The 43,598-nt window shown below is 33.6% G+C and carries 42 protein-coding genes and 2 tRNA genes; 20 read left to right on the plus strand and 24 right to left on the minus strand.

From position 1 onward, the window contains the following. Positions 1-248: 248 nt before the first annotated feature. The 4 genes from FNW38_RS11450 to FNW38_RS11465 form a co-directional block, all read right to left on the minus strand. Positions 249-1,145 (minus strand): Abi family protein, encoded by an 897-nt coding sequence (locus tag FNW38_RS11450; protein WP_144064857.1) that lies wholly within the window; start codon positions 1,143-1,145, stop codon positions 249-251. Between the two features lie 304 nt (positions 1,146-1,449). Further along, positions 1,450-3,612 carry a polyribonucleotide nucleotidyltransferase gene (locus tag FNW38_RS11455; RefSeq protein ID WP_144064858.1) on the minus strand — a complete coding sequence of 721 codons (2,163 nt, stop codon included), beginning with the start codon at positions 3,610-3,612 and terminating at the stop codon, positions 1,450-1,452. 153 nt (positions 3,613-3,765) lie between these two features. Next, positions 3,766-4,032: a 30S ribosomal protein S15 gene (rpsO, locus tag FNW38_RS11460; protein ID WP_035670202.1), complete on the minus strand. Its 267-nt coding sequence runs from the start codon at positions 4,030-4,032 to the stop codon at positions 3,766-3,768. Between the two features lie 128 nt (positions 4,033-4,160). Beyond that, positions 4,161-4,622, minus strand: a complete 462-nt coding sequence (locus FNW38_RS11465) for a GAF domain-containing protein (protein WP_143386095.1) — start codon at positions 4,620-4,622, stop codon at positions 4,161-4,163. Between the two features lie 75 nt (positions 4,623-4,697). Between FNW38_RS11465 and xrtF the strand changes: the two genes are divergently transcribed. The 8 genes from xrtF to FNW38_RS11505 all read left to right on the plus strand — a co-directional run bounded on the left by xrtF (position 4,698) and on the right by FNW38_RS11505 (position 11,830). Continuing rightward, entirely contained in the window at positions 4,698-5,246 is a 549-nt protein-coding gene (xrtF, locus tag FNW38_RS11470; RefSeq protein ID WP_143386096.1) for an exosortase family protein XrtF, read from the plus strand. Further along, complete coding sequence (locus FNW38_RS11475; RefSeq protein ID WP_144064859.1) at positions 5,224-5,667, plus strand: exosortase F system-associated membrane protein; 444 nt, start codon at positions 5,224-5,226, stop codon at positions 5,665-5,667. The genes xrtF and FNW38_RS11475 overlap by 23 nt, the downstream gene beginning before the upstream one ends. Before the next feature lie 58 nt (positions 5,668-5,725). Beyond that, on the plus strand, positions 5,726-6,556 hold the full coding sequence (locus FNW38_RS11480; protein ID WP_144064860.1) for a restriction endonuclease: 831 nt from the start codon (positions 5,726-5,728) through the stop codon (positions 6,554-6,556). A 43-nt stretch (positions 6,557-6,599) separates the two neighbouring features. Continuing rightward, positions 6,600-7,955 (plus strand): MBL fold metallo-hydrolase RNA specificity domain-containing protein, encoded by a 1,356-nt coding sequence (locus tag FNW38_RS11485; RefSeq protein WP_144064861.1) that lies wholly within the window; start codon positions 6,600-6,602, stop codon positions 7,953-7,955. A gap of 52 nt (positions 7,956-8,007) precedes the next feature. Continuing rightward, complete coding sequence (locus tag FNW38_RS11490; RefSeq protein ID WP_143386100.1) at positions 8,008-8,421, plus strand: HYC_CC_PP family protein; 414 nt, start codon at positions 8,008-8,010, stop codon at positions 8,419-8,421. 74 nt (positions 8,422-8,495) lie between these two features. Next, entirely contained in the window at positions 8,496-10,505 is a 2,010-nt protein-coding gene (locus FNW38_RS11495) for a TonB-dependent receptor plug domain-containing protein (protein WP_144064862.1), read from the plus strand. Positions 10,506-10,547: 42 nt separating this feature from the next. Beyond that, positions 10,548-10,889, plus strand: a complete 342-nt coding sequence (locus FNW38_RS11500; protein ID WP_143386102.1) for a heavy-metal-associated domain-containing protein — start codon at positions 10,548-10,550, stop codon at positions 10,887-10,889. A gap of 260 nt (positions 10,890-11,149) precedes the next feature. Continuing rightward, positions 11,150-11,830: a DedA family protein gene (locus tag FNW38_RS11505; RefSeq protein WP_143386103.1), complete on the plus strand. Its 681-nt coding sequence runs from the start codon at positions 11,150-11,152 to the stop codon at positions 11,828-11,830. Between the two features lie 107 nt (positions 11,831-11,937). Here FNW38_RS11505 and groL read toward each other — a convergent pair whose 3' ends face one another. From groL to FNW38_RS11560, 12 genes are all read right to left on the minus strand, one after another. After that, positions 11,938-13,566 carry a chaperonin GroEL gene (gene groL, locus FNW38_RS11510; RefSeq protein WP_143386104.1) on the minus strand — a complete coding sequence of 543 codons (1,629 nt, stop codon included), beginning with the start codon at positions 13,564-13,566 and terminating at the stop codon, positions 11,938-11,940. Positions 13,567-13,684: 118 nt separating this feature from the next. Beyond that, a complete protein-coding gene (locus FNW38_RS11515; protein WP_035670228.1) occupies positions 13,685-13,960 on the minus strand; it encodes a co-chaperone GroES in 276 nt (91 codons plus the stop codon). 136 nt (positions 13,961-14,096) lie between these two features. Next, on the minus strand, positions 14,097-14,441 hold the full coding sequence (gene secG / locus FNW38_RS11520) for a preprotein translocase subunit SecG (protein WP_143386105.1): 345 nt from the start codon (positions 14,439-14,441) through the stop codon (positions 14,097-14,099). 3 nt (positions 14,442-14,444) lie between these two features. Further along, a complete protein-coding gene (locus tag FNW38_RS11525; RefSeq protein ID WP_144064863.1) occupies positions 14,445-15,299 on the minus strand; it encodes a tetratricopeptide repeat protein in 855 nt (284 codons plus the stop codon). Positions 15,300-15,402: 103 nt separating this feature from the next. Beyond that, positions 15,403-15,906: an LptE family protein gene (locus tag FNW38_RS11530; protein ID WP_143386107.1), complete on the minus strand. Its 504-nt coding sequence runs from the start codon at positions 15,904-15,906 to the stop codon at positions 15,403-15,405. Positions 15,907-16,006: 100 nt separating this feature from the next. Then, positions 16,007-17,266 carry a sigma-54 interaction domain-containing protein gene (locus FNW38_RS11535; protein WP_143386108.1) on the minus strand — a complete coding sequence of 420 codons (1,260 nt, stop codon included), beginning with the start codon at positions 17,264-17,266 and terminating at the stop codon, positions 16,007-16,009. Positions 17,267-17,373: 107 nt separating this feature from the next. Beyond that, complete coding sequence (locus FNW38_RS17500; RefSeq protein ID WP_185963133.1) at positions 17,374-17,517, minus strand: hypothetical protein; 144 nt, start codon at positions 17,515-17,517, stop codon at positions 17,374-17,376. 27 nt (positions 17,518-17,544) lie between these two features. After that, on the minus strand, positions 17,545-17,829 hold the full coding sequence (locus FNW38_RS17770; RefSeq protein ID WP_317129726.1) for a GxxExxY protein: 285 nt from the start codon (positions 17,827-17,829) through the stop codon (positions 17,545-17,547). Between the two features lie 207 nt (positions 17,830-18,036). Continuing rightward, the gene (gene miaB, locus FNW38_RS11545; protein ID WP_144064864.1) at positions 18,037-19,482 is read right to left on the minus strand and encodes a tRNA (N6-isopentenyl adenosine(37)-C2)-methylthiotransferase MiaB; all 1,446 of its coding nucleotides are present in this window, start codon (positions 19,480-19,482) and stop codon (positions 18,037-18,039) included. A gap of 325 nt (positions 19,483-19,807) precedes the next feature. Continuing rightward, positions 19,808-20,539: an MIP/aquaporin family protein gene (locus FNW38_RS11550; RefSeq protein WP_144064865.1), complete on the minus strand. Its 732-nt coding sequence runs from the start codon at positions 20,537-20,539 to the stop codon at positions 19,808-19,810. Between the two features lie 18 nt (positions 20,540-20,557). Then, complete coding sequence (gene glpK, locus FNW38_RS11555) at positions 20,558-22,054, minus strand: glycerol kinase GlpK (RefSeq protein WP_144064866.1); 1,497 nt, start codon at positions 22,052-22,054, stop codon at positions 20,558-20,560. Between the two features lie 29 nt (positions 22,055-22,083). Continuing rightward, complete coding sequence (locus FNW38_RS11560; RefSeq protein WP_143386112.1) at positions 22,084-23,658, minus strand: glycerol-3-phosphate dehydrogenase/oxidase; 1,575 nt, start codon at positions 23,656-23,658, stop codon at positions 22,084-22,086. Between the two features lie 154 nt (positions 23,659-23,812). Here FNW38_RS11560 and FNW38_RS11565 point away from each other — a divergent pair, with 154 nt between their 5' ends. The 8 genes from FNW38_RS11565 (at position 23,813) to FNW38_RS11600 (ending at position 34,595) form a co-directional block, all read left to right on the plus strand. Beyond that, a complete protein-coding gene (locus FNW38_RS11565) occupies positions 23,813-24,586 on the plus strand; it encodes a DeoR/GlpR family DNA-binding transcription regulator (RefSeq protein ID WP_144064867.1) in 774 nt (257 codons plus the stop codon). A gap of 165 nt (positions 24,587-24,751) precedes the next feature. Next, positions 24,752-27,268 (plus strand): type I DNA topoisomerase, encoded by a 2,517-nt coding sequence (gene topA, locus FNW38_RS11570; RefSeq protein WP_144064868.1) that lies wholly within the window; start codon positions 24,752-24,754, stop codon positions 27,266-27,268. Positions 27,269-27,366: 98 nt separating this feature from the next. Further along, entirely contained in the window at positions 27,367-28,524 is a 1,158-nt protein-coding gene (locus FNW38_RS11575) for a formimidoylglutamase (RefSeq protein WP_144064869.1), read from the plus strand. A gap of 271 nt (positions 28,525-28,795) precedes the next feature. Next, the gene (porK, locus tag FNW38_RS11580) at positions 28,796-30,202 is read left to right on the plus strand and encodes a T9SS ring complex lipoprotein PorK/GldK (protein WP_144064870.1); all 1,407 of its coding nucleotides are present in this window, start codon (positions 28,796-28,798) and stop codon (positions 30,200-30,202) included. A 54-nt stretch (positions 30,203-30,256) separates the two neighbouring features. Further along, entirely contained in the window at positions 30,257-30,907 is a 651-nt protein-coding gene (porL, locus tag FNW38_RS11585) for a type IX secretion system motor protein PorL/GldL (RefSeq protein WP_143386117.1), read from the plus strand. A 45-nt stretch (positions 30,908-30,952) separates the two neighbouring features. Beyond that, entirely contained in the window at positions 30,953-32,503 is a 1,551-nt protein-coding gene (gene porM, locus FNW38_RS11590) for a type IX secretion system motor protein PorM/GldM (RefSeq protein WP_143386118.1), read from the plus strand. Positions 32,504-32,550: 47 nt separating this feature from the next. After that, on the plus strand, positions 32,551-33,441 hold the full coding sequence (gene porN / locus FNW38_RS11595) for a type IX secretion system ring subunit PorN/GldN (RefSeq protein ID WP_143386210.1): 891 nt from the start codon (positions 32,551-32,553) through the stop codon (positions 33,439-33,441). A 101-nt stretch (positions 33,442-33,542) separates the two neighbouring features. Then, positions 33,543-34,595: an NAD(P)/FAD-dependent oxidoreductase gene (locus FNW38_RS11600; protein WP_144064872.1), complete on the plus strand. Its 1,053-nt coding sequence runs from the start codon at positions 33,543-33,545 to the stop codon at positions 34,593-34,595. Positions 34,596-34,597: 2 nt separating this feature from the next. Here FNW38_RS11600 and FNW38_RS11605 read toward each other — a convergent pair whose 3' ends face one another. Then, a complete protein-coding gene (locus tag FNW38_RS11605; RefSeq protein ID WP_143386120.1) occupies positions 34,598-34,981 on the minus strand; it encodes a DUF983 domain-containing protein in 384 nt (127 codons plus the stop codon). Between the two features lie 73 nt (positions 34,982-35,054). Here FNW38_RS11605 and FNW38_RS11610 point away from each other — a divergent pair, with 73 nt between their 5' ends. Next, positions 35,055-36,962 carry an ABC transporter ATP-binding protein gene (locus tag FNW38_RS11610; protein ID WP_143386121.1) on the plus strand — a complete coding sequence of 636 codons (1,908 nt, stop codon included), beginning with the start codon at positions 35,055-35,057 and terminating at the stop codon, positions 36,960-36,962. Between the two features lie 31 nt (positions 36,963-36,993). Here the strand turns inward: FNW38_RS11610 and FNW38_RS11615 are convergent, their stop codons facing one another. Continuing rightward, positions 36,994-37,962: an App1 family protein gene (locus FNW38_RS11615; protein ID WP_143386122.1), complete on the minus strand. Its 969-nt coding sequence runs from the start codon at positions 37,960-37,962 to the stop codon at positions 36,994-36,996. 82 nt (positions 37,963-38,044) lie between these two features. Here FNW38_RS11615 and FNW38_RS11620 point away from each other — a divergent pair, with 82 nt between their 5' ends. After that, complete coding sequence (locus FNW38_RS11620; protein ID WP_235891109.1) at positions 38,045-38,917, plus strand: diacylglycerol/lipid kinase family protein; 873 nt, start codon at positions 38,045-38,047, stop codon at positions 38,915-38,917. On the opposite strand, the gene FNW38_RS11625 is transcribed toward FNW38_RS11620, so the two are convergent. Then, positions 38,910-40,058 (minus strand): peptidogalycan biosysnthesis protein, encoded by a 1,149-nt coding sequence (locus tag FNW38_RS11625; protein WP_144064873.1) that lies wholly within the window; start codon positions 40,056-40,058, stop codon positions 38,910-38,912. The two genes, FNW38_RS11620 and FNW38_RS11625, sit on opposite strands and share 8 nt — an antisense overlap. A gap of 97 nt (positions 40,059-40,155) precedes the next feature. Between FNW38_RS11625 and FNW38_RS11630 the strand changes: the two genes are divergently transcribed. Then, a complete protein-coding gene (locus tag FNW38_RS11630; protein ID WP_143386125.1) occupies positions 40,156-40,434 on the plus strand; it encodes a 4a-hydroxytetrahydrobiopterin dehydratase in 279 nt (92 codons plus the stop codon). Positions 40,435-40,493: 59 nt separating this feature from the next. Here the strand turns inward: FNW38_RS11630 and FNW38_RS11635 are convergent, their stop codons facing one another. Beyond that, positions 40,494-40,976: a DUF1761 domain-containing protein gene (locus FNW38_RS11635; protein WP_143386126.1), complete on the minus strand. Its 483-nt coding sequence runs from the start codon at positions 40,974-40,976 to the stop codon at positions 40,494-40,496. Positions 40,977-41,157: 181 nt separating this feature from the next. Here FNW38_RS11635 and FNW38_RS11640 point away from each other — a divergent pair, with 181 nt between their 5' ends. Then, positions 41,158-42,012, plus strand: a complete 855-nt coding sequence (locus FNW38_RS11640; protein WP_143386127.1) for a leucine-rich repeat domain-containing protein — start codon at positions 41,158-41,160, stop codon at positions 42,010-42,012. 322 nt (positions 42,013-42,334) lie between these two features. Here the strand turns inward: FNW38_RS11640 and FNW38_RS11645 are convergent, their stop codons facing one another. The 4 genes from FNW38_RS11645 to FNW38_RS11655 form a co-directional block, all read right to left on the minus strand. After that, positions 42,335-42,751: a ribosomal maturation YjgA family protein gene (locus FNW38_RS11645; protein ID WP_143386128.1), complete on the minus strand. Its 417-nt coding sequence runs from the start codon at positions 42,749-42,751 to the stop codon at positions 42,335-42,337. Positions 42,752-42,871: 120 nt separating this feature from the next. Then, the gene (locus FNW38_RS17505) at positions 42,872-43,015 is read right to left on the minus strand and encodes a hypothetical protein (protein WP_185963134.1); all 144 of its coding nucleotides are present in this window, start codon (positions 43,013-43,015) and stop codon (positions 42,872-42,874) included. A 398-nt stretch (positions 43,016-43,413) separates the two neighbouring features. Beyond that, a tRNA-Met gene (locus FNW38_RS11650) sits at positions 43,414-43,486 on the minus strand. Between the two features lie 32 nt (positions 43,487-43,518). Next, a tRNA-Met gene (locus tag FNW38_RS11655) sits at positions 43,519-43,591 on the minus strand. Between the last annotated feature and the right edge of the window lie 7 nt (positions 43,592-43,598).

Raw genomic sequence — 43,598 nt, forward strand, 5'->3', positions numbered from 1 at the left:
CTGTGCAAAATCCGTTCAATCCGTGTTATCTGTGTGCCATATTTTATCCTTTGGAACATATTGCGGACTGTCATATTTTATTATAATTCTGAACGAAGTCTAATTTGGGCATTTCCCTTTGGGTCGGGCTATCCGCACTCGCTTTTTTGTTTCATTGCATTTGCTTCGCCAGTTCGCGTTGCTCGTGTCACAAAAAGAGCTCAAACAATTGCTTTTATCCCTAATGCAAAAAACACCAGACAAATAGTCTATTTCCAAAGATTTTCTTTCTCCCAATCTTTCGGAAAGCCCATAGCGAAAACATCAACATTAGGGTATTTTTTAAGCAACGCTGCAAATCGAAAAGCAATTGTATTTTTTGGATTGATGGTTTGCATCAAATATAAAATCATTGATAAAATAAAATAGGATTTGTTGTTGGGAACGGCAGTGTTATTTAGCCAAGTTTTTTTTGGACTTTGTGGTATGTTTGGTTGAATGCTCATAACTCTATTCCATAATCTTGAATGATGTGCACAAACGTTTCTAAGATAAACAATACTATGCATCCATGAACCAAAAATAGTATCACTTAAACCAAAATAATTAGCAATATCTCTCTTGGTTCTGTTCGATTGTAAATTGCTAAAAAGAAAAGAAAGCGTGCCAAAAGAAGTTAATTCCAAAAGCATCCAACTAGGCGGTAAGTCATCAGAATATTTCTTTTTAAATGCTTTTATAAATTCTTCATCACTTCTGTTGTATTCTTCTTCTAAACTTCCAAGACTTTTACTGTGGCTAATATGATTTTTGAACAGCGTTGGGTTTTGATACCAAAAGGCTCCATATTGATGCGATAAAACATAAATCATCTTCGCTCTTATAGAAACTTCTATTTTTTCAAGTTCTCGTATAACCAAAACCCGTAGCTCTCTATCAAAACAATATAGATTAAAAGCAGTATCGAAATTAGAGTTTTCTTTGAAAAGATGGTTCGTTTTATCTGCCAATAAGGGAAACCAATATCCGCTCAAACGATAATAACTGATGCTTTCCAATAAATGATTGGCTCTGGCGCTATTATTTATTGTTAGTCCTCGTTCTTGTAATTGTTGGATTTGTTGAGCGTAAGTAAGTGCAGGTTTGTTATAAGGAAGTAGTGGCATCTTATAAAAATAAAAAGCTTACCCTGAGCGCGCTGGTCTAACGGGAAGCGGGGTAAGCATGTTGCTGCAAATATAGGTAATGTTTCTGTGAAATTACGCTAGTGATTAAATATTTAATATTTTTAGTATTTTGTAATTTTTTTTTGCGATCATATTCAACTCTACAATTAAGATTGTTGAAAATTAATTGATTCTTAAGCGTATAAATTGTTTTGAAAATAAATTTAAATAAAAATAAAAATCCCGTTTCAAATACATGAAACGGGATTTTCTATAAATAAACCTTTAGTAAACTAAGATCTGATTACTCTTTTCTTTCCTCACGTAGAGGTCTTGCTTCCTCACGTGCAGGTCTTGGTAAAAGTGCTTTTCTTGACACTTTTTCTTTTCTTGTTTTTGGATCCATACCTAAGTATTTCACTTGAAAAACATCACCCATTTTCACAACGTCAGAAACGTTTTCAGTACGTTCCCAAGCTAACTCAGATACGTGAAGCAATACTTCATTTCCTGGTGCAGCAAGGTATTCAACCACCGCTCCAAAATCAAGCATTTTGATTACTTTCACTTCATAAGCATCACCAACAACCGGTTTGAAAGTCAATGAGTCAATTTTACGTAAAACTGCTTCGATTCCGTCAGGATCAGTTCCAAGAATTTCAACTTCACCTTGTTCGTTCACTTCGTTGATAACGATAGTTGTTCCTGTAGCTTTTTGTAATTCTTGAATTACTTTTCCACCAGGTCCAATTAACGCACCAATAAAGTTACCAGGAATAGTTACTTTGATAATTTTCGGAGCATATTTCTTAACAGTTGGTCTTGGCGTAGCCAAAGTTTCTGTTATTTTTCCAAGGATATGCAAACGACCATCACGAGCTTGAGCTAATGCTTCTTCCATGATGTTATAAGCCAATCCTTCGATTTTGATGTCCATTTGACAAGCAGTAATTCCATCAGCAGTTCCGGTTACTTTAAAGTCCATGTCTCCTAAATGATCTTCATCACCTAAAATATCAGACAATACAGCAAAACGACCTGTTTTTTCGTCAGAAATTAATCCCATTGCAATACCGGAAACTGGTTTGATCATTTGAATACCGGCATCCATTAATGATAATGTTCCAGCACAAACTGTTGCCATAGAAGAAGAACCGTTAGATTCCAAAACTTCTGAAACGATACGAATGGTGTAAGGACAATCAGCAGGAATCATGTTTTTCAAAGCACGTTGTGCTAAGTTTCCGTGACCTACTTCTCTTCTTGAAGTTCCTCTTAAAGGTTTTGCTTCACCTGTAGAAAAAGGAGGGAAGTTATAATGTAAGTAGAATTTCTCTTCACCTTGTTGAGATGGAGAGTCAATTTGGTTCGCTTCTCTAGAAGTTCCTAAAGTGGTTGTAGCCAATGCTTGAGTTTCTCCTCTTGTGAAAATTGCAGAACCGTGAACTGATGGTAAATAATCTACTTCAGCCCAGATTGGTCTGATTTCGGTAGTTTTTCTTCCGTCCAAACGAGAACCTAAATCCAGGATTACATTACGAACCGCTTCTTTTTGTGCTTTAGAAAAATATTTGCTTACTAAATCACCGTGTTCAGTCAATTCTTCATCTGTAAATAAAGTTTTCACTACTTCTTTTACTTCAGCAAATTGGGCTGTTCTTTCGTGTTTGGCTGTTCCTTCTTTTGCAATAGCATAACATAAATCGTAAGATGCCGCTTTCACTTTATCGTAAATAGCAGTATCTTCTTTTTCTTGCTCGTATGTTCTTACTTCTTTTTTACCAAAAGCAGCAACTAATCTTTCTTGAGCTTCGATTTGAATTTTGATTGCTTCGTGAGCAAATTTAATGGCTTCCACCATTTCGTGTTCTGAAATTTCTTTCATCTCACCTTCTACCATTGCGATAGAATCTTTAGAAGCACCAATCATCATGTCAATATCAGACAATTCTAATTGTGTACGACTTGGATTGATGATAAATTTACCGTCAACTCTAGCTACACGAACTTCAGAAATTAATGTTGAAAATGGAATATCAGATAAAGATAAAGCTGCCGAAGCGGCTAAACCTGCTAATGCATCCGGCATAACATTTTCGTCATGAGACATCAATTGGATCATCACTTGCGTTTCAGCGTGATAATCATTTGGAAAAAGTGGACGCAATACACGGTCAACTAATCTCATGGTTAAAATTTCACTATCACTTGGTCTTGCTTCTCTTTTGAAGAAACCACCTGGAAAACGTCCGGCGGCAGCAAATTTTTCGCGATAATCTAATGTTAAAGGCAAGAAATCAATTCCTGGACTTGCTTTTCTGGCAGATACAACTGTTGCAAGCAACATGGCATCTCCCATTTGTACTACTACAGAACCATCGGCTTGTTTAGCCAATTTACCTGTCTCGATTGAGATGCTTCTGCCATCTCCTAAATCGATAATTTCTCTTGAAACTTTTGGAATCATAATTTTAATTCTCTTAGATTAAACAATGGGTTCTAGTTGTGTTGTAGTTGTTGTTTTGCGTAGTTAATGCCTAAAACCCAATGAAAAACAAACTTTTTTATTGTTGTATATAAAAACAAAAAGAGGCACTTTCGCACCTCTTTAGTATATTGATTATTTTCTGATATTCAATACTTTGATAATCTCACGATATCTGTTGATTTCTGTTTTCTTCAAGTAATCTAACAAAGCTCTTCTTTTACCTACTAGTAATACTAATGAACGCTCTGTGTTATAATCATGACGATTTTTTTTCAAGTGCTCCGTTAAGTGGCTAATTCTGAAAGTGAATAAAGCGATTTGTGCTTCTGATTTTCCAGTGTTTGTTTTTTCTCCGTGTTTAGCGAAGATTTCTTCTTTAATCTCTTTAGTTAAATACATTCCAATATTTGTTTAATGATTTTTATGTATGTCGTACATCCATTGTAAGACGGGTGCAAAGATAATCTTTATTTTTGAATCGGCAAGGTAAATTTTGTTTAACCTTTAAGAATTTAATATTCAGTATATTAAACAGTATATAATTTTGCCACTTTCTCATTTACAAACTCCAAAAAACGTTCGTCATCTTGGGTGAATGGATCGATAGCATGACTGTCAATATCAATTTGCCCTATGTTTTCTCCGTTTACAAAAAGAGGAACAACAATTTCTGATTTTACTGTAAAACTGCAGGCAATATAATTGTCTTGTGCGGCCACATCTGGAACTACAAAATTAGTATTAGACACAGCTACTTGTCCGCAAATACCCTTTCCAAAAGGAATCACGGTATGATCTGTTGCTGCTCCTGCATAAGGGCCTAAATGCAGGGTTTTGGTTTCCTGATTTGCAAAATAAAATCCTACCCAATTGTAATAGTCAATTGAATCACTTAGAAGCTGGCAAATAGACAAAAGTTTTTCGTCTCTGGAAAGCGCTGTGTTTAGTGTGATTTCGGTTACTTTTGGTTGTAATTCTTGAAATGTCATGGTTTTTATTTATATTTATGCAAAAGTATTTAAAGCAGTTTTTAAAAATTATATAAATTTGTTAAAAAATAGATTTTGAAAAAATATTTTATTCTCTACAAACCTTTTTTGTTTTTTCTGGCTACCTTTTTTTTGACCTATATCGTTCTTACTGTTTTGTATCAGGCATATCTTAATAGTTTTGGAGAAAACAAGTTGGACACTATAACTAGAATGGTTGTAGAAAATACAGATCAATTGTTTCAATTATTTGGTGCTAATTTTAGAATTGAAGAAAATGAATCACAGTCTTTTATAAAGTTGATTTATAATCAAAAATATGTAGCAAGAATTATTGAGGGATGTAATGCCATTAGTGTAATTATCTTGTTCATATCTTTTATAGTTGCTTTTTCAGGAAAGTTAAAACCGACTCTGCTTTTTATTTTTGGCGGAAGCCTGCTTATTTATCTGTTAAACGTATTAAGGATAGCAATTTTAAGTGTGCTGATGTTTCATTTTCCAAAACAGGAGTCATTTTTACACAGCGTGCTTTTTCCTTTGTATATTTATGGTGTGGTTTTCATTTTGTGGTTAATTTGGGTACGTAATTTTTCAAGATATGCTTCAAAAGATATTAAATAATAAAGTTAGATTAATGCAATTTGTTTTTTTTGTTGCATTGTTAGTGCTTGTTCGTGCATTTGAAAACCAATTGTTTTATGACCCTTTTTTGGATTACTTTAAAAACGATTTTAATAATTTACCGTTGCCTAATTTCAATTCATTTCAATTGTCTTTAGGATTGCTGTTTCGTTATACATTAAATACGGTTATATCATTGGGCATCATTTATGTCTTTTTCAAAGATATAGTGATGGTGAAATTTGCATTTGTTCTGTATTGTTTTTTCTTTATGATTTTAATTGTTGTTTTTTTCTATATAATTTACTTCACTAGGGGACATCATAATTTATTTCTTTTTTATATTCGTCGGTTTTTGATTCAACCCATTTTCGTTCTGTTATTTGTTCCGGCATTTTACTATCAAAAACAAAATAAGTAATCTTTTTTTTATATCTTTAATGGTGGATTTAATTTGTTAATTGTCAACATACTAAGGGATGAAAATAATAAAACATTCAGGAGATATTGTAGAATTTAGTGCTGATAAGCTGAAGAGTTCGCTTTTAAAATCGGGAGCAAGTGCTGTTGTTGTAGAAAATATTCTGCAAACAATTAAAAAACAAATGTACGAGGGGATTTCTACGAAGCATATCTATAAAATGGCTTTTGGTTTATTGAAAAAAACGGCTAATTCTCATGCAGCACGTTATAACTTAAGAGAAGCAATACGATTGTTAGGTCCGGCAGGTTTTTTTTTCGAAAAATATATTGGGCGGCTTTTTGCTTCGGAGCATTATGAAACTAAAACAAACATAACATTGCAAGGTAAATGTGTATTACATGAAATTGATGTTTTGGTAAAGAAGAATGAACATGTTTCGATGATTGAATGCAAGTATCATGCGGGCAGGGATGCTGCTTCTGACGTAAAAGTGCCAATGTATATTTTGTCTCGTTTCAATGATTTGAAGGAAAGACAGCATGCCATTTTTGAAAAAAAAGATTCCATTTCAAAGTGTTGGATTGTCACCAATAATAGATTTACAACCGATGCTGTCGATTTTGCTAAATGTTCAGGATTGAATTTATTAAGTTGGAATTACCCTGAGGACAATAATTTAAAAACGAAAAATGATACACATTATCTTTATCCTGTAACTTGTTTAACTACTTTGTCCATTGCCGAAAAAGATAAGTTGTTGATATTGGATGTGATTTTGGTAAAAGAAATAATAAACCATTCCGATTGTTTAGAGAAAATTGGATTGAGTTCAAATCGGATAAAAAATGTGTTGAAAGAAGCATCTGAACTGTGTGGGTTTATTTAAAAATAATGGATTCTGGATTGTTTAATTTTTAAATTCAAATCAAATGAAAGTTAAATTTATTGGCGGAGCAGGCACTGTAACCGGTTCTAAAACATTAATTGAAAGCAATGGTATTCGGATTTTGATAGATTGTGGTCAATTTCAAGGGATTAAACCGCTGCGGGAACTTAATTGGGAACCATTGCCCATTTTACCTTCAACGATAGATTTTGTTTTGTTGACTCATGGACATTTAGATCACTGTGGTTGGTTGCCCAGACTGGTCAATCAAGGTTTTAAAGGCAAAATTTATTGTACCAGTCCCACTGCCGCTGTTGCCAAGTTGATTCTTCTGGATAGCGCTAAAATTCAGGAAGAAGAGGCTAGAATTGCTAATGAGGGTAAATTTTCCAAACACGAAGTTGCTGAACCACTTTATACAGTGGAACAGGCCCAAAAAGTTTTTCCTTATTTTAGGGTTATTAAAACCAATGAATCCATTCCTTTAGATGCGGAAATTGCTGCGGTTTATACTAATGCAGGACATATCATTGGAGCTTGTACAATTGAATTGCAACTCGAAAATAAGACTTTGGTTTTTTCAGGAGATATTGGGCGTGATAATGATGTATTAATGTATCCGCCAACTAAACCTAAAAAAGGCGATTATATATTTCTTGAAAGTACGTACGGTGATCGTCTTCATCCCGATATGGATGCCAAATTAGAACTGGAAATGTATATCAACAATACAGTTGAAAAAGGTGGAACCATCATTATTCCCAGTTTTGCTGTAGAGCGCGCCCAAACGATTATGTATTTGCTATGGCGACTTAAAGAAGAAGATAGAATTCCCAATATTCCCTATATAATTGATACACCTATGGGGATTAATGCTTTGGAAATTTTTATCAATAATAAAAAATGGCATAAATTATCATTGAAAGACTGTGCCGAAATGAGTAAAATGTTCATGCTGGTTTCTGATTATCAGGAAACAATTGAACATATTTTTGATAAACAACCCAAAGTGGTAATTGCTGCCAGCGGAATGGTTACTGGCGGAAGAGTTTTGACTTATCTCGAGCATTATATTGGTTTACCCGAAACGACAGTTATCATTGTTGGTTATCAGGCCGAAGGAACGCGTGGAAGGAAATTGTTAGAAGGTGCAGATGAAATTAAAATTCATGGTAAATATTATGATGTAAAAGCAAATATTCTTGAAATAGAAGGCTTGTCGGCTCACGGGGATCAAAAGGATTTACTCAATTGGCTATCTGAATTGGAAAATAAACCAACAAAAGTATTTTTGGTTCATGGTGAAAATCAGCCGCTAGATGTACTTCGGATAAAAATTCAGGAGAAATATGGTTTTGATTGTAAAGTTCCTTTGATGGGGCAAGAATTTGAGCTCTAATTTTTAACAGAAATTTGATTTTACGGGTTGATTAAATCACTAATTTTGCAAAATGAAATTCAAAAAGCACATCAGTTTTTTTCTCGCATTTTTCCTGTTGGTTTCCAATGTGGGATTCGCATTTGATGTGCATTATTGTGGAGACAAAGTAGCCTCCATCCAACCATCTTATTGGAAATCTGGAGAAGCTCCTAATTCAGTTGAAAAAGGGTGTTGCGAAAAAAAATTTGCAAAAAAAGACAGTTGTTGCAAGAATAAAGTAGTTCATTTTCAAAAAAAATCAGATAATTTAATTACAAAAGCATTTTCTTTAAATGCGGATTTTACTTTTTTAATCGAAGAATGGAACCCAATTGTGTTTTGTCCAAGACCAAATTTCAAAAGTTTTGAAAACACCTCTTTTTATTGCGATGTTCATGCGCCACCACTTTTTAAACTGTACAACCAATACATTTTCTACGCCTGATTTTTAATGTTTTTTAAAAGTCAAACCTCTTTTTGTGGTTTGAAATAAATTTTATAAACATTAAAATCCTTGCTATGCAAAAAATAATAACGCTTATTGTTATGATTTTGCTTTCGATTCCCGTTTTTTCTCAAGAAAAACTGGAAGAGGTCAAAATTGTCAAAAAGCAAAAAGGAATTCAAAAATCATTTACGGTAACCGGTAATACGACACTCATAACGAGTAAAGAATTACTTAAAGCCGCGTGTTGTAATTTGGCCGAAAGTTTTGAAACGAATCCATCGATTGATGTGAGTTTTTCAGATGCTTTGACAGGAACAAAACAAATCAAAATGCTGGGATTGACAAGCCCGTACTTGATGATTACCGAAGAAAATATTCCATCAGTCCGTGGTGCTTCTCAAGCTTACGGATTGTCATTTACACCTGGAACCTGGGTCGAAAGCATCCAAATCACTAAAGGAGCAGGAAGCGTGGTGAATGGTTACGAAAGTATTTCAGGACAAATCAATACTGAATTATTGAAACCCATCAATGACATTCCGTTTTTCCTAAATGTGTATGGTTCGACAGATTCTCGTTTTGAATTGAATACGCATTTTAATAAAAAAATATCCGATAAATGGAGCAGTAGTCTGTTTCTTCATGGTAATACAAGAGTTGCTAAGAACGATATGAATAACGATGGCTTTTTGGATAATCCATTGGCAAAACAAATTAATATTCTCAATAGATACCAATATTACGACGCCGAAAAAGGTTGGGTGAGTTTTATCAATTTCAGATATATGAATGATAAAAAACAGACTGGAGAATTGGACTTTGATCCGGACAAAGATAGAGGAACTACAAATTATTGGGGTTCTGAAATCAATACAGAACGATTGGACGTCTCTACAAAAGTCGGCTACGTTTTTCCGGAAATGCCGTATCAAAGTATTGGATTTCAAAATGCTTTTAACAGTCACAATCAACATTCGTATTTCGGTTTAAACCAATACAATATCAAACAAAGCAGTTATTATTCGAACTTGATTTTTAATTCGATTATTAACAACACGATGAATAAATTTGCTGCGGGTTTGAATTTCACATACGATAAATACCAAGAATTTGTCAATGTAAATGATTACGGTAGAACTGATAATTCTGTAGGTGCTTTTTTCGAATATACTTACGATAATGAGGATGATTTTAGTATTATTTTGGGAGGAAGGATTGATAATCACAACCGATTAGGGACATTCATTACGCCACGATTACATCTGCGATACAATCCTTGGGAAAAAGGTGTTCTGCGATTTTCAGCAGGAAGAGGAAAGCGAAGTGCGAATATTTTTGCCGAGAACCAACAGCTTTTTGCGAGTTCCAGAACATTTGATGTTTTGGATAATGATGGAAAAATTTATGGATTGAATCCAGAAATTGCATGGAATTATGGTTTAAGCTTTGCGCAAAAGTTTTTGCTCTTTGGCAAAAATGCCGATATTGGGTTTGATCTTTACAGAACTGATTTTCAAAATCAGGTTATTGTCGATGTATTGCAAAGTCCCCAACAAGTTTTGTTTTATAATTTGAACGGAAAGTCAGTTGCCAATAGCGGGCAATTAGAGTTTAATTATGAAATTTTAAACCATTTTAATTTGCGCTCAGCGTATAAATTCTATGATGTAAGAACCGATTATATTTCGGGGAATTACCAAAAGCCATTACAGGCTAAACATCGATTTTTTGGAAATTTAGAATATGAAACCCACATAGGGGAGAAAGGAAAGCAATGGAAATTTGATTATACTTTCAATTGGATTGGTAAGCAACAATTGCCCAATACAGCAAGCAATCCAATAAAGGATAGACTACCGGAATTTTCACCATCGTATTCTTTGATGAATGCACAAATTACAAGAACTTTTTCTTCTATTTTTGAAATGTATGTAGGTGGTGAGAACATTGGAAATTATACTCAGGAAAAAGCTATTCTTGGTTCTGATAATCCTTTTGGCTCCACTTTTGATACTTCAATTGCATATGCACCGGTTTTTGGGCAAATGTATTATGCGGGGTTTCGATTCAAAATAAAATAAGCTCAGCATGAAAAATTAATAATCACAATAAAAAAAGTAAAAATGAAAAATATTATTTTAATAGTAATGGTAAGTTTTCTGGGATTTGCTGTTAAGTCTCAAGAGAAAAAGAATAAAAATGCACGTTATACGACTGAAGTAAATGGCAATTGTGAACAATGTCAGAAACGAATTCAAAAAGCGGCATTTTCAGTTTCCGGAGTTAAATCAGCAAATTGGAGTATTGAGACACATCAATTGAGTTTGATTTTAAATGAAGAAAAAGGCACTCTGCCAGATGTGAAAAAAGCCATTGCAAAAATAGGGCATGACACAGATGGGATCAAAGCGACAAAAGAGGATTATGACAACCTCCATAGTTGTTGTAAATATGAACGACTGTAATTTAAAAAGCCCAAAGTGAAAATTTTGGGCTTTTTAAATAGATTGGGTTTAATTTTTTCTTTCGCTAAAGAAAAATCTTCATTTATGCCAAATAAAAACACACTTTTATTGAAAAAAAACAGTGCTGCATGAAAGCATTTCCAATCGAGATTATTATATTTTTAAAGAGTTAATTAAACTTTAAAATACCGCAATAAATTGTGGTTAAGGTAATTTATTCTTACTTTCACGCACGAATATATTAAATTACAAATTGATTTATGAATAATTTCGAATGGACACAATTACTCGATCCAGAGTTTTATATTACCTTAAAAATAGCAGGAGTTCAGATAGGTTTATACATAGTTTTATTTATTATTTTTGCTGAAACTGGGCTTTTTGCAGGTTTTTTCCTTCCAGGTGACAGTTTGCTTTTCCTTGCAGGAATTTACAGTAAAGATTTGGTTCAAAATATGGTGTCTATAGAAAGTGAATTTATAAATGTTACTTTATTGTCACTAATGGTTGCTATTGCAGGAATTTTTGGGAACATGGTAGGGTATTGGTTTGGAGCAAAAAGCGGGTATTATTTATTTAAAAAAGAAGATACTTTTTGGTTCAAGAAAAAATACCTGTTGCAGTCAAAAGATTTCTTTGAAAAGTATGGTGGGAAAGCCATAATATTTGCTCGTTTTTTACCAATTTTCAGAACTTTTGCGCCAATTGTGGCTGGAATAGTATCTATGGATAAAAGCAAATTTATGTTCTTCAATATTTTAAGTTCTTTTTTATGGGCTTTTATTTTAATTTTTTCCGGTCATTATTTGTATGGTGTCTTTTTGGAAAATTTTGGAATTGATTTGAAAGAGCATATCGAATATATTATAGTAATAATTGTTCTTATTACCACGGTTCCCGTTTTATTCAAGCTTTTGAAAAAAAGGGTGCATATAAAATAAAAATTAATTTTAGTTGCCCTGTCCTGAAAAAGTTGACAAGACAAGTAAATAAAAAACTCCGTTTCGATTTAACGAAACGGAGTTTTTTATTTTAAAAAGAGAATGAATTACATCATTCCTGGCATACCACCACCCATTGGGTTTCCACCTGCATGATCTTCTTTAATATCAATCAAAGCACATTCGGTAGTCAATATCATTCCAGCAACCGAAGCAGCATTCTCTAATGCTACACGCGTTACTTTTTTAGGATCGATAATACCTGCTTTAAGCATATCAACATATTCGTCAGTTTTTGCATTGTAACCAAAATCACCCGAACCTTCGGCTACTTTTGCAACAACAACTGAACCTTCAAGTCCTGCATTTTCAACAATAGTTCTCAAAGGAGACTCCACGGCACGAGATACAATTTGAATTCCTGTTGCTTCATCAGCATTGTCCGCTTTAATAGTGCTTAAAACATTTTTAGCTCTTAATAAGGCAACACCACCACCGGCAACAATTCCTTCTTCAACAGCAGCACGAGTTGCGTGAAGCGCATCATCAACTCTGTCTTTTTTCTCTTTCATTTCTACTTCAGAAGCAGCACCAACATAAAGTACAGCAACTCCACCAGCTAATTTAGCCAAACGTTCTTGTAGTTTTTCTTTGTCATAATCAGAAGTTGTAGCTTCCATTTGACCTTTTATTTGGTTTACGCGATTTTTGATCATGTCAGCTTCGCCAGCACCACTTACAATTGTAGTATTGTCTTTATCGATAGTCACTTTTTTAGCAGTTCCTAACATTTCGATAGTTGTGTTTTCTAAAGTGTATCCTCTTTCCTCTGAAATTACTGTTCCTCCAGTTAAGATAGCAATATCTTCAAGCATTGCTTTTCTTCTGTCACCAAAACCAGGTGCTTTTACAGCAGCAATTTTCAAAGCTCCACGCAATTTATTTACAACCAATGTAGATAATGCTTCACCATCAACATCTTCCGCAATAATCAATAATGGTTTTCCAGATTGAGCAACTGGCTCAAGAACTGGTAATAATTCTTTTAATGAAGAAACTTTTTTGTCATATAAAAGGATGTAAGGATTCTCCAATTCTACTTCCATTTTTTCTGAATTGGTAACAAAATAAGGAGAAAGATATCCTCTGTCAAATTGCATACCTTCAACAACATCAACGTAAGTATCTGTTCCTTTAGCCTCTTCAACAGTGATAACACCTTCTTTTCCTACTTTTGCGAAAGCAGTAGCGATTAACTCACCAATTACTTCGTCATTATTAGCAGAAATTGAAGCAATTTGTTTTATTTTTTCAGAATCACTTCCTACTACTTTTGCTTGTTTAGCCAAGTCAGCTACAATAGCTTCAACTGCTTTGTCAATACCACGTTTCAAATCCATAGGATTCGCTCCTGCAGCAACGTTTTTCAAACCTTCTTTTACGATAGCTTGTGCCAAAACTGTAGCAGTTGTAGTTCCGTCTCCAGCTAAATCATTAGTTTTAGACGCCACTTCTTTAACCATCTGAGCGCCCATATTTTCTAATGGATCTTTCAATTCAATTTCTTTTGCAACGGTAACACCATCTTTTGTAACATTTGGTCCACCAAAAGCTTTTCCAATAATTACATTACGACCTTTTGGTCCAAGAGTTACTTTTACTGCATTTGCCAATGCATCTACACCACGTTTTAATCCGTCACGTGCTTCAATATCAAATTTTATATCTTTTGCCATTTTTTTTTATTTTCCTCACCCCAGCCCTCTCCAAAGGAGAGGGAGCCAAGATGAAATATTATTAAATATTTTATTAGTTTATTTCGTCTCCTCCCCTTCGGGGAGGTCGGGGGGGATTTTAGATAATTGCTAAAATATCGTCTTCACGCATGATCAAATAATCTTTTCCTTCCAGTTTCAATTCAGTTCCGGCATATTTTCCGTAAAGAACAGAATCACCAATTTTTACAGTCATTGTGTGGTCTTTTGTTCCGTTTCCAACAGCAACTACAGTTCCTTTTTGTGGTTTTTCTTTAGCTGTATCTGGAATAAAAATCCCTGACGCAGTTTTAGTTTCAGCTGCTACTGGTTCGATAAGAACTCTGTCTGAAAGTGGTTTAATGTTTAAAGCCATGATTTTATATTTTTTTTATTATTTTTATGATTGCATTTAGGATTTCAGAAATTGTGCCATCCTATTATAACTGACATATTTTCTTATAAAAAATGCCAGCTTTGACAGGCTGGCATTTAGAAAAAAAAGTGTTGTTTTATTTTGCTGGATTTGTTGCAGCAGGTGTATTTTGAACTGGAGATGCTGGAGCAGCAGTTGCCGGTGCAGCAGTCCCTGTTTGTTCAATAATTTTAGAATCATTATCACTTAATGCTCCTGTAAAGCTTAAACTTGAAAGTAATATAAGTGCAATTAAAATAGTAGCAAGTGTCCAAGTGCTTTTGTCTAAAAAATCTGTTGTTTTTTGTACACCACCTAGCATTTGAGAACCACCTATAGTTGAAGATAATCCACCGCCTTTAGGGTTTTGAACCATTATTACTACGATTAATAGGAAACAAACTATTGTTATTAAAACTAAAAAAATTGAAAATGTGCTCATTGTTTAATTATTGTTTTGTTGTAAAATCTTAATATCCGCTATGCGGTCTGCAAAGAAACTACTTTTTTCTGGATATTTCAAAATTAATATTTCATAAGCTTGAATCGCTTTTTGATATTTTTTTTGTTCCAAATAAACTCTTGCTAATGTCTCCGTCATCAAATAGGAATTATCATCTTTATTAAGGTCAAAAGTAACTGTTGATGCAACACCATGTTTTACAGATGAAATTTTCGGACTGGTTTCTATAAATTTATCGATTAACGCTGCTTTTTTCTTTTTGTCTTCATCTTCTATTGGTAGGGTTTTAGAAGGATTTACACTTTCCGTTTCTCTGACAATAGGCTGCGTTCGGGATAATTGAAGCCATTCTTGGAAGGAATGCTTTTCACTAATGGAAAAATCCAATGGAGTTCCAATAGCTAATTTCTCTTCTGTAGTTTTTAAATTTTCATTAGATTCTGAAGGTAAAGCTTCCTTTATAGAAGTAAGAATCGATTGTTCCAGGGCATCTATCTTGTGTTCCAGTTTTTCTTCCTGGATAATTATTTCGCTATCAATTACAGTAATGTCAAGTAGCTCTACTATTTTTTTATCGTATAAATCTTTTTGAATTGCAGTAAAAGTATCCGAAGTAATAAAGTCAAACAATACCGTTCTGTCGGTTGTATGTGCGGCAGTGACTTTTAAAGCAAAATTATACTTAAAACTATTTTGATTATAAAGACCTTTTAAGCGTAAAGCTCTGGCGCTTTGAAAATATGGAAATTCATCCAACACATTTCCCAATGCTTCGGTTTGCTTCTCATTGATAGCATCTGGTCTGTTTATTAAATAAGTATAATCGGTTACGTTCATTTTTTGAGTGTTCAATGTTCAGTAATCAGTGTTCAGTAATCAGTGTTCAATTTTTAGTGCAGCTAACTGAATACTAAAAACTGCCAACTGAATACTCCTTCATTTACCATTTAGCAAGAGATTCATTAAAGATATCTTGGGTTATTCTTTCGAAGATTTCTTTCAATGCGCTATTCAAAGTAGAACCTACAAGTTGTTGCTCAGCCGGATAATCATAATAAAACTCGAATTGTTTTTCAAAATCATCTGTTTCTTTATTTTTATTGGTAAACCGAACATTTACTCTTATTTTCAGTCTGTTTTGAGAAGCTTGCTGATCGGCGGTTGCGGTCATAGGGCTTATTCTGTAATCTACAATCTCTCCTTCGTAAGTTAAATCAGCACCGCTTTTTACTAAATTTAAATTGGTTTGATTCTGAATAATGTCTTGTAGTGCCAGCGTAAAAGTCCTGTCAATTCCAGGTTCAATCAATTCTGCATTATTTTGAAAAAAATTCACCTGAAAGGTTTTTGCATCAATTTTCCCTGTTCCTGTAAAGTTGTAAACCGAGCAACTATTAATACTCAATATAATTATTGAAAGAAGAATAAGTTTAATGTGTTTCATTTTCTATTTTAAAAATTGCTTCGCCAGTTTGCTAACGCTCGGGTCAAAGATATTCATTTTCAATCAAACCATTTGCGTCTTTGCGTCTTTGTGGCAAAAACTACAAATCAAATTGTTTAATTTTTCGATATAAAGTTCTTTCGGAAATCCCTAATTCATCTGCAGCTGCTTTTCGTTTTCCTTTATTTTTTTCCAATGATTTTTTAATCATTTCAATTTCTTTTTGTTCTAATCTCAAAATTTCCTCTTCCTCTTCGATTGTTTCTGCAAATAGGTAGCTATCGTCATTCTCCTGATAACGCTCTTCTTTATTTTGAGTTGTAATCAAAGCTGTTCTTGGTTCTTCTTCAAAATCTATTTCACTGTCATTTTCTTGGGAACCATATATTTTTTTGATCAAATTTTGATTTGTTTCTTGCACTTTAGAACTACCACTTTGCATTAATTCTAAAGTAAGTTTCTTCAAGTCATGCAAATCACTTTTCATATCAAAGAGCACTTTGTACAAAATTTCTCTTTCGGTATTAAAATCACCTTCGCCTTTCTTGTCTTTAATCACCGATGGTAAATTGGTACCTTCAGCAGGTAAATAGGATTGTAAAGTCGCTGCCGAAATTTCACGGTTCGTTTCCAAAACCGAAATTTGTTCTGCTACGTTCCTCAATTGACGGATATTACCGCTCCAACGAAATTTTTGCAAAACAGCAACGGCACTTTCGTCTAATTTCAATGGGGGCATTTTATATTTATGCGCAAAATCAGAGGCGAATTTTCTGAATAACAAATGAATATCTTCTTTTCGTTCTCGCAATGGAGGTAAATTAATATCTACCGTACTCAAACGATAATATAAATCTTCTCGGAATTTTCCTTTTTCGATAGCATTAAACAAATTTACATTGGTAGCTGCAACGATACGAACATCGGTTTTTTGTACTTGTGAGGAACCAACTTTTATGAATTCGCCATTTTCTAAAACACGAAGCAATCGCACTTGAGTAGTCAAAGGCAATTCGCCAACTTCATCAAGGAAAATAGTTCCGCCATCAGCCACTTCAAAATATCCTTCACGTGTGTTTGTTGCACCCGTAAAAGCTCCTTTTTCATGTCCAAAAAGTTCACTGTCAATCGTTCCTTCAGGAATAGCACCACAGTTTACGGCAATGTATTTTCCGTGTTTTCTATGAGAAAGCGAATGAATGATTCTGGGGATATTCTCTTTTCCAACACCACTTTCACCAGCTACCAGTACCGAAATATCAGTAGGAGCAACTTGAATGGCTTTTTCGATGGCACGATTGAGCTTTGGGTCATTCCCAATAATCTCAAATCGCTGTTTTATAGCTTGAACTGTTTCCATATTTTTATGTTTAAAGTTTTCATTGTTTAAGGTTTAAAAGCTCTTTCGATAACTTTAAAATCTTAAACGTTGAACTTTTTTTATTTAAAATATTCTATTCGCAATAATTATTGTGGTTTTGTTAATGTGTCTTTTAAAGGGACTGTTTTTTCAACTTTATGTTTTGGGAAATAAGTTCTAATGGTGTAGAATGTAACACAAAATCCAATTATAAAAGTAACTAAACCAATTATTATATTTTTTCTTGACATTTTTCTAGTTTTAAATTTTCTTTAATTTCAAATAACAATTCTTTTATGCTGTAGCGTTTTAATATTAAAATTTGCAATTATTCCGACTTGGCTATCAGCTAATTTCATGTAATTCAAAGTTTGGGTAACGTTGTCGGTTATAATTTCTTTTATTGCCTTTACTTCAAAAATAATCTCATCATAAACAACGAAATCTGCGAAATATTTATGTGCTATATTATGTCCTTTATAGCTTATCGAATAAGGTTTTTCTCTTTCGTAAGGGATATTATTGTTCTTGAATTCTATTTCTAATGCATCTTTATATATAATTTCGGATAACCCTCATCCTAAAACGTTATATACTTCCATACACAATCCTACGATTTTATAGTATTCCTCTTTTTTATATAAATCCATATTTTTCAATTTTTTTAGCCACGAATTACACGAATTCCCACTAATTAAATTTTTAAAGAAATTCATTTTTAAAATTGAAGAAATTCGTGCCCAATTCGTGTAATTCGTGGCGAAACTTTTTTAATTCATCTCACTCAACCCAATCGCTTCCCCTTTCAGGGTTCCACTGGTACAACTCAAAATTCTCACATTCACAAAATCCCCAATTTTGTAATTCTCTTTCGGAAAAACCACAGTAATACTTTGTGAATTCCTTCCGGAAAATTCTTCGGTCGATTTTTTGGATACTTTCTCCACTAAAACTTCCACGGTTTGACCAATGAATTCTTCACTGCGCAACCAAGCGTGTTTTTGTTGTAAATCAACGATTTCCTGTAATCTTCTTGCTTTCGTTTCTTCCGTTACATCATCTTCCATTTTGCGTCCTGCCAAAGTTCCCGGACGTTCGGAATACGAATACATATAACCAAAATTATACTTCACATATTCCATCAAACTCAAGGTGTCTTGATGATCTTCTTCAGTTTCTGTTGGGAAACCAGCAATCATATCTTGCGAAATGGAGCCGTTCGGAATAATCGTTCTGATTTTATCAATCAAGGCCATATATTCTTCTCTCGTGTGCAAACGGTTCATTTCTTTTAGTATTCTATTGCTTCCAGATTGAACCGGTAAGTGAATGTGCTTACATATATTAGGATGTTTTGCAATCACATGCAAAATGCTCTCGTGCATGTCTTGTGGGTTTGATGTCGAAAATCGAATACGCATTTTAGGAAAACCAACCGCCACCATTTCTAGTAATTGGTCAAAATCTACAGCTGTTGCTTTTTGCATTTCGGTAGCGTTTTCGAAATCTTTTTTCAATCCGCCTCCGTACCATAAATAACTATCCACATTTTGACCTAAAAGCGTAATTTCCTTAAAGCCTTTGTCCCACAAATCCTGAATTTCTTTAATGATACTTTGTGGTTCGCGGCTGCGTTCACGTCCACGTGTAAAAGGAACCACGCAAAACGTACACATATTATCGCAACCACGGGTGATAGAAACCAAAGCAGTAATTCCGTTACTCATCAATCGCACCGGTGAAATATCGCCATAAGTCTCATCTTTCGACAAAATCACATTAATCGCATCACGACCTTCTTCAACTTCTTGTAAAAGATTTGGTAAATCCTTATAAGCATCAGGACCCACAACTAGGTCTACAATTTTTTCTTCTTCCAAAAACTGACTTTTCAAACGTTCGGCCATACAGCCCAAAACACCCACTTTCATTTTCGGATTGATGCGTTTCACGGCATTGTATTTCTCCAAACGCTTGCGAATAGTTTGTTCTGCTTTGTCCCGAATAGAACAGGTATTGACCAAAACTAAATCGGCTTCTTCCAGAATTTGTGTTGTATTGTATCCGTTTCCGGATAAAATAGAAGCCACGATTTCGCTGTCCGAAAAGTTCATTGCACAACCATAACTTTCTATAAAGAGTTTTTTAGTATTCTCAGGTTTATTTTCTAAAACAAGACTTTCGCCTTGTTTGCTTTCTTCAATAATCTTTTCCATCATGTAATTTCAAAGCACAAAGATAACGCAATTCAAATAAATATGACAAGATGTCAGACGAAGAATTAACAATGTTTTTGGATTTATAACCCTAAATAAAAAAAACTTTCTTTTATGACTAAAAGAAAGTTTTAAGTAAAAACAAACAAATTAAATTTTTTATAAAAGGAGATTTTAATAACATCTCCTTTAGTGGTCTTACTAATTGCAGTTTCTTTGATAAATGATTTGCTTTAATAAAATCAATAGTATTAATTTATCTGGATCCAGAAATACGGATTGAAACTGTTAAATATGATATATTTTGATGTTGTGTTTTATTATTTTAGAACAAAAGCATATATAAGGCCGCCGCTAAACTGGATCCTATTATAGGCCCTATAATTGGAATCCAAGCGTAACCCCAGTCACTATTTCCTTTAATGGGTAAGAGCGCATGCATAATTCTGGGGCCCAAATCTCTCGCAGGATTTATTGCGTAGCCAGTTGTACCGCCTAGAGAAAGACCAATTGCCCATACTAAAATGGCTACTGGTAAGGCGCCTACTGTGCCAAGACCAATTTTTGCGGTACTATCTGAATGTAGGATTATTTCGGGGCCTGAGATGTAGAAAATTACAAAAATCAAGACGAAAGTTGCAATAATTTCACTGATCAGATTTGAAAAAGTATTTCTAATAGCAGGTCCTGTAGAAAAACAAGCTAGTTTTTTACCTTTATCATCAGTTGCTGCAAAATGGTCTTTATGAGAAAGCCAAACGAAAAAAGCACCTAACATAGCGCCAATTATTTGCGCCATAATATAAATTGGAACTTGATTCCATCCGAACTTCCCGGTAAGAGCCAAGCCGAGTGTTACGATTGGGTTTAAATGGGCGCCACTTACTGGACCAGCAACAGTAACACCGACAAAAACTGCAAATGCCCAGCCAGCAGTAATTACGATCCATCCTGAATTGTTTCCTTTGGTTTCTTTGAGTACTACGTTAGCAACAACGCCGTTGCCTAATAAAATCATTAGCATGGTACCAATGATTTCTGCTATAAATGGAGTCATAATATATAGTTTTAGAGATTAATCTTCAATCCAGTTAACTGCTCGACCAACAGCTCTATCCCAGTTTTTTACTAATTTTTCTACTTCAGTTTTTGGCATTTCGGGTGAAAATATGCGATCTACAGACCATTGTTCCTGTAAATCATCTACACTTTTCCAATATCCTATAGCTAATCCGGCTAAGTATGCCGCTCCTAAAGCTGTTGTTTCTAATGTTTTTGGTCTGATTACTTTAAAGTCAAACAAGTCTGATTGAAATTGCATCAATAAATTATTTGCTACTGCACCGCCATCAACTCTTAATTCTTTTCCCTTTTTTCCAAAATCAGCTTCCATAGCTTTGACTAAATCATACACTTGATAGGCAATTCCTTCCAGAGTGGCACGAGCAATATGTGCATTTGTTGTTCCTCTGGTAATACCCACAATAGCACCTCTTGCGTATTGATCCCAATAAGGCGCTCCTAAACCTGTTAGCGCAGGGACAAAATAAATACCTCCATTGTCTGGTACGCTTGCCGCTAAAGTTTCTATTTCTTCGGCAGAATCTATCATTTTCGCACCGTCTCGAAGCCATTGTACTGCTGCACCACCTACGAAAACACTGCCTTCTAGAGCATAAGTTGTTTTTCCATTTATTTTCCAAGCAACCGTCGTTAATAAATTATGAGTAGAATAAACGGGTTTCTCTCCTGTATTCATCAACATAAAACAGCCGGTACCATAGGTGTTTTTTACCATTCCGGGTTCAGTGCATAGTTGTCCAAAAAGCGCTGCTTGTTGGTCTCCTGCGACACCTGAGATTGGGATTTTTGTAGCAAATAGTGTTGTGCAGGTTTCTCCGTATCTTTCACTGCTTTCTTTTACTTTAGGCAACATGGCTCTTGGGATATTAAACAATTCTAATAATTCATTATCCCATTCTAAAGTATGAATGTTTAGTAATAAAGTTCTACTAGCATTTGAAACATCTGTCATGAACATTGCCCCTCTTGTAAGTTTCCATATTAGCCAAGTATCTACGGTTCCAAAACACAGTTTTCCTTGTTCTGCTTTTTCACGGGCTCCTGCTACATTGTCTAAAATCCATTTTACTTTAGTTCCGGAAAAGTAAGCATCTAAAACCAGTCCTGTCTTTTTTTGGATCATTTCTGCATGACCTTGCGCTTTTAATTCATCACAATATTTTGCTGTTCTACGGTCTTGCCAAACAATTGCATTATAAATGGGTTCACTAGTTTCTCTGTCCCAGACTATTGTTGTTTCTCGTTGATTGGTGATGCCAATTGCTGCAATTTCTTTACCGGAGATTCCTGCTTTAGCAATTACTTCTGCGGCGACACTAATTTGCGAAGACCATATTTCATTTGGATCATGTTCTACCCATCCTGGTTTGGGAAATATTTGTTCGAATGGTTTTTGAGATATGTTAACGATTTCTCCGTCATGGTTAAAGACGATAGCTCTGGAAGAAGTTGTTCCTTGATCTAGCGCTAAAATTAATTTGTTTTGCATGGTTAATATTTATAGATTTTGATTGGTTTTTATAGCTCTTTCAAAAGAAATCCTTTGGCAATAGTTTTGAATTCTAATATCTGGTTTTGAATCCAAATCTCGTCATGATCTAGTTCTTTTGCTAATAATTGTGCTACTTTTTCGCATGAAGCAATAGCGGCGCGTGCATCTAAAAATAACAAACGTACTCTTCTGGCTAAAACATCGTCTACTGTTCGTGCCATTTCATGACGTATTGCCCATGCTACTTCTGCCATAGTGTAGTTGTAATTTGGATGCAATTTTTCGCTTAATTCAGGTTCTGTATTTTGTAATTCAATTATTTGAGGAATATCGGTTCCATATATGTATAAATGATTTTCTCGGTCTAAAGTATTTGTTTTTTTGTTTCCGTGAATTGCAATATGTTCAGTTTTACATTCTTTTTTTTCTAAATGGCGTACTGTAATTGCTTTGTCTATAATATCCTCGGCAATTTTTCTGTAAGTGGTCCATTTTCCTCCGGTTATTGTAATTAATCCAGTTTCAGAAACAATTATTTTATGACTTCTAGAAACCTCTTTAGTGCTTTTTCCTTCTTTTTCGGGGGCGGCCAATGGTCTTAATCCTGCAAAAACAGATAATACATCTGCCCGAGTTGGTTTTTTTGCTAAGAATCGTTGTGCAGTTTCTAAAACAAATTCTATTTCAGATTCTAATGCAATAGGTTCTAGACTGTGTTTTTTGATTAAAGTATCGGTCGTTCCTACTACTATTTTATCGTGCCAAGGGACTGCAAACAAAACCCTTCCATCGCTTGTCTTTGGAATCATCAAGGCGTGATCACTTGGCAAGAAGGATTTGTCAAATACAAGGTGAATTCCTTGGCTTGGAACTATGTATTTTTTATATACAGTATCGTTTAGTTTCATTATCGCATTAGTGAAAACTCCTGTTGCGTTAATTATAGCTTTTCCTTTTATTTCATATCGTTCTCCTGATTCTTGATCTTCTATCAGTACGCCAATAATTTGGTTTGTATCATTTTTTAATAGATTAATTACCTTGGAATAGTTCAATAAGCATGCATCATTTTCTACCGCTGTTTGAGCTATGTTTATGGCTAAACGGGAATCGTCAAATTGCCCGTCTTGATATATAACGCCACTTACGAGGTCTTTTGTTTCAACAGTAGGTAGTAATTCGATAGTTTTTTTCTTTGTAATATATTTTGATTTTCCTAAGCTTAGTTTTCCGGCTAGCAAGTCATATATCGTTAATCCTATAGTGTAGAAATAGCCTCCCCACCAATTGTAATTAGGAATAATAAAAGATTGGTTTTTTACTAAATGACCTGCGTTTTGAGCCATTAGTCCTCTCTCTTTTAAAGCTTCTCTTACTAAAGAAATATCACCTTGCTCTAAATAACGTACGCCTCCGTGAACTAATTTTGTGCTGCGACTAGAGGTTCCTTTTGCAAAATCGACAGATTCGAGCAGTATTGTTTTGTATCCTCTGCTGGCAGCATCCAGTGCTGTACCAAGTCCGCTAGCTCCTCCGCCAATCACAATTATATCCCATTCTTGTGTTTGTTTTAGTTTTGATAATTGTTCTATACGTTTCATTATGTTTCTAATATGTTGCTTTTTGTGTTTAAAAACTTTCGAAAAACAAACTTAGTGAAATCAAATGAAACTAAATAAAATAAAGTGAAATTTATTTCATTGTTGTATTTTTGTATATTTAAGAACTGAAAATCGAAACATATAAAGAGCTGTAATGACTATTATAAATAGAAGGCAAGAAGATATACTTAAAGAGTTAAATCAAAAAGGTTATGTAAATGTTGTTGATTTATGTGAAATACATAACGTTTCGACTGTAACCATTCGAAAGGATTTGAATTTTTTAGAAAATGAAAAGCTATTACATCGCACGCATGGTGGGGCCAGTAAGCAACCTATTTATGCATTTGAAAGAGATGTGAATGATAAAGAAGGGTTGCAGGTAGAACAAAAAAAACAGATTGCGAAAGAAGCTCTAAAATATATTGATAATAATGACTATGTAATTTTAGGCTCTGGTTCAAACATCCATTATTTATCTCGTATTATTACCGGATTTCCAAAGTTAACTGTACTTACTCCTTCGTTGAGGGTCTCATTGGAGCTTAGTAAAGAAACTAAAATAGATACGATACAACTAGGGGGCGATGTTCGAAACAGTTCAACTTCAGTTGTAGGTCCAATTGCAGAGGCTACTTTGAGTCAGTTTTCTTGTAATAAACTATTTCTGGGAGCAGATGGGATTCATTTGGATTTTGGTTTAAGTACATCAAATTCTTTAGAAGCGCATTTAAATCAAGCTATGATAGATGTTTCTGAGAAAATTATTGTTTTAGCAGATTCTACAAAAATGAATATTAAGGGATTTGGGAAAATCTGTAATTTAGATAAAATTGATGTTTTGATTACGGATAGCGGAATTGATCCCGAGACAAAAACTAAGCTTGAAGAAATAGGAATTTATGTTGTTGTGGCTGATAAAATGTGAATTTTTATTTTAGTTTGGGGCTTAAATAATTCAATTTTTTGGTTTTTAATATTTGATATTTAGATTGTTTTTTTGATACTGTTTAGTGATAAAAATTATTTTTAAAATTTCCAAAAGCTCAATATTTAAAAAAAACTTCTACTTTTGTCCCAGAAAAATAGAGCAATGGCAAAGAATTTAGTTATAGTTGAGTCCCCTGCAAAGGCAAAAACAATCGAGAAATTTCTAGGAAGTGATTTTCAAGTAGAGTCAAGTTATGGGCATATTGCCGACTTGCCTTCCAAAGAAATTGGTGTAGATGTAGAAAATGGTTTCAAACCCAAATATGAAGTTTCTGCCGATAAAAAAGCATTGGTAGGCAAATTAAAGACTTTAGCCAAAAATGCCGAAATGGTCTGGTTAGCAAGTGATGAGGATCGCGAGGGAGAAGCTATTTCTTGGCATTTAGCCGAAGAATTAAAATTAGACAAAAAGAAAACCAAGCGAATTGTTTTTCATGAAATCACGAAAACAGCAATTCTAAAAGCCATTGATAATCCACGTGAAATCGATTATAATTTAGTTAATGCACAACAAGCGCGTCGAGTATTAGATCGATTAGTTGGTTATGAATTGTCGCCTGTACTTTGGAGAAAAATAAAAGGAGGACTTTCTGCAGGTCGTGTTCAATCGGTTTCAGTTCGTCTGATTGTGGAACGGGAACGAGAAATTCAGAATTTTAAAGCAATTGCAACGTATTCTATTGTGGCAGAATTCACTAACGAAGCAGGAAAATCATTCAAAGCCAAACTGCCTAAAAATTTCAATACTAAAAAAGAAGCCGAAGATTTTTTAAATAAAAATATAGGTTCTACATATAAGGTAGCCGATTTAGAAACTAAACCTACCAAAAAATCACCAACCGGTCCATTTACGACTTCAACTTTACAACAAGAAGCGGCTCGTAAATTGTATTTGCCTGTTGGAATTACTATGCAATTGGCGCAACGCTTATACGAAGCCGGACTTATCACGTATATGAGAACGGATAGTGTGAACTTATCTAAAGATGCGATGGAAGCTGCCGAAGCTGAAATCATCAAGTCGTACGGTGCAGCGTTTTCTAAGCCTAGAACTTTTGTCAATAAAAGTAAAGGAGCACAGGAAGCGCACGAAGCAATTCGTCCTACGGATATGTCACGCCACACGGTAAATATAGATAGAGATCAAGCCCGTTTGTATGATTTAATTTGGAAAAGAACCTTGGCTTCGCAAATGAGTGATGCACAATTGGAGCGTACTAATGTGAAAATTGAAGCTAACAATCATGGCGAAATATTTACTGCTTCTGGAGAAGTTTTACTTTTTGAAGGTTTTCTTAAAGTATATCTCGAAGGTAATGATGAAGACGATGAAGAGCAAGAAGGTATGTTGCCAGCGATGAAAGTCAACGAAAAATTGCAAAACAATTACATTACAGCGACAGAAAGATATTCCCGTGCAGCTGCAAGATATACCGAAGCTTCTTTGGTAAAAAAATTAGAGGAATTAGGAATTGGTCGTCCTTCTACTTATGCGCCAACAATTTCTACTATTATCAATAGAAATTATGTCGAGAAAGGAAATCTAGACGGACAAGAAAGAAATTATACACAATTGACTTTACAATCTGGAAAAGTAGGGGAGAAGTTGCTGAAAGAAAATACAGGTTCTGATAAAGGAAAATTAGTTCCTACAGATATTGGAACTATTGTTACGGATTTCTTGGTTAAGAATTTCGGAAATATTCTCGATTATAATTTCACCGCAAAAGTGGAACAGGATTTTGATGAAATTGCAGAAGGAAATATTGTTTGGACAAAAATGATGCAAGAATTCTACGATAAATTTCATCCAACAGTAAAAGATGTTGAAGCCAATGCGGATAGAGAAAGTGGCGAAAGAATTTTAGGAACAGATCCAAAAACAGGTAAGCCAGTTTCGGTGCGTTTAGGGAAATTTGGACCAATGGCCCAAATTGGAGCTGCAGACGATGAAGAGAAAAAGTTCGCCAGTTTAATGGCAGACCAGAATATTGGAAACATTACTTTAGAGGAAACTTTAAATTTATTTTTGCTGCCAAAAAATCTTGGACAGTATAAAGGCGAGGAAGTTGAGGTGAGTAATGGCCGTTTTGGTCCTTATATTCGTCATGGTGCAGCTTTTGTTTCTTTGCCAAAAGGAGAAAACCCTCTAGATGTAGATTTTGAAAGAGCGAAAGAATTAATTGACGAAAAAGCAATAGCTGATGCGCCGATTGCAGTTTATAAAGGAGAAGGTGTTCAGAAAGGTGTTGGTCGTTTTGGTCCTTTCATCAAATGGAATGGTTTGTTTATAAATGTAAGCAAGAAATACAATTTTGATAATTTGTCACAATCAGACGTTGAAGAATTGATTGAGGATAAATTGCAGAAAAATATTGATAAGGTTTTACACAATTGGGAAGATGAAGGAATTTTAGTTGAAAAAGCCCGTTGGGGACGTTCGGTTATTACCAAAGGAAAAATCAAAATTGAATTGAGTAAAGATGTTGATGCTACGAAATTAACATTAGCGGAAGTTCAGGAAATGATTGCCAAGAAAACACCAGCTAAAAAAGTAGCTGCCAAAAAAGCGCCTGCAAAGAAAACTGTTGCTAAGAAACCTGTAGTAAAAAAGAAATAAATAGTAATTAATTCCGGTTTCGTTTCCCTCTTCTTTGCTTCGCCAGTTCGCTGTCGCTCTTATGGAAAGGGTTGGGGACAGGAAAATAAATAAATAAAATGGAATTTGATTTTCTGAAACCCGTAGATGATGAAATCCTTAGTTATATAAACGGATTGACTTCTCAACAATTGGGAAGTAAAATTGTATTGCATACAGAACAACATTTTCCTGATTTAAATAAGATTAAAATTGCTGTAATAGGCGTTTTAGAAAATCGAGGAGATAAAAAAGCGGTTTCTGATGTTGATTTGATTCCACTAAGGAAAGAGTTATATGGTTTGTTTCCTGGAAACTGGCATGCTTCAATTGCAGATTTAGGAGATATTCTTGCAGGAAATTCTGCTGCGGATACTTATTTTGCATTAAAAAAAGTCGTTGCAAGTCTAATTAAGAAAAAGATTATACCTATTGTTATTGGAGGTTCTCAAGATTTGACGTATGCACTTTACAGAGCTTATGATGATTTGGAACAGATGGTCAATTTAGTTTCCATTGATAATAAATTTGACTTCGGAAAAGAAAATGAAGAAATATCAGCTTCTTCATATTTGACAAAAATAATTATAGACGAACCCAATAATCTTTTTAACTATTGTAATGTAGGGTATCAAACGTATTTTAATTCACAAGAAGAAATAGATTTGATAGAAAAATTATTTTTTGATGCGTACAGATTAGGCGAAATTTCTAATAATATATCCATTTCAGAACCTGTTTTCAGGGATGCGGATTTGGTAAGTATTGATTTGAATTCGGTTAAATCATCTGATTCAGGGAATTTTATTTCGTTTGCACCTAATGGCTTTAATGGAAAAGAAATTTGTTCTTTGTCGCGATATGCAGGGATAAGTGATAAAGTGTCTTCTTTTGGGATATTTAACCATAATAACTCCGCACAAGAATCAGTCATTATAGCACAGATTATTTGGTATTTCATAGAGGGTTTTCATTATCGTTCTAATGAATATCCTTTTGGAAGCAAGGAAAATTATTTGAAATATATAGTTCCACTGGAAGAAGAAGAGGAAGAACTTGTTTTTTATAAAAGTGATAAAACGGACAGATGGTGGATAGAAATACCATTTATTTCAAACGGTAATAATAAATTAAAAAGAAATACGTTATTACCATGTTCCTACGATGAGTATTTATTGGCATGCAATCAAGAACTACCTGAAAGATGGTGGAAAGCACAACGTAAAAATATTTTATAATTAATTATTTGATATTTATATTAAAATCCTTAAAACAGGTAATTAATTAATGCAATTTATAAGCTTAATATTATAAAATTCATAAAAAAAGAGCTTTTTGTGTATTTTATCGATTTTTTTAGCATTTTATCGACAAAATATTTTTTTTGTATTTTATTTAACATTATTTTTGAAGCAATAAATTAAGTTTCGTAATAAAAAATATTGTTTTATTAATAAATAATAAATAGGTTTACACACTTAAAAATAATGAATAGATAACCAAATTTATATGAAGAAGTTCATTGCATATACGTCAATTTTGATCCTTTTAATTGGCTGCGGTAAATCAAGCGACAAAGGAGAATTAGTTGGTATTAATGGAGGGAAATGGCATCCTGAGAAACCTTACGGAATGGCATTAATTCCAGGTGGTGCTTTTATTATGGGTAAATCAGATGATGATTTGGCTGATGTTGAAGATGCTCCTACAAAGACTGTTACTGTTCGTTCATTTTACATGGATGAAACAGAAATTACAAATAGTGAATACCGTCAATTTGTAGAATGGGTAAAAGACTCCACAATGAGAGTTCGATTAGCTATACTTGCCGATGAAAGCGGACAAAAAGCTGGAGCTACAAATGCTAAAGGTAAAAATGCCGGTAGCATTGGTGATTTTGCTTTTAATGATTCAGATCCAGAAAAGATGACTGCATATGATAAATATATGTACGATAATTATTATAGTGTAGGTACTGCTGATGATCCTTATGCTGGTAGAAAGCTTAATAAAAAAGTGAAATTAATCAAAGATACTAAGTTGTATCCGGATGAGTATTACACTGAAGTTATGGATTCCATGTATTTGCCAATAGAAGCATCATATAATGGATTACGTACAATAGATGTAAATAAATTAAAATTCCGTTATTCTTGGATGGACATTCAAGCTGCTGCCAAAGCTAAGGTAGGGAAGAGAAAAGATTTCATTAAAACAGAAGAAGTAAACGTATATCCTGACACAACTGTTTGGATTAAAGATTTTGCGTATTCGTATAATGAGCCAATGCATAATGATTATTTTTGGCACAAAGCATACGGTGATTATCCTGTTGTGGGTGTAAAATGGACTCAAGCTAAAGCTTTTTGCGCTTGGAGAACCCTAAATAAAAACACTTATATTAAATCTAAAAAGAAAGGTCACGATTTAATAAATTCTTTTAGATTACCTACAGAAGCAGAATGGGAATATTCGGCCAGAGGAGGTTTACAGTCTGCAACATATCCTTGGGGAGGACCGTATACTAAAAATGACAGAGGTTGTTTTCTTGCTAATTTCAAGCCTAATAGAGGGGATTATGCAGCGGATGAAGCCTTGTATACTGTAGAGGCAAAATCCTATGAGCCAAACGGTTATAATCTTTATAATATGGCAGGAAATGTTTCTGAGTGGACGGATTCATCATATGATCCGAATGCATACGAATATGTGTCTTCAATGAATCCTAATGTTCTGGATGCTTCAAATAAACGTAAAGTGGTTCGTGGAGGTTCTTGGAAAGACGTTGCTTATTTCCTACAAGTAAGCACAAGGGATTTCGAATATGCGGATTCTGCAAGAAGCTTTATTGGTTTTAGAACCGTTCAGGATTATATGGGATTACAAACTACCGGAAGTAACAAAAAAGGTAAATAATAAATAAACAAAAGAAACCAAATCTTTAAATGACTAACCCAAAAAAAAATTATTATGGCATTACTTAGCAAAAAAACAATGAATTTCGCTTACGGAATGGGAGCGGCAGTTGTAATCATCGGAGCATTATTTAAAATTACGCACCTTGAATTCGGTTTTATAACTGGAAATTTAATGCTAACGATTGGACTTGTTGTAGAAGCTGGAATTTTTGCTCTTTCTGCATTTGAACCAGTTGATGACGATTTAGATTGGACATTGGTTTATCCGGAACTGGCTAATGGTAAAGCTACAGGGGAGAAAAAGGCAAAAGTAGAAACTCCTTCTGATGCTCAAGGATTGTTATCTCAAAAATTAGATGCAATGTTAAAAGATGCTAAAATTGATGGTGAATTAATGTCTAGTTTAGGAAATAGCATTAAAAATTTCGAATCAGCTGCAAAAGGTATCGCACCTACTATAGATTCTATTGCTTCTACTAAAAAATATAGCGAAGAATTGACATTGGCTGCTGCCCAAATGGAATCTTTAAATAGTTTATATAAAATTCAATTACAAAGCGCTTCAAGAAATGCACAGATAAACGAAGAAGTGGCTGAAAATAACTTAAAATTAAAAGACCAAATGCAGTCTTTGACATCTAATTTGTCATCACTTAACAGTGTATACGGAGGAATGCTTTCTGCAATGAACAATAAAGGATAATTAGTTTCAAACTATATAAAAATAACAAACTAATTAGTAGAAAATATGGCAGGAGGAAAACTAACCCCTAGACAGAAGATGATAAACCTAATGTACTTGGTTTTTATCGCAATGTTAGCATTAAATATGTCCAAAGAAGTGTTGTCAGCTTTTGGAATTTTAAATAATAAAATTGTAGAGTCCAACTCTATAACAGACATTAGAAATGAAAGCTCATTTCAACAATTAGCTCAAAAAGCAGTGGATCAACCAGGACAATTCGGTGATAAAAAAGCAAAGGTTGAAAAAATAAGAGCGTTGTCTAAAGAGTTTAACGACTATATTGAAAACATTAAGTCATCGGTTACTAAAAAGTTCGTAAGAGATACTGAAGGAAATTTGCCATATGAGCAAATGGATAAAGGAGATTTGATTGATAGAATGTTCTTTACGGGAGATCGAGTTTCTAAAAAAGGAAAAGAGTTTCTAGATAAAATTAATAATTTTTCAAGTCAAATAAAAGAAATTGGCGGTAGTTCAATTGCTGATTCAGAAATGAAAAAAATTGAAGCAAGATTTGCTACGAAACCAGTTTATTCTGAAAAAGCAGGTGCTAAATTAGATTGGATTGATTATAATTATAAAGGATATCCTCTTATAGCAACTATAACTAAATTATCACAATTACAAGCAGACATCAAAACAACAGAAAGTGATGTAATGTCTGGTATGTTTCAATCAGATTTAGTTGCTGCAGCCTCTCTTACTGCTTATCAACCAATTGTAGTTCTTGATAAATCTGTTTTCTTTCAAGGGGAAGCAGTAACGGGTAAAATTATCTTAGGAAAATTTGATCCTTCATTGAAGGCAAAATCAGTTATTATTAATGGATCAAGTGTACAAGCTCAAGCGGGTCAAGCTAAATTTTCTTTTGGAGCAGGTAATATAGGAGAACATGCAATAGGAGGTTCTTTCAATTTCGATGAAAATGGAAAAGTAGTTAGTTTACCTATCAAAGACAAATATGTAGTTGTTGCCAGACCAAAATCGGCTACAATTTCTGCTGATAAAATGAATGTAGTTTATAGAGGTGTTGTAAATCCTATGACGATTTCTTTTGCTGGTGTTACAGCTGATAAAGTTACAGCCTCTGCTCCAGGATTAAGTTCTGCGGGTGGTGGTAAATACAATATGAGTCCGGGTGGTGGTTCTGAAGTAGTTATTAATGTTACTGGTTCGCTTCCTGATGGTTCTAAAGTTTCTGATAAGAAAACCTTTAGAATAAAAGGTATTCCTGGTCCAACTGGAACTATTAGAGGAGAAATGGGTGTGGTAAAAGGACCTAAATCAAATTTGCAAATTGCTACAATTGGAGCTAAATTAGTTGATTTTGATTTTGAAGTTGGTTTAAATGTAGTTGGCTTTAATTTGAAAGTAACAGGTCAGCCTACCGTTGTAGTTCAAGGAAATAAATTAAATGCGCAGTGTAATGCTGTTCTTTCTAAAGCAGTTAGAGGTGATCAGGTTACCATTTCTGAAATTAAAACAAAACTTGTTGGTGCCGGTAGTTATTTATTGCCAAGAACAGCTCCAGTAATTTTTGAAATAACACAATAAGTAAGTTTTAGACAAAGCCTACTTCAATATCTTATTATGATACCATGATGAATGTAAGAAATTTTTTAATAGTTATTGTCTCTGCAATGTGGAGTTTTACATCTGTAGCACAATCTAATTTGCTGAATGCTAAAACACCAGACCAAATTGGGCTTAAGACAGCTGCACAGCTGATTTCTGATAATGACAAACCATTAGTTTATGGTTATGTACACGACAGAGATGTTTTAATGGGAAAAACCACTTGGGAAATAATCGATTTAAGTGAAAAGATAAATTTCGCATTGTATTTTCCAATTGATACAGCAAATATTGGCTCGGATAGAAGATCCTTGTATGATGTTTTGACTAAAGCAATGAGAAATGGTAAAATTACTGAAGTATATACGGATAGTTATTTTAATACCAAAAAATCTATAGAAGATATTCAAGGTTCATTGACCCGTATCGATACTACTGATGCTGGAAGAGAACAAATTAACGCAGGTGCTCAAATATCGCCTGAGTATATCTTAAAACAAGATCTTACAGCTCAAGATGTATCGAAGTATAAAATTAAGGGCTATTGGTATTTTGACAAACGTCAAAGCGAATTGAAATATCGTTTACTCGGTATTTGTCCTATTACGCCGGATGTTTATACTATGAATAGCGACGAAAAAGATTATATTGAGTTGTTTTGGGTATTTTTTCCTGCTGCAAGAGAAGTTTTACATGAAGCTAAGGCTTTCAATGATAAAAATTCTGCAATGCCAGTTTCTTTTGATCAAATATTAAATTCAAGACGTTTTAATAGTGTTATTTACAAAGAAGAAAATGTTTACGGAGACAGAGCTATTGATGAATATATGAAAGATAATGCTCAAAATCAATTGTTGGAATCAGAAAGAGTGAAAGAAAAAATTCGCAATTTCGAACAAGATATGTGGAATTATTAATTTCAATTTCAAAAATATAATGATAAACTCTTACTATAATGGTAAGAGTTTTTTTATTTTAATGTGTTTACTTTGTATTTAGTTTAAAAGAGGTTTTTAAAATGATTGATTATTTAATAGTAGGTTCGGGTTTAGCGGGTGTTTCATTTGCAGAGTTTGCTTTGCGAAGCGACAAGTCGATTTTAGTTTTGGATAATAATTCCCAAAATTCGTCCAAAATTGCCGGTGGTTTGTATAATCCGGTAATTTTAAAACGCTTTAGTGAAGTGTGGAAAGCTCAAGAACAATTGGTGTTGATGAATGAATTTTATACTTTTTTGGAGAAAAAACTAAATTGCAAAGTTGATTTTAAAAGACCTATTTTAAGAAAATTTTTCTCCATAGAAGAACAAAATAATTGGTTTGCTGCTTCGGATAAAGCAGCGTTAGCTCCTTTTTTATCTACACAATTGATTTCCAAAAAGTATTTAGGAATTGATTCTCCTTATGGGTATGGCGAAGTTTTACAAACGGGCTATGTAGACACCGCTTTGTTATTAAATAAATACAGGGAATATCTTAAACAAAATAATCTGTTTCGGGAAGAATCTTTTGATTATGATGCTTTAAAAATTGAAAGTGATGGCATTCGTTATAAAGATTTAAAAGCCAGACATATCATTTTTGCAGAAGGTTTTGGCATGCATGCCAATCCCTATTTTAATCATTTGCCTTTAGACGGAACAAAAGGCGAGCTTTTTATTATAAAAGCATCTGAGTTGGATTTAGATGTAATTGTAAATACGAGCGTGTTTATTTTACCACTTGGGAATGATTTATTTAAAGTTGGTGCAACCTATAATTGGAAAGATAAAACCGACTTGCCTACAGAAGATGGAAAAACGGAATTAATAGAAAGAATAAAAGAAATTATTACTTGTGATTTTGCAATTGTGGAGCATTTTGCGGGAGTTAGGCCAACTGTAAAAGACAGAAGACCTTTAGTAGGAACACATCAAAAGTATGAATCAATACATATTCTCAATGGTTTGGGTACAAGAGGAGTTATGCTGGGGCCAGCAATGGCAAAAGCATTATTTGACAACATAGAATATCAAATTCCTTTAAATGCAGCAATTGATATTAACCGATTTCTGCCTAAAGGAAAAAAATAGTATTATTTTAGGTTTGTTTTTGGATCATATGAAACAAACATATTGATGTATATGTTTCTTGATAAACGCAAAACAAATGGGAATGAGACAATAAGTGAGGCAATTATTGAAATGAAAGCAACTTTCAGACTGGAGCCAAAAATCAAAAAAGAGATTATAAAGGCAGCAATTGCAACTGCAACATTCAATCCATAACTTACATACATAGCGCCATAAAAGAAGGATGGTTCAATTTGATATTTTAAACCACAATGACTACATTTTTCATGCATTTTTAAAATTTTGTCTAAATGCAGCGGATTTTTATCCAAATACATACTCTCATTCTGACATTTAGGACAAGTTCCTGTTAAAATGCTATATAATTTGGATCCTTTTTTTAACATTTGCAAAAAAATTAATTTTTCCTTTTTTAGAGTTGCAAATTTACACATTCGAAAAGGAATAAAATAACAATACATGCTTAATATACATAATTTATCCGTTTCGTTTGGAGGTTCTTATTTATTTGAAGAAGTTACCTTTCGATTGGGTGCTGGAGACCGTGTGGGTCTTGTTGGGAAAAACGGGGCCGGAAAATCGACCATGCTTAAAATGTTGGCAAAAGATTTTGCTCCTGATTCAGGGGTTATTTCTCAAGAGAAAGATCTTCGAATGGGATTTTTGCGTCAGGATATTGATTTTGAACAAGGGAGGACAGTTCTTGAAGAAGCATATGAAGCTTTTACGGATATTAAAATCGTAGAAAAAAAGCTAGCAGAAATAAATCATCAGTTAGTTACCAGAACTGATTATGAAAGTGACGAATACAGTCAAATCATTGAAGACTTATCCGATTATACACATCGTTTTGAATTATTGGGCGGATATAATTATGTTGGTGATACTGAGAAGATTCTTCTTGGTTTGGGTTTCAAAAGGGAAGTTTTTGACAATCAAACCGAAACTTTTTCTGGTGGATGGAGAATGCGTATCGAATTAGCCAAATTATTATTGCAGGCCAATGATGTTTTGTTGCTGGATGAGCCTACGAATCACTTGGATATTGAAAGTATCATTTGGTTAGAAAGTTTCCTTCGTAATTATCCTGGTGTTGTGGTGATTGTCTCACACGATAAAATGTTCTTGGATAATGTGACCAATAGAACTATCGAAATTTCTCTTGGAAAAGCGTATGATTTCAACAAACCGTATTCCCAATATTTAGAATTGCGTCATGAAATTCGTGAAAAGCAATTGGCAACGCAAAAAAATCAAGCCAAAAAAATTGAAGAGACCGAGAAGTTAATCGAGAAATTCCGTGCCAAAGCTTCCAAAGCTTCGATGGCACAATCGATGATTAAAAAACTAGATAAAATAGAACGTATTGAAGTGGATGAAGACGACAATTCGGTGATGAATATTACTTTTCCAGTTTCAAAAGAACCGGGAAGAGTAGTTATCGAAGCTGAAAATGTAACCAAAAGCTACGGGGATAAGACGATTTTAAAGGAAATCAATCTGTTAGTAGAACGCGGAAGCAAAATCGCATTCGTTGGACAAAACGGACAAGGAAAATCGACTTTTATTAAAGCAATTGTTGATGAATTCGAATACCAAGGAAATATTAAGTTAGGTCATAATGTACAGTTGGGTTATTTTGCCCAAAATCAGGCTGAATATCTGGATGGTGAAATTACTTTGTTGCAAACCATGGAAGATGCGGCAGCTGATACGAACCGAATGAAAGTACGCGATATGCTGGGTTCTTTCTTGTTTAGAGGTGACGATGTAGAGAAAAAGGTAAAAGTCCTTTCAGGAGGCGAAAGAAACCGTTTAGCACTATGTAAATTATTACTGCAGCCCATTAATGTTTTGCTGATGGATGAGCCTACGAATCACTTGGACATCAAATCCAAGAATGTTTTGAAAGCGGCACTTCAAAAATTTGGCGGTACTTTATTGTTGGTTTCTCACGATAGAGATTTCTTGCAGGGAATGTCAAATTTGGTTTATGAGTTTAAAGACCAAAAAATAAAAGAATATTTAGGCGATATCAACTATTTCTTGGAACAACGCAATATGGAGAATATGCGTGAAGTGGAGAAAAAAGATGCTCAAAAAGTGGCAGCGCCAAAAGAGAGCAATAAAGCTTCTTACGAAGATCAGAAAAAAGGGAAAGCCTTGCAAAATAAATTGAGCAAAGTGGAGAGCCAAATCAAGCAATTGGAAAAAGACATTCAAAACGATGACAAAATGCTCGCTTCTAATTATGACAAACACATTGAGGATGCTAAATTTTTCACAGCATACAACAAGAAAAAAGCTGAGTTGGACAAACTTCTTTCAGATTGGGAAATTGTTCAGGAAGAAATAGATAATTTATAAAAAATGAGAGTTCCAATTTTGGGACTCTTTTTTATACAATAATTCCAATCATTTTAGAATGGGCAATGGCTTCGCTGCTATTTTTGAAATAACAAATGGAAACTTTCAAAGTTTCTAAATTTTTTAAAACACTTATTACTTTTTCCTTTTTAGATTGTCCCGTTTGTCTAATATAAACTGCTTTTACGGTAACTGGGAAAATTTTACAAATGGCTTCGTATAAAAAAGGGTCATGTTGCGAATCATCACCAAGAAGGACATATTCTAAATTGGGGTAAAATTCTAAAATGTGTTTTATTTTGTCAAACTTATGGTTGTGATTGCCTCTGCCCGTCAGAAAAAAATCAGTAAGACTCGTTTTAATATCTTTCAATAATAAAACCGCTTTTGGTAGTTGATGAATTTCGGTGAAATTTGTAATAAAACGATATAAATTCCATTCGCTGCTTGAAACATAGAAAAAAGCATTGAATTCCTCTTTATTGTCTCTTCCTGCTGTGCTCAATGCCTGATAATGTGAGACAACATCTTCATAAATTTTCCTTTTATTTATATTTTTGAATAACAAAACATATAATTTTTTCAAAGGATTAAGCGTATGAGAAACTAAAAAAGTATCATCAATGTCGGATATGATTCCTAAATTACCTTTGTGAGGACGGATGTAACTGTCTCTACTTGTTAGGGTTTTGTTTTCGTGAACAATACTCACTTCATAGTCAATCCAACCATAATTAATGTCTTGGTCTAATGGAACACAAAACTTAAAATAACCGTCATTAAGTGTTTTGGTATGAATTTTGGTTTTGTTGTGTTCCAAATAGACATCGGCGTTTGCTTGTGTTTTTATTTGAAACATTTTAATTACTGAAGTAGCATTTTTGAGATTCTTTTTTTGAAAATTATACTCCTCAATCGATGTTGGTTTGAAAACATGTCCCATGACAATTAATTCCTGCTCATTAGCATAGCCTCGGTATAATTTTAAAATTGGTTTCATTTATTGCAGTACTTTTGATTGGAGTTGAAATTAATTATTTTTAATCAATAAAAGAAGATAAAGTTTGAAAAATAATATTCTAATGGTTGTAAATCCTGTTTCTGGAGATATTGATAAATCAGAGTTGGTTGAAGCAACAACAATTTTTGCTGAAAAGGAAAATTTGAATCTGGTGATTTATAATACTTCCGGGGTATCAGATATTGTAAATATAAAAGTACTTTATAAAACATATAAACCAAAAAGGATTATTGTAGCGGGTGGTGACGGAACAATAAAAATGGTTGCAGAGGCAATGGAAAAAAATGATGTTATTATTGGGATTTTACCGGCTGGATCCGCCAATGGTTTAGCTGTAGATTTGAATTTGCCATCAACAATCGAAGAAAACTTAGAAATCGCTTTTCATAATGATTATATGGAAATAGATATGATTTCCATCAATGGAAAAAAAAGTATTCATCTAAGTGATTTGGGCCTTAATGCGGAAATGATTAAGAACTATGAAAAAAGCACCATTCGGGGTAAATGGGGTTACGTTTTACAAACGGTATCCACTTTGATTGATTTAGAGGACCCTTTTACGGCCACGATTACCGGTGATTTTTCAACGATAGAATGTTTGGCAAGAATGATTGTCATAGCTAATTCCAAAAAATATGGCACCGGAGTTTCTATAAATCCTAATGGGGTTATGAATGATGGAAAGTTTGAATTAGTTATTTTGAAAAATTTGGATTTAGTTGTACTTGGGAAAATTATTACTGGAAATATGCCAATAGATTCCGAAGATATAGAGATAATTTCAACCGATAATGCAACAATAACGACAAATGTACCAGTTAGTTTTCAAATTGATGGAGAATATTTCGGAAAAGAAACAAAACTGAATATCGAAATTTTACCCAAACAGATGAAAGTTGCAATACCCAATCCAAACAATGAGATTATTTAAATGGATTTCGTTCTTGCCAAATCGTTTCGGGCTCTAAATATTTGAATATTTTTGGCATATACGAATTGACAATTGGATTGCTATGCGCTATGAATCCATACATTTTCACAGGTTTTGCTCCTACAGAACTTTTGATCTCCAAAGCGGTTCTGGCAAAAACAATTTCCTTAAAACCTTTATTAATGGAATAGGCAATCATGTCGTATAACATATTCAAATACAACATTTTTTCACGCTGAATGCTTTCGTTATACCCCAGAAAATAGGTGTCCATTACGGCACCATTTTTTATCAAAGTGTTGAAACCAATTAGTTTTTCATTTATGAAATAACCGTAAAAAAGGAATTTGTCCTTAAAGATTTCTTTAAAAGTTCTAAAATGATTTTTAGGTAGAAAAAAAGTATTGAAAGGAGCATTTTTAGCGACATGAATATACAAATTATAAATAGTATCTTCTAAAGCGATGATGTCTTCGAGGTGTAATTTTCTTTTTTCAATCACATTCGCTTTTTTTCGGGCTCTTTTGTACTGATCTCGGTATTTTTTTGAAAGAGAGTCGATGTAATCTTGCTCTGATTTCCAATTTCCATTAATTGCAAAAACCATATTGGGTTGTGTGGAAAACTGATAATCATTTTCGAATTCTGGAATGGCGAAATGATTAATTTCCTCTTTGTCGAAATCTTTATATGTGGTAATATGAATCTTTTTACCTTTAGATTTAAACATTTTTTTCAATTCAGTTGTAGCAGAATTTAATGCTTGTAAAGCTCTCTTTTTATCAATAGTATCGGATAACGCATATGAGTTTTGGCCAGTCAGCATGTTGTTACCAATGACTAGTACGTGAGACCCAAAGTTTCTGAAAACAAAATTCCGTACAGCAGTTTTGATGCATTTGTCGCGTTCCCCAAAAGATTCCAATTTGTTCAAATCTAAAAATTGGGAAAGTGCAATGCCAACTAAAATATCATTTTCGAAAATTCCAATGAAATGACAGACCATATTTCCCGGAGATGTTTTTTCTAAAACTTCCAGATATTTTTTGGATAAAAAAATGGTAGAAACAGCTAAATCATTCCATTGTACTGGAAGTTGAGCTGTAGAATTATAAATTTTGAAAGAATAAGGTGTACTCAAATTGAATTTTAATGTTTTACCAAAATTAGTTAATAAAGTTAAAGTATTTCTCTATGTTTCTAAATTAACTAACTTTATATAAATAAAAAAGGAAATTATGAAAACCTATTCAGAGGAATCAATTCAATCCCAATTAAAAGAGCTAAAGGAATGGCAATTTAGTAATAATGGAATCGAGAAAAAGTTTAAGTTTATAGACTTCACCCAAGCATTAGGTTTTATTGTTCAGGTAGGGGTAATGGCGGAGAAAAGAAATCATCATCCGGAATTATTCAATGTGTACAATAAAGTAACGATTCGGTTAACTACTCATGATGCAAATGGTGTTACCGATAAGGATATTGATTTGGCAAAAGCCATAGAACAAATACAATAAAAATAAATTTCGTCTTGTAATAATGACAAGGCGAAATTTATTTCAGATTATTTTGATAATTATTTCCAAGCACAAATAATTCCCCCCATAATCATAAAGCATACTATCCAGAAACCGCCAGTTACAAGGGTGTATTTGAAGCTTCTTTTTTCGTATAGGGCATTAGTTCCTATAATTGGCAATGCTAAAAATAGTCCAGTCATAAAACCATGTAATGCCCCGTGTTTGAAGGTTCTAAATGATAATCCATAATCTGCCATAAAAGTGATGTATGAAGGTTTTGCAATACTTGGGTCGCCTCCAATCATCCCTAAGGCGCCAGTTTGATGTATTGTGAGGAATTGAAGAACAAAGCTGATGAAAAAGGCGTAAAGAAATGAAATTCCAAATGTCAAAAGCATATTTCCTCCTTTCATTTTTTCTTCAGTCATTCCTGATTCTTTCATCCAAATAGTTCCAAAAACGTTGGGGTTGTACCAAATAAATCCTACTACAAGCGTAGACAATGCGGCAACTAAAAGTGCTAGAAAATTCATTTCCATAAAATTGATTTTTAAAGATTAGTGAATCAAATTTAATAAAATATTATTTAACAATAACAGTTATTATTTGTAAGATATAACTCTATAATAAATATAAAACATTGCATTTCATCGATTTTATTTGTTGATTAGCCATAATGTATGTAGATTTAGGTGTGTAAAAAGTAAAAAAAATCATGTTATGAAAAATATAACTACCCTATTTTTAACCCTTTTGTTTTCATTTTCAATGTTGGCTAATGTATCTCAATCTGAGAAAGATGCATTAGTGAAATTATATCAATCTACAAATGGAAGTCAGTGGATTGTAAAGTGGGATTTATCATCACCAGTTTCTACTTGGCATGGAGTTAAGTTGCAAGACGAAAAAGTAGTCTCAGTAAATTTAGCTAACAACAATTTAGTTGGCGAAATTCCAAAGGCGATTGCCAATTTGGTTAATCTGCAAGAGTTGGATTTACACAAAAATAAAATATCTGGAGTGATTCCTTCTTCTATCGGAAATTTAAAAGATTTGAAAGTGTTAAACCTTTCATTCAATAAATTGTCAGGAACAATTCCTTCCTCTGTTTGTGAATTGAGTAATTTAAAAGATTTAGAACTTTACATGAATACTCTTTCAGGAGAGTTGCCTTTGCAAATAGGAGCTTTAAAACAATTAGAAGTTCTGTCATTATTTAACAATGAAATTACAGGACAAATTCCGAGTTCGCTTTATGATATTAAAACAATAAAAACGTTACTTCTAAATAGTAATAAACTGACAGGAGAATTAAGCCGTCAAGTGGTAAATATGACTTCTCTTGAAAATCTTAGTTTGTTTGATAATAAAATGAATGGTCAAGTGCCATTGGAGTTGGAAAAATTGAATAACTTGAAAGAAATGAATATTTCTTATAACATGTTTAATGGATTAGTGTCTAAGGATTTAGCTGCTTTGGATACATTAAATATGACGATGGTGAATGATAAAGGAATTGCCGTTTTATTGGATGTAACTACCGATAAAAATTCAGCAATCGTTTCGGAAGATTAATCCATGAAATAAAAAAAAATGAGTTAATGCTTTAAAAAAAATGAGTTTAGTTTTTTTAAAAATAAGTTAGTTTTATTAAATTTAGTTGGGAAAACCTGTGCGGCTTGCTTCACAGGTTTTTTTGTACGCTATAATATTGTGTTATTGAGCTGATTTAAAACCTGATTTAGGGATTTTTTGTATATAGTAGCTTATAATTTAAAAGAATATCTTGAATGAGTTATTTTTTAAGTTCAAAGGCTTTAAGCAGGTGAGGATTTTTATAACTAGGGTTTTCGTTTTTACCCAAGTCAATTATACAAAAAGAAGTTTTGGTTTAGCTTTAAAATCCCACCTGCTTAAAATCGCTTTTAGGGACTGTCTTTATTTCTTTTTTAAACCAATACTTTTCGACAACAATAACTATTGCAATTCCAGCAATATAAGTTAATAAATCAATCCATGAAAATGAAGTTCCGATAACAGTTCTGGCAATTTTTGATTTTTCTAAACTTAGCTTTTCGACAATATTTAAAAATTGAAGAAATTCTATGGCGAAAGAGAAAGCCAATGCAAATAGTGCAACAATTAAAACTGGCAATTTGAGAAAAGATTTTAAAAAGCAATAGAGAAGAATAACAACCAAAACATCCCCAAGATATGGCCTGACAAAATCATCATTGACAAAAAAGGCAATTAATACCTCAATGGAAAAAATTAAAATTGCGAAGCCAAAGTAGTTTTTATTAAATGTTAGCATAATTTTAATTTAGTTTGTGCCTAACGTCCAGCTTTTAGTTTGCATTTATTCAACAGGTTTGCTCGTGTACTTCTTATAGGATGCTCTTTTTTTAAGATCTTTAGACACTACTTCTTTTATTTATTTTATGGTAAATTTAATACTGTCTCGTAATTTTCCAATTTGACCAGGGTTAAAATCACAAGGAACCTTATATTTTTCCTCGGGATAATATCCGCCACCTATTTGGTATGCAGGTCTTACAATTGTTTTTGGTACATTCATCGGAGCATCCTGTTGATAGCGCAATTAGTATAGCAGCTAATAATAATTGTTTGAACATATATGTTTATTAAGTATTTATGATAAAGTAATTATTGTTTGTTTGAGTTTTGATTTTATTAAAGGTTGTCTGTTGCTTTAAGTTATTGTATTTGTGTTTTTTTAAATTGTGATGCAACTGGTATGTGTAGGTCTGACAGAATCATCCCAAACCACATATATTTGAAGGGATTGGTCTGGTAAAATTCAGTTTTGTACTAAACAAATATAGGTATAATCGTACTAACAACAATTAATTGTGGCAAAGTAGCGCTTTATAGAGATTTACATGTAGCCCATGTTTCTAAAGCCTTAGATTTATTTCATAAAAAAAGCTCCAGATTTCTCTGGAGCTTTTTTAGTAGCGGGAACAGGACTCGAACCTGTGACCTTCGGGTTATGAGCCCGACGAGCTGCCTACTGCTCTATCCCGCGATGTGCGTTTGTAATTTCAATAAAATTGGTAGTAGCGGGAACAGGACTCGAACCTGTGACCTTCGGGTTATGAGCCCGACGAGCTGCCTACTGCTCTATCCCGCGATGTTTC

It is taken from the genome of Flavobacterium gawalongense, from assembly GCF_007097265.1.
In the GTDB taxonomy this organism is placed as follows: domain Bacteria; phylum Bacteroidota; class Bacteroidia; order Flavobacteriales; family Flavobacteriaceae; genus Flavobacterium; species Flavobacterium gawalongense.

Coding starts and splice junctions, on each gene's coding strand:
- porN (WP_143386210.1), top strand. CDS start 32,551: ATGAATGTAAGAAATTTTTTAATAGTTATTGTCTCTGCAATGTGGAGT.
- FNW38_RS11560 (WP_143386112.1), bottom strand. CDS start 23,658: ATGAAACGTATAGAACAATTATCAAAACTAAAACAAACACAAGAATGG.
- FNW38_RS11500 (WP_143386102.1), top strand. CDS start 10,548: ATGAAAAATATTATTTTAATAGTAATGGTAAGTTTTCTGGGATTTGCT.
- FNW38_RS11550 (WP_144064865.1), bottom strand. CDS start 20,539: ATGACTCCATTTATAGCAGAAATCATTGGTACCATGCTAATGATTTTA.
- glpK (WP_144064866.1), bottom strand. CDS start 22,054: ATGCAAAACAAATTAATTTTAGCGCTAGATCAAGGAACAACTTCTTCC.
- FNW38_RS11620 (WP_235891109.1), top strand. CDS start 38,045: ATGGTTGTAAATCCTGTTTCTGGAGATATTGATAAATCAGAGTTGGTT.
- secG (WP_143386105.1), bottom strand. CDS start 14,441: ATGAGCACATTTTCAATTTTTTTAGTTTTAATAACAATAGTTTGTTTC.
- FNW38_RS11605 (WP_143386120.1), bottom strand. CDS start 34,981: ATGTTAAAAAAAGGATCCAAATTATATAGCATTTTAACAGGAACTTGT.
- groL (WP_143386104.1), bottom strand. CDS start 13,566: ATGGCAAAAGATATAAAATTTGATATTGAAGCACGTGACGGATTAAAA.
- FNW38_RS11505 (WP_143386103.1), top strand. CDS start 11,150: ATGAATAATTTCGAATGGACACAATTACTCGATCCAGAGTTTTATATT.
- FNW38_RS11565 (WP_144064867.1), top strand. CDS start 23,813: ATGACTATTATAAATAGAAGGCAAGAAGATATACTTAAAGAGTTAAAT.
- FNW38_RS11615 (WP_143386122.1), bottom strand. CDS start 37,962: ATGAAACCAATTTTAAAATTATACCGAGGCTATGCTAATGAGCAGGAA.
- FNW38_RS11575 (WP_144064869.1), top strand. CDS start 27,367: ATGGAATTTGATTTTCTGAAACCCGTAGATGATGAAATCCTTAGTTAT.
- FNW38_RS17500 (WP_185963133.1), bottom strand. CDS start 17,517: ATGTCAAGAAAAAATATAATAATTGGTTTAGTTACTTTTATAATTGGA.
- porK (WP_144064870.1), top strand. CDS start 28,796: ATGAAGAAGTTCATTGCATATACGTCAATTTTGATCCTTTTAATTGGC.
- FNW38_RS11485 (WP_144064861.1), top strand. CDS start 6,600: ATGAAAGTTAAATTTATTGGCGGAGCAGGCACTGTAACCGGTTCTAAA.
- topA (WP_144064868.1), top strand. CDS start 24,752: ATGGCAAAGAATTTAGTTATAGTTGAGTCCCCTGCAAAGGCAAAAACA.
- miaB (WP_144064864.1), bottom strand. CDS start 19,482: ATGGAAAAGATTATTGAAGAAAGCAAACAAGGCGAAAGTCTTGTTTTA.
- FNW38_RS11635 (WP_143386126.1), bottom strand. CDS start 40,976: ATGGAAATGAATTTTCTAGCACTTTTAGTTGCCGCATTGTCTACGCTT.
- FNW38_RS11490 (WP_143386100.1), top strand. CDS start 8,008: ATGAAATTCAAAAAGCACATCAGTTTTTTTCTCGCATTTTTCCTGTTG.
- FNW38_RS11610 (WP_143386121.1), top strand. CDS start 35,055: ATGCTTAATATACATAATTTATCCGTTTCGTTTGGAGGTTCTTATTTA.
- porL (WP_143386117.1), top strand. CDS start 30,257: ATGGCATTACTTAGCAAAAAAACAATGAATTTCGCTTACGGAATGGGA.
- FNW38_RS17505 (WP_185963134.1), bottom strand. CDS start 43,015: ATGAATGTACCAAAAACAATTGTAAGACCTGCATACCAAATAGGTGGC.
- FNW38_RS11535 (WP_143386108.1), bottom strand. CDS start 17,266: ATGGAAACAGTTCAAGCTATAAAACAGCGATTTGAGATTATTGGGAAT.
- rpsO (WP_035670202.1), bottom strand. CDS start 4,032: ATGTATTTAACTAAAGAGATTAAAGAAGAAATCTTCGCTAAACACGGA.
- FNW38_RS11515 (WP_035670228.1), bottom strand. CDS start 13,960: ATGGCTTTAAACATTAAACCACTTTCAGACAGAGTTCTTATCGAACCA.
- FNW38_RS11630 (WP_143386125.1), top strand. CDS start 40,156: ATGAAAACCTATTCAGAGGAATCAATTCAATCCCAATTAAAAGAGCTA.
- FNW38_RS11640 (WP_143386127.1), top strand. CDS start 41,158: ATGAAAAATATAACTACCCTATTTTTAACCCTTTTGTTTTCATTTTCA.
- FNW38_RS11495 (WP_144064862.1), top strand. CDS start 8,496: ATGCAAAAAATAATAACGCTTATTGTTATGATTTTGCTTTCGATTCCC.
- FNW38_RS11600 (WP_144064872.1), top strand. CDS start 33,543: ATGATTGATTATTTAATAGTAGGTTCGGGTTTAGCGGGTGTTTCATTT.
- FNW38_RS11475 (WP_144064859.1), top strand. CDS start 5,224: ATGCTTCAAAAGATATTAAATAATAAAGTTAGATTAATGCAATTTGTT.
- FNW38_RS11455 (WP_144064858.1), bottom strand. CDS start 3,612: ATGATTCCAAAAGTTTCAAGAGAAATTATCGATTTAGGAGATGGCAGA.
- FNW38_RS11465 (WP_143386095.1), bottom strand. CDS start 4,622: ATGACATTTCAAGAATTACAACCAAAAGTAACCGAAATCACACTAAAC.
- FNW38_RS11525 (WP_144064863.1), bottom strand. CDS start 15,299: ATGAACGTAACCGATTATACTTATTTAATAAACAGACCAGATGCTATC.
- FNW38_RS11450 (WP_144064857.1), bottom strand. CDS start 1,145: ATGCCACTACTTCCTTATAACAAACCTGCACTTACTTACGCTCAACAA.
- FNW38_RS11645 (WP_143386128.1), bottom strand. CDS start 42,751: ATGCTAACATTTAATAAAAACTACTTTGGCTTCGCAATTTTAATTTTT.
- FNW38_RS11530 (WP_143386107.1), bottom strand. CDS start 15,906: ATGAAACACATTAAACTTATTCTTCTTTCAATAATTATATTGAGTATT.
- FNW38_RS11480 (WP_144064860.1), top strand. CDS start 5,726: ATGAAAATAATAAAACATTCAGGAGATATTGTAGAATTTAGTGCTGAT.
- porM (WP_143386118.1), top strand. CDS start 30,953: ATGGCAGGAGGAAAACTAACCCCTAGACAGAAGATGATAAACCTAATG.